This window comes from Blautia sp. MSK.20.85 (assembly GCF_013317245.1).
Classification (GTDB): Bacteria; Bacillota; Clostridia; order Lachnospirales; family Lachnospiraceae; genus Blautia_A.
In genome coordinates, this window is record NZ_JAAIUN010000010.1 from 1 (window position 1) to 57,671 (window position 57,671).

Sequence of the window (57,671 nt, forward strand, 5' to 3'; positions counted from 1 at the left end):
GAAGTGTGGTAACACATGGAGCTGACTGTTACTAATCGGGTGAGGGCTTGACCAACCAGCCGAGGAAGCGGGCAAGGCAGGTAAGGGTCATACGGGAGCAAGCTTGCTTGTGGACGTATGAGCATTAGCTGACTTGAACATTTGCGAAGCAAATGACATCGAACGACGGAGTCGTGAGATGATCCCCGCTGGAGTAGCCTAAAAAAACAGGCGATGCAGCTTTAGCTGCGAGCCCGTGAAAAAAGGCAAATCGGCACGCAGGTTAAAAATTGATTCAACAAAAATGATTAACCATCAACAAACACATGTATGTAGTTTTCAAGCTACAAGGGAAAGAGTAAAACGGGAGAGAAATCAACATACAGATTTCTCTCCCGTTTTTGTCACATGCATACCGTCACATACAAAAAAGTTTTCCCACACCCCTCATTTACATTCATCTCTCCATATGCTACAATGGGTAAGACCAAAGAAGCCTGAACATTAACCATTGAACTCGATTTAGGCATAAGGAGGAGAGACAATGGGATTTTCCGGATTATTTACAAAATCAAAAAAATATGGTCTTCTGAAAGCCTACATTGTAGCAATCCTGGCAAGGGGTGCGTTCCATGCGCTCGGCGGATATCTATACTGGATGGATTATATGCCGGATAATTTTCCGAAGTCTCTGACAGCATTATATCCGATCATTTACAATTACAGCTATATTCTTCTGGAAGGAGTACTCACAATTGCAGTGATTTCCATACCAGCAGTATCCAGTGCACTTGGAAGAATGAGGGTAATGGCTACCGGGGGTAACCGTCAGCCGGCAGTAGAGAAATAATTTACATATAATAGGACATAATAAAAAGATCGCGGACCTATCTTTATAAGAGATACATGATAAAGATAAATCAGCGGTCTTTTTTATGTTTATTTATCGGTAACAGTTTTTGCATGCAGTATAGCCACGCTGTTTTGCCTGACTAAGAGTAACCTTATGCGCTCGATTTGGATTCATATTTCCACAGTTTGGAATTCGATGATATTTTTTTCCTGTAGCTGGAATCCACACGGAAGACTGAACCTGAGGCCTGGAAGCGACTTTCTTTTTTACAGTAATCTGACAGCGTAATGTATAGTTCCCGGTTTTGGCAAAAATGATGGTCTTTCCGACACCCCTGGCAGTGACTTTACCTTTGGAATCTACGGTCACAATACGTTTATTCTGACTAATCCATTTAACTTTGCCAGAAGTTCCATTTACCTTTAAGAGTACAGACTTTCCTGTATAAATGGTAAGTTTTGAATTACTGAGAGATGATTTCCTGACAGTGGCGGCAGAAACGGTAGTTGTTCCCATAGCCGGGATGACAGCAGGTGAAGTTAAAGACAGAGACAATACTAAGATAAGTAATAATTGTTTCAGCTTTTTCATTTGTAAATCTCCTTCCACAGACAAATTTTATAACTTTATTATAATCGAAGTTTTTGAAAAAACAATAAACTTCATATAATTCGAAAAAAATCGACATTATTAGTAACATAAAAGTTAAATAAAACAAACCAAAAACACAAAGAGTACTTTTCTATAAATGAAAGTTGTGCTATGATAAATCAGGCAGAGATTGATCTGCAGGAATATAACAGGCAGATGTTATGCAGCTGAATAGAAAGCACTTCATGTCCTGTGTAAAATACAAAAGAAAAAGCAGAGAGTCAGACTGCAAAAGGAGAGAAAAGAAATGGCAAAGAAAATTGAAAGAAACGATCCGTGCTGGTGCGGAAGCGGAAAGAAATATAAAAAATGCCATGAAGCATTTGATGAAAAAATGGAACTTATGAAAAAGAAAGGATATGCAGTTCTTGACCATGATCTGATTAAAACACCTGCACAGATTGAAAAGATCAAAGAGAGCTGTAAGATCAATATCGCAGTTCTTGATTATGTTGCAGAGCATATCGGACCGGGTGTGACCACACAGCAGATTGATGACTGGGTACATGAAGAAACGGTACGTCATGGTGGAATTCCGGCACCACTTAATTATGAAGGTTTTCCAAAGAGCGTATGCACATCGATCAACGAGGTAGTATGCCATGGAATCCCGGATGAAGAGATCGTTTTAAAAGAAGGAGATATTGTCAATGTAGATGTATCTACCATCTATCAGGGATATTTTTCTGATTCCTCCCGTATGTTCTGTATCGGAGAGGTAAGCCCGGAGAAGGAAAAACTTGTCCGTGTGACAAAAGAATGTGTAGAGCTTGGCCTTGAGCAGGTAAAACCATGGACACCGATCGGAAATATGGGAAGTGCTGTGCACAAGCACGCAGTGGAGAATGGATACACAGTTGTCAGAGAAATCGGCGGACATGGGGTAGGTCTTGAGTTTCACGAAGATCCGTGGGTAAGTTACACTTCCAAAGAAGATACAGGTGTACTCATGGTACCGGGAATGATCTTTACCATTGAACCAATGGTTAATATGGGATCTGACGAAATTTATACAGATGAGATTGACGACTGGACAGTGCGGACAGAAGATGGCCTGCCGTCTGCGCAATGGGAGATCATGGTGCTTGTCACAGAGACAGGACATGAGGTACTTTGCTGGTAAACAAACTCGAAAATTCAGGAAAAAAGTTCTTGCAATAGAATATTATCTAGTGTATAATCACTTATGTTGTGAAAAAAGATGGTCCTCTGTTACCACATGCGTATTAAGAACATCCAGTATAATTAAGGAGAGAAAGACATGAACGAAATTATTAAGAACATTGAGTCCGCTCAGCTGAAAGCTGAAGTACCGCAGTTCCGCGTAGGAGACACAGTAAGAGTACACGCACTGATCAAAGAGGGAACACGTGAGCGTGTTCAGATCTTCGAGGGTACAGTACTTAAGAGACAGGGTGGAAGTACAAGAGAGACTTTCACAGTAAGAAAGAGCTCCAACGGTGTAGGTGTTGAGAAAACATGGCCGCTTCATTCCCCACACGTAGTTAAGGTTGAAGTTATCCGTCATGGTAAAGTACGCCGTGCGAAACTGAACTACCTGAGAGATCGCGTAGGTAAAGCAGCTAAGGTTAAAGAGCTTGTAAAATAATTTCATAAGTAAAGAGGCAGGGACAATAACATTTGCTATTGTCCCTCTTTTTACATCAAGAGGTATGCAAAATAATGATGCATACAGGGGATAGAATATGGGATTAAATAAGAAGAGAAAAATTGAAGATCTGAAAGAAAGCCGAGCTGTTTCCGAAGCAAGGGAAAGACTTCGGGATGACCGCACAAGAGGGATCGTCAAGTGGGTATTTGAGATTATCGTAACGCTGGTATTTGCTGTGCTGGTTGCGATTTCTGCATTTCAGACTGTGACATTGCAGGAGAGTGCTATGGAACCTACGTATTCGGTAGGCCAGAAATTCTTTGTAAACAGAGCATTGTATAAGATAAAATCTCCGAAACGTGGGGATGTAATTGTTTTTAAAACAAGTGCCAGTGATGATGCGGCTTTGCATATCCGACGTGTGATCGGCCTTCCAGGCGAAACAGTTCAGATAAAAGAAGGCCAGATCTACATTAATGGAAATGTTTACGAAGAGAATGGTGCTTATCAGGAAATCGCAGATGGCGGACTTGCAGACAGTGCTATCACACTGGAAAGTGGAGAGTATTTTGTTCTGGGAGATAATCGGAATAACAGCGAGGACAGCCGTTTCAGCGATATTGGAAATATCAGCAAGAAATATATTGTAGGGAAGATATGGTTTACAGTTTCTCCCAAAAGTAAAATAGGTTTTATCAGATAAAAAATGAGGTGAATTATGAACGTACAGTGGTATCCAGGCCATATGACAAAGGCGAAACGCCAGATGCAGGAAGATATCAAGCTGATCGATCTGATCATTGAGCTTGTAGATGCAAGGGTTCCGCTTTCCAGCCGCAATCCGGATATTGATGAACTCGGAAAAAACAAGGCACGTATGATCCTTCTCAATAAAGCAGACCTTGCCGATGAGAGACAGAACCGTGCCTGGATGGAATATTTCAAAGAAAAAGGGATCTATGCGGTAAGTATCGATTCCCGTAATAAAGGCTCCATGAAAGCTGTTTCTGCGGCAATTACAGAAGCATGTAAGGAAAAGACAGAGCGGGACAGAAGAAGAGGAATCAAAAACCGTCCGGTACGTGCCATGGTAGCAGGCATCCCGAATGTTGGAAAATCAACATTTATTAACACTTTTGCAGGAAAAGCATGTGCCAAGACTGGAAATAAACCGGGAGTTACGAAGGGAAAACAGTGGATCCGTCTGAATAAAAGTGTGGAACTTCTGGACACACCAGGAATTCTCTGGCCCAAATTTGAAGATCAGGAAGTTGGAATGCGTCTTGCCTATATCGGTTCTATAAAGGATGATATTCTGAATATTGAGGAGCTTGCCCTGGGTCTGATCGGATATCTGCAGGAATTTTACCCGGCAGCACTCAAAGAGAGATACAGCGTGGAAGAAGGACAGAAACCGCTGGATATCCTTACTGCAGTTGCAAAAGCGAGAGGATGTCTGAAAAAAGGTGAAGAACTTGATTATGAAAAAGCATCCCGTCTTTTGCTGGAAGAATTCCGTTCCGGAAAACTTGGAAAAGTAACGTTGGAATTTCCGAAAGGAACAGAGGAAGCATAATGGAAACAATGAAAGATATCAGGGCGCATTTTGCGTCAGCGAAGGAGGGCGAATACAACGCCCTTTTTCAGCATTATGAAAACGATGAAAGAAGCGGTGTACAGAAACTGATCCAGCAGTATCGTAAAAAGCTCCAGGCACTGGAAAATGAACGTGCGCGCACAGAAATCATGAAAGAATATGAACATAAATATGAGCATCTTGGGTATCTCTGCGGGATCGATGAAGTGGGAAGAGGACCGCTTGCCGGCCCGGTTGTAGCCTGTGCGGTGATCCTTCCGAAAGACTGCGATATTTTATGGCTGAATGATTCCAAGAAGCTTACAGCCAAAAAGAGAGAAGAGCTGTATGATGTGATCCTGGAAGGTGCAGTTTCTGTTGGAATCGGAATGGCAAGTCCGGAAAGAATTGATGAGATCAATATCCTGCAGGCAACCTATGAGGCAATGCGTCAGGCGATAAGCAAACTTTCTGTGCAGCCACAGCTGTTTTTGAACGATGCAGTTACCATACCGGAGGTTCAGATCCCTCAGGTACCCATTATCAAGGGCGATGCAAAAAGCGTATCCATTGCAGCGGCAAGTATTGTGGCAAAGGTGACCAGAGACCGGATGATGGAAGAATATGACAAAGTTCTTCCGGAGTATGGATTTGCCTCTAACAAGGGTTACGGATCTGCAGCACATATTGAAGCACTGAAGAAATACGGGCCAAGTCCGATACACCGGAAAACGTTTATCACACATTTTGTATAACGGATAAGATACTTAAGATACCGACATCAAAAACAGAAAGGTTATGTTTTTCTGAAAGAAAATAAAAGACAGAAGGGCAGTTATTATGAGGAAATTGCGGCAGTGTTCCTGGAAAAGAGGGGACTGCAGATCAGGGAAAAAAATTTTCGCTGTCGAAGCGGTGAGATTGATCTCATTGCACAAGATGAAAGATATCTGGTATTTGTAGAAGTGAAATACAGAAAGAACGGAAGAAGTGGAAGTTCTTTTGCGGCGGTAGGGAGAGAAAAACAGCGGATCATCAGCAGAGTGGCAATGTTTTACCTGGCTGTACATGGATACCGGGAATTTCCTCCCTGCCGTTTTGATGTAGTGGGAATTGACGGAGAAAAAATCCACTGGATAAAAAATGCTTTTGATTTTTGCAGATGAAAGGGCTGGTTACATAATATGAAAATAAAATGGTATAAAGATAAGCAATTAATGAATGTAAATCAGAAGAACGGGGTTACGTGGCTGACGTATCCTGCTTTTGAGAAAATTCCCGGGATCGTACATGGCTTCAGTACCCGTCTGGGCGGAGTGAGTCAGGGAATTTATGAATCCATGAATTTAAGCTTTACAAGAGGAGATAACGAGGATGCAGTGCGGGAAAATTACCGCAGACTCTCTGATGCTATGGGATTTTCCATGGGAGATATCGTAACTTCTGATCAGACACATACCACCAATGTGCATGTGGTCACGGAAACAGACAGGGGAAATGGAATCACAAAACCGAGGCCTTATACGGATGTGGATGGAATGATCACCAATGTGCCAGGATTGGTGCTGGCAACCTTTTATGCGGACTGTGTACCGCTTTTCTTTGTAGATCCTGTACATAAAGCGGTGGGACTATCTCACTCCGGCTGGAGAGGCACCGTAGGAAAGATCGGTAAAGTGACAGTGGAAAAAATGGCTGAGGAATTTCAGACAGACCCTTCAGAACTTTACGCAGCCATCGGTCCGTCTATCTGTCAGAACTGTTATGAAGTCAGTGAAGATGTGATCGATCAGTTTAAAGAAGCATTTGAAGAAAAATACTGGGATGTACTTTTTTATGAGAAACCAGATGGAAAATATCAGCTGAATCTGTGGGAGGCGAACCGAAGGATCTTTCTGGATGCAGGCATAAAAGAAGAGCGGATTTCCATGCCGGGCATCTGCACCTGCTGTAATCCGCTCTTTCTTTATTCGCACAGGGCTTCTCACGGGAAACGTGGAAACCTGGGAGCATTTCTTACTGTTCGTTGACTTTTTTCATGAGATCCATGATCTTTTCGTTGCTGGAACGAACCTTCTCGACAGATACATCATGGTTGATGATATCGATGATACTTGCAAGATATTTGCTCATATTTGCTTCGATATAGTATGGACGGTCGAGAAGTTCCGGAATACGGTAGTTAAGGTTGGTTGTGATGACTCTGTCCAGCCAGCCTTTTTCGTAATATTCGTCAAATTTAGCTACGCCGTCTGTAAACAGACCGTAGGTTGTGCAGACGAATACACGTCCGGCTTTACGCTCTTTCAGCTGACGGGCAACATCCAGCATGCTTTCTCCGGAAGAGATCATATCGTCGATGATGACAACATCTTTGCCCTCTACGGAATCTCCGAGGAATTCATGAGCAACGATCGGGTTCTTGCCATTGACAACAGTGGAGTAATCACGGCGTTTGTAGAACATACCCATATCAACTCCAAGGATATTGGAGAAATATACAGCACGTGACATAGCGCCTTCATCCGGGCTGATGATCATGAGGTGATCATTGTCGAGTTTGAAATCCGGGACATTTTTGACCAGTGCTTTCAGGAACTGGTATGTCGGGAAAAAGTTATCAAAGCCTTTCAGCGGAATAGAGTTCTGCACACGTGGATCATGAGCATCAAAAGTGATGATGTTGGAAACACCCATTGCGCTTAACTCGCGAAGTGCAAGTGCACAGTCGAGAGATTCTCTCTTGGTACGTCTGTGCTGACGTCCCTCGTAAAGGAATGGCATAATAACGTTGATACGGTGTGCTTTACCGGTGGCTGCGGAGATAATTCTCTTCAGATCCTGGTAATGGTCGTCCGGAGACATGTGGTTCTCGTGGCCGCATACGCTGTAAGTAAGGCTGTAATTGGTCACATCTACCATAATGTAAAGGTCTGTACCACGAACGGATTCTTTGATGTAACCTTTACCTTCACCGGTTCCGAAACGCGGGCATTCGCAGTCTACAAGGAAAGATTTCTCTGCATAGCCCTGTGGGATAATGGTGGATTTCTTGGCTGCTACAAGTTCTTTACGGAATTTAACCAGCTTTTTGTCAACCTCCTCGGCCAGTTCGCGGCATCCGGCAAGTGCGGCGATTCGGATCGGGGCAACAGGCATAGACTTTTCCAGCAATTCTATGTTTGGCATAATATTCCTCCTAAGTGTATGTCATTAAAAATTCTCAGTCTATTTATAACATCAGACCCACGTGTCAGTCAAGGTGTTTTCTCAAAGTGTTGATTTTTAAGAGCAAAGTTGTTATTATATACGGGATAGAAAAGGGAGATAATGATGAAATTAAGAAAGCATATGATTTCCAGGGTGCTGCCCGACAGTATTGCCGAGGAGCTGGGGCTGGAACCGGGCGACAGACTTGTGTCTGTAAACGGTCAGCCTGTGGAGGATGTCTTCGATTACCGGTATCTCATGAATGAAGAGCTTGTGGTGCTTCTGGTAGAGAAGCCCGATGGCGAAGAGTGGGAGCTGGAGGTAGAGAAGGAATATGAGGAAGACCTTGGAATAGAATTTGAGAATGGGGGACTGATGGATGACTATCGTTCCTGTTCAAATAAGTGCATGTTCTGTTTTATTGACCAGATGCCGCCGGATATGCGTGAGACGCTGTATTTTAAGGATGACGATTCCAGGCTTTCCTTTCTTCAGGGAAATTATGTGACGCTTACCAATATGAGCGAGAAGGATATTGAGCGAGTGATCCGCTATCATCTGGAACCGATCAATATTTCATTCCAGGCAATGAATCCGGAGCTCCGGTGCAAAATGCTGCATAACCGCTTTGCGGGAAAGGCCCTAGAGAAGGTGGATATGCTGTATAACGCAGGGATCACCATGAACGGACAGATCGTACTGTGCAAAGGTGTCAATGACGGGGATGAGCTGGAATACAGCCTTGAGAAACTTTCCGCTTATGCTCCGGTTCTTCAGAGTGTTTCTGTTGTGCCGGTAGGACTTACCAAATACAGAAAAGGTCTCTATCCTCTGGAGCCTTTTAATAAAGAAGATGCAAAAAAAGTCCTGAGTCAGATCGAACGCTGGCAGAAGATCATGGTGGAGAAGTACGGGATTCATTTTATCCATGCTTCGGATGAGTGGTATATTCTGGCTGGAAGGGAACTTCCCTGTGAGGAGGAATACGACGGATATCTGCAGCTTGAAAATGGCGTGGGAATGCTGAGGCTTCTGGAAACCGAAGTAAAGGAAACACTTAAGAAACTTACCGGTGACGACCGTAAAGTGACAGGAAGGATCGCCACAGGAAAACTGGCGGCGCCTTTTATTGCCCGCTATATAGAAGAAATCAAGAAAAAATTTCCCAATGTGCAGATTCCGGTCACGACCATCGAGAATCGCTTTTTCGGTGAAAAGATCACGGTGTCCGGTCTGATTACAGGGCAGGATCTGAAAGAACAGCTTTCCGGCCTTGACCTGGGAGAAAAGCTTTTGATCCCATGCAGCATGCTGAAAGGTGATGAAGAGATTTTTCTGGATGATATGACACTTAAAGAACTTTCTGAGGCACTGAAAACAGAAATTGTAATTGTAGACACAGGAGGACGTGATCTGGTAGAGGCTGTGATCAATCCTCCGAAACATAAACCAACAAGAAGGAGACAAATTTATGAGCAAACCAGTAGTAGCGATAGTGGGAAGGCCTAATGTAGGCAAATCCACTCTGTTTAACGCTCTGGCAGGTGATAATATTTCCATAGTAAAGGATACACCAGGAGTAACCCGTGACAGAATTTATGCAGATGTCACATGGCTTGACCGGACATTTACCCTGATCGATACAGGCGGAATTGAGCCGGACAGCAGCGACATTATTCTTTCCAGAATGAGAGAGCAGGCACAGATCGCCATTGATACGGCAGATGTGATCATTTTTATTACAGATGTCCGCCAGGGGCTTGTGGATTCTGACGCCAAGGTGGCAGATATGCTCCGTCGCAGTGGCAAGCCGGTACGCCTTGTAGTCAACAAAGTGGACAGCCATCAGAAGTACATGATGGATGTATATGAATTTTATAATCTTGGAATCGGAGAACCGATCCCAATTTCCGCAGCCAACAGACAGGGTCTTGGAGATATGCTGGATGAGGTGATCAAAGAGTTCCCAGATAAGAGCGAGGAGGAAGATCAGGACGATATCCCGAAGATCGCCATCGTAGGAAAGCCAAACGTTGGAAAATCTTCTCTGATCAACAAACTTCTTGGTGAGGAGCGTGTGATCGTATCCAACATTGCGGGAACTACACGTGATGCCATTGATACCAAGGTTACCTGGAACAATAAGGATTATGTATTTATTGATACTGCAGGACTTCGCCGTAAAGGAAAAGTAAAAGAAGAGATCGAGCGCTACAGTGTTATCCGTACAGTAACAGCTGTAGAGCGTGCAGATGTGGTCGTAGTTGTGATCGATGCTTCCGAGGGAGTTACCGAGCAGGATGCAAAGATCGCGGGAATCGCCCATGACAGAGGAAAAGGTATCATTGTAGCTGTAAACAAATGGGATGCCATTGAGAAAAATGACAAGACCATCTACAAGCATACAGAGAAGATCCGTCAGATCCTTTCCTTTATGCCGTATGCACAGATTATTTTTATTTCTGCAAAAACAGGCCAGAGACTTCCGAAGCTCTTTGAGAATATCGATACAGTTATCGAGAATCAGACACTCCGTATCCAGACTGGTGTTCTCAATGAGATCCTTTCCGAGGCAGTTGCTCTCCAGCAGCCGCCGTCCGACCGTGGTAGAAGACTGAAGATCTTCTACATGACACAGGTTGCGGTAAAACCGCCGACATTTGTGATCTTTGTCAATGACAAGGAACTGATGCATTTCTCCTATGTAAGATATCTGGAGAACAAGATCAGGGATGCCTTCGGGTTCTCCGGAACTTCTCTGAAATTTATCATCCGCGAGCGCGGGGAAAAGGAATAAAAATATGGAACGAATTATTTGTCTTGTTATCGGTTATGTATGCGGGCTTTTTCAAACTGGTTATATTATAGGAAAAGTCCACAAGACAGATATCAGAGAGCATGGCAGCGGGAATGCTGGAACTACGAATGCATTCCGTACCTTTGGAAAAAAAGCAGGAGTGCTTACTTTACTGGGAGACTGCCTGAAGTGCGTACTCGCCATTGTGATCGTGAGAATGGTTTACGGAAATTCCATGAATACGATCCTTCCGCTTCTTACTCTTTATGCGGCACTGGGATGCATCCTCGGACATAATTTTCCGATTTCCATGGAATTTCGCGGCGGAAAGGGGATTGCAGCTTCTGTGGGCATGATCATTGCTTTTGACTGGCGGATCTTTATTGCCTGTGCAGTTGTCTTTTTTGCATTGTTTTTTACGACGCATTATGTATCGCTTTGCTCTCTTAGTGCATATGCGGTGGCTTTTATTCTGGTCCTTGTTTTTGGACATATGGGAAAATACGGGATGGATCAGCCACATACAATGGAACTTTATATTGTGATGGCAGTTCTTACGGCAATGGCCTTCTACAGGCACAGGGCAAACATTGTAAGGCTGCTTCACGGAACAGAAAATAAGGTGTTTTTAAGCAGTAAGAATAAAAAATAAGAGGTAAGATTTATGGCGAAAATCAGCGTACTGGGTTCAGGAAGCTGGGGTATGGCTCTGGCGCTCCTGCTGTATAATAACGGCCATGAAGTTCTCCTCTGGTCGGCAAGACCGGAGGATGCCCGAAAACTCCGGGAAAAAAGAGAAAATCCTGACAGGCTTCCGGGGGTGCAGATTCCGGAAGACATTGAAATTCTGACAGATCTGGAACGGGCGATTAAAAGTGCTGATGTAACAGTGCTGGCAGTGGCTTCTCCGTACATTCGAAGTACGGCTCATAAAATGGCACCATTTATCAGGAAGGGTCAGAAGATTGTCAATGTTGCAAAAGGTATCGAAGAAAAAACACTGAAAACACTCAGTGACGTAATTGAGGAAGAAATTCCTGAGGGAGATGTGGCAGTTCTTTCAGGTCCAAGTCATGCGGAAGAAGTTGGAAAAGGAATTCCTACGACCTGCGTGGTCAGCGCACGTACAAGGGCGACTGCAGAATATCTTCAGAGTATTTTTATGAGTCCTGTATTCCGCGTGTATACAACGCCGGATATTCTGGGAGTAGAACTTGGGGGAGCACTTAAGAATGTGATTGCACTGGCAGCAGGTACCGCTGACGGATTGGGATATGGAGACAATACAAAAGCAGCTCTGATCACCAGGGGAATCACGGAGATTGCAAGGCTTGGAAAGAAAATGGGAGCACAGATGGAAACGTTTTACGGACTTTCCGGAATTGGTGATCTGATCGTAACCTGTGCGAGCGTACACAGCCGTAATCGAAAAGCCGGATATCTGATCGGTCAGGGATGTACAATGGAACAGGCTATGGATAAGGTACAGATGGTTGTGGAAGGTGTTTATTCCGCAAGAGCTGCAAGAGAACTTGCCGAGAAATATGAGGTGGAGATGCCTATCATAACAGAAGTAAACCGAGTACTTTTTGAGGGAAAATCTGCGGCAGAAGCAGTAATGGACCTGATGCTGCGCGACAAAAAGGTGGAAACGCCGATGCTTCCCTGGGAAAATATATGAGCCAGGTAAATATCCGTCCGTTTCAAATATAGGAAATTCAGTTAGAAAATAAAAAGATATCTGCCGGAAGATCAGTCAGAATCCGGCAGATATCTTTTTTGCGTTATTATAAAAAAAGTCAAGCGGATATTCGCAATCCGCTTCGCTACGTAGCTCTACACCAAATAACTGCTCCTCAGTTTATCAGGAGGAGCTTGCACTCTTCCTGATACAAGCAAGTCCCCACCCACTGCTTATTGCTTTTCGCAACCCCGCAGGGGACTTACTTGATTTGGTTAAAATTGAATGTCACGGAGATCTTCCGGAACATGAGAAGTATGCAGATTTTCATTAAGCGTATCAATGATTGCCATGTCCTCATCTTCGATATTAAAATCAAAAATATTTCCGTTACTTCGGATGCGTTCCGGATTGCTGGATTTCGGGATAACGGAAATTCCCTTCTGAACAGCCCAGCGAAGACCTATCTGTGCAGGAGTTCTTGCGTATTTGGTTCCCAGAACACACATGACATCGTTGTCAAAATAGGCGCCTCTTGCCAGAGGGGCATAAGCCTGTACCTGAATACCAAAAGCTTTACAGTATTCGATCAGTTCGGATGGATAACACAGGGGATGACATTCAATCTGATTTACAGCCGGGATAATTCCGGAAATTTTACGGAGCTCTTCCAGATGCCGGATGTCAAAATTGCTGACGCCGATACTCAAAGCACGCCCGGATTCCAGGATTTTTTCCAGTTCTTTCCAGGTGCTCAGGTAGCAGCCAGGAACTGGCCAGTGAATCAGGTAGAGATCAACATAGCTGAGCTTCAAACGGTCAAGACTGCGGGAAAAAGCACCCTGAACATCACCCAGCCGCTGGGCTGTGTTCCAGATCTTGCTGGTGATAAAAAGATCCTTCCGGGGAACACCACATCTGGCGATGGCACGTCCCACACTTTCTTCGTTTTTGTAAACGGATGCGGTATCGATCATGCGGTAGCCGGCAGAGATTGCAGAAGTGATGGCAGCCTCAGCTTGTACGTCGTCGGGCAACTTATATACACCAAGCCCCAGGAGGGGCATTTCTCTGTCGTTATTCAGAAAAACAGTCTCTCTCAAAATAATTCCTCCTTGTTTGTTCTGTTTCCCATGTTTTTGCCATTATAGCACAAAAATATGAAAGAATCACATCAAATATATTACAAAAGTGATAAAGCTTGGTCCGAATTTTAAAGCGGCTATAGGAAATATTATATGGTTTGAAGAAACTAACTTCGTTAAAATCGAGACAATCGAGTTAATTAACTGTCAAAGTTTTTGAAAAATCAGGAAAAATGGCGTATAATTTTGGATATTTTTTATAATAATTTTCTTGATAATAGAGACAAAAAGATGTATAATGAATTTAATTGATAAATTCTTGTCATGAGCGTGTCCGCCCTGCGGATACAGGAAAGGGGTATTTATGCATTTAATCAAAGATGAGAATGGCAACCTTGTTCAGCATGGACATGCGGACAGCCACGAACATACACATGAGCACACTCACGAGGATGGAGTGACTCACAGCCATACACACAGTCATGCAGAAGGAGACAGCCACTGCCATACACACGGCGATGGCCACTGCGGTTCCTGCGAGTCCGGTGACTGCAAGAATGAGACTGTAGCACTTCTTACCTATATGCTGCAGCATAATGAGCATCATGCGGCAGAACTTGACCAGATGGCTGACAACCTTAAGAAACTTAACATGGATGCAGCTGCCAAGACAATCAAGGAAGCAGTATCCGATTTCCAGAAGGGTAATATGAGACTAGGACTTGCCCTTACCCTTGTTAAGGAAGAACTGAAATAAACTGACAGAATGATTTTGACAGCAGAGCGGAAGAACAGAAAACCGCTTATTTGGAGGAATTGATTATGTGTCTTGCAACTGTATATAAAGAAGAAGATAATTCAGTAATTTTTAAAAATGTAAGCCGCATTGATGTGGACGGAAATAAATTGATCCTTCGTGATATCATGGGAGATGAGCGCGTGGTAGAGGGCAGTATTCTCATGGTAGATCTGGCGAACAGTATCGTGAAACTGCAGTGTGACTGATATTACAGCAGTTTTATGGAAATGTGAGCTGAGGGAATGACAGAGATCATTCCTATAAAAATATAATAACACTAAGACGTGGAGGGACGATCAATGAAATTATCTGAAGCAATGAGAGAAAAAATGCTGCTTTCCTTTGAACTTTTTCCACCGAAGACAGAAAAAGGCATGGCAAATCTGCCGGGAACCATTGAACATCTCATGAAGTATAAACCGGAGTATATTTCCTGTACATACGGTGCCGGCGGCGGAAATGTCGGCGCAAACAGAGAAGTATGCCAGATGATCAAGAATGCAGGAACCACTCCTGTAACACACTTCACAGTAATCAAGAATACAAAAGAAGGCATCAAAGAGCAACTGGAACAGTATCTGGCTGAAGGCGTTGACCATATGCTGGCACTTCGCGGAGATATTCCACTTGGTGAGACAACAACCTGCGGAGACTTCAATTATGCGACAGACCTTGTTAAATTTGTCCGTGATGAATTTGGCGATAAGTTCGAGATCGCAGTAGCCGGCTCACCGGAAGGCCATATCGCATGCAGAAGCTTGGATGCTGATATTGCTGTTTTGAGACAGAAACAGGACAATGGTGCTGACTACATTATGACCCAGCTCTGCTGGGATATGGAACAGTTTAAATACTGGCTGGACGCTATCCGCGAGGCTGGAGTGACAATGCCTGTAGATGTTGGTGTAATGCCGATCCTGGATCAGGCAGCTACCATTAATATGGCTCTTTCACGTAACGGCTGTGTAATGGACAGTGAGCTTTGCAGGCTGATCTCCAGAAACTGGCTGTTCCCGAATCCGTTTAACGCTAAAGATGCTGATGGTAAACCATTTGACATGTTCTATGAGGACAAGGTTAAACGATTCAAAGAAGAAGGAATCGAATACACCATCAGACAGATCGATGAGTATCGCGCTCTTGGTGTTGACGGTATCCATCTTTATGCATTAAACAAATGGAAAGATGTATCCGAGATCATTGACAGATCCGGACTTCGTACACTTATCTAGTTATCAATAAACTGAATATGAATTCCGGCACAGTGCGGAGGTGCCAGAATAAAAAACAATATAATTGTATTGTTTTACCTTACGGGCACCTCCTTTATACGCCGGACGTATCAGATTTTTATTTATGAAATCAGGAGGTGCCCGTTTTATGGCACATGTTATTGCAGTCGCTGGAAAAGGCGGCGTTGGAAAAACTACATTATGCGGAATGCTGATCCAGTATCTCTGCGAAAAGAAAAAAGGACCTGTACTGGCTGTAGATGCAGATGCCAATTCAAATCTGAATGAGGTTCTTGGCGTAGAAGTAGATACGACTCTTGGCGATGTCCGCGAGGAGATCGCACATGCTGAGATGACAGAGAAAAGCCCGATCCCCAAAGGAATGTCCAAGGCAGATTATGCGGAGGTACGTTTTGAGGATGCTCTTGCAGAGGAAGATGATTATGATCTTCTTGTAATGGGAAGAACCCAGGGAAAAGGCTGCTATTGCTTTGTAAATGGTCTGCTTCAGGCACAGCTTGCCAAATACCAGAAAAATTATCCGTATATTGTTGTGGATAACGAAGCTGGAATGGAACATATCAGCAGAGGAATCCTTCCGAGCATGGAGACAGCAATTCTTGTAAGTGACTGTTCCAGAAGAGGCGTTCAGGCAGTTGGCAGGATCGCAGAACTTATTAAGGAATGCGATATGAAGCCTTCCAGAGTAGGTCTTATTATCAATCGCGCGCCAAAAGCAGAACTGAATTCAGGAATCCTTGAGGAAATCCGGAATCAGGGACTCGATCTGATCGGTGTGGTGCCACAGGATGAGGCAGTTTATGAATATGACTGCGATGGTAAACCAACCGTTACTCTTCCTGAGGATAATCCGATGCGAAAAGCAGCTTTTGAAATTTTTGATAAATTAGGTTTATAACGAAATATAAACCTTTTTTTAAAAAAGAAAATAACCTATGGGTGGGGATGGGTTCCTGCCCTGGGCTTATTATAAAAAGAAAAATAAAAATAGATGTGCTATTAAAGGAGGTCTATAATGAGTGAATTCAAATTAACTACAGTGGAGGAATTTGAAGCCGCTACAGCCCGTCTTCTCGAGACAGGTGCAAAGGTAGGAGCAGATGCATGGCAGATCCGTGCAAAGAACCAGACTCCGCACTGTAAATTCGGTGAGCAGGGTATCTGCTGCCGTATCTGTGCAATGGGACCGTGTCGTATTACACCGAAGGCTCCAAGAGGAATCTGCGGATGTGATGCTCATGGTATCGTAGGAAGAAACTTCCTTAAATTTACAGCCGGTGGTGCAGCTACTCACTCCGATCATGGTCGTGAGATCTGCCATACACTGTACTGTGCAAAAGAGGGCGGAAATTATCAGGTAAAAGATCCTGAGAAACTGCTTCGCATCGCTAAAGAGTGGGGCGTGGAGACAGAAGGCAAGGATATCTATGATCTGGCTCATGAGATGGCTGAGATCGGTCTTATGGAATATGGTAAACCGTTCGGATATCAGAGATTCCTTGACAGAATGCCTGCAGGACAGAAAGAAAAACTGATCGAGAACGAAATCGCACCACGTGCTATCGACCGTGAGGTTGCAAGCTCCCTGCATATGTCTCATATGGGATGTTCATCTCTTCCGGAGGCACTTGTAAAACAGTCTATTCGCTGCGGTATGGCTGATGGATGGGGCGGTTCCATGATGGGAACAGAGTTCTCTGATGTATTATTCGGAACTCCGAAGCCACTTGATACAGAGGCTAACCTTGGAGTAATGGTTGAAGAGAACGTAAACATTGTTGTACACGGACATGATCCGAGTCTTTCTGAGATGATCTGTGAGTATGCAGACAGCAAAGAAATGATCGATTATGCAAAATCTGTAGGAGCAAAAGGAATCACCGTTTCCGGTGTGTGCTGTACTTCTAACGAGGTAGCTATGCGTCGTGGTGTTCCGATGGCTGGTAACTTCCTGCAGCAGGAGAACGTAGTACTGACAGGTGCTTGCGAGGCGATCGTAGTTGATGTTCAGTGTATCTTCCCTGCATTAGGACCTCTGAGCAAATGTTTCCATACTAAATTTGTTACAACTTCTCCGATCGCTCAGATGCCGGATTCTGAATTTATCAGATTCAACGCTGAGACAGCAGGAGAAAATGCAAAAGCAATCGTTAAGATGGCTATCGATAACTTCAAGAACAGAAAACCTGAGCTTGTACATATCCCGCAGCTGAAACAGAAAGCTACTGTTGGTTACTCAGTAGAAGCAATCGTCAAAGTTCTTGATGGTGTTACAAACTCTCAGGTTGACGTAACAGGAACAACCAAACCATTACTTGAGTGCATCACTTCCGGTGTTATCCGTGGTGCTGTTGCTATGGTTGGATGTAACAATCCTAAGATCCGTCCTGACTATGCACATATCGAACTGATGAAGAAGTGTATCGCAAATGATATCATTATCATCGCTTCCGGATGTTCCGCACAGGCAGCTGCTAAAGCTGGTCTGATGGACAAATCCGCAAGAGATCTCTGCGGTGCAGGTCTGAAACGTGTCTGTGAGCTGGCTGATATCCCACCAGTACTTCATATGGGATCCTGCGTAGATATCTCCCGTATGATGATCCTGGCTGCTGAACTTGCAAAAGATGCAGGACTTCAGATCAATCAGCTTCCTGTAGTAGGATGTGCTCCTGAGTGGATGTCTGAAAAAGCTGTATCCATCGGTAACTACGTAGTTGGTACTGGTATTGATACATTCCTTGGCGTTGATCCATATGTTTCCGGTTCTTCAGAAATGTGCGAGCTTCTTACAGAGGGAACAAGAAAATGGACAGGTGCTGCTTACACAGTAGAGACAGACATCGAGAAATTAGTTGATCTTATGATCGAGAGAATTGAAGAGAAGAGAACAGCATTAGGAATCTAATCCGTTGCGATCTTTAAAATGTTATAAAAGGTGGAAGACGTAAAATGAAAATAGCAGTAACCGGTAAAGGCGGAGTAGGAAAGACAACTTTCGCAGCAACACTTGCAAGACTATACGCAGATGAGGGAAAAAAAGTCCTTGCGGCGGATGTGGATCCGGATGCGAACCTGGGTCTTGCCCTTGGATTTGACGAGGAAACCTTGGATTCTATTGTTCCAATCTCAAAAATGCGTAAGCTCATAGAAGAACGCACCGGAGCCAACAGCCAGAATCAGTTTTATAAACTGAACCCAAAGGTAGACGATATTCCGGATACTTATGGAAAAACCTGTAATGGCGTAAAGCTGCTTGTCCTTGGAACTGTGGAAACAGGTGGAGGCGGATGCGTCTGTCCTGAACATGTGATGCTTAAAAGAGTGATCAATAACCTTGTGATCCACAGAGATGATGTGGTGATCATGGATATGGAGGCCGGCCTGGAACATCTGGGCCGGGGCACCACGGAGAGCATGGATGAATTTATTGTAGTGATCGAACCAGGGGCAAGAAGCGTTCAGACTTACAAGAATGTCAAACGTCTTGCAAAGGATCTGGGAGTTTCCCAGGTTAAGGTCGTAGCCAACAAGGTACGAAATCCGGAAGATGAAGAATTTATCCGGAACAAGATTCCGGCAGAAGATCTGCTTGGAATGATCCATTACAATACTGAAGTTATGGACGCTGACCGTCAGGGAAAATCTCCCTACGATTTCAGTGAGACTGTAACTGCTGAGATCAGAAAAATCAAAGACAAAATTGATCAGAATTCAATTCTGTAAAAATAGGAGGTATTACAGTGACTTTATTTGATAGAGTATTCGGCGGAAACGATGCTGTATATGGTTTAACAGAGGGTGCTATTGACGGCGCGATCGCTCAGTATGGCGAAGACAAAGCTGTCAGCTTCCCTAATACCGCTTACAGCCTTCCTTGCTACTATGCTGTAACAGGAACAAAAGTTACAACATTAAAAGAATTAAAAGAAGCTCTTGGCGTTGTAAAAACACTTATGACAAGAGAGAAAAGACTGAACGATGCATTCATGTCCGGTGTTGCTACAGCACTCTGCGCAGAGTTCATCGAGGTTCTGAAATATATCGACGGAGCAACTCCTTACGAAGAGCCATGCTATGGACATCTTGGTGATGCTGTTATCCGTGAGCTCGGTGTACCGCTTGTAACAGGCGATATCCCAGGCGTTGCTGTTATCCTTGGTGCTGCTCCTACTACAGAAGAGGGTGTTGCTCTTGTAAAGAGCTATCAGGCACAGGGTATCCTGGTAACACTTGTTGGCGGAATCATTGATCAGGTTGCAGAAGCCGGAATGAAGACAGGTGCCAACGTTCGTGTTATTCCTCTTGGAAAAGATGTTACATCTGTTGTTCATGTAGTTTCCGTTGCAATCCGTGCAGCGCTGATCTTCGGTAATGTAACACCTGGAGATGCAGGAACACTTATGAAATACACAATGGATCGTGTACCGGCATTTGTTAACGCATTCAAACCTCTGGATGATGTGATCGTAGCATGCGGTGCGGGCGCTATCGCACTTGGATTCCCGGTTGTTACAAATGAGACAGAGAATATCTTCCGTGTACCGAAGAGCCTTATCGTTCAGGAGGACGTAAGCAAATTTAACGCTACTTCTCTTGAGGCGCGTGATATTAAGATCAAGATCACAAATATTGATATTCCGGTTGCTTTCGCATCTGCATTCGAGGGTGAGATCATCCGTCGTAAAGACATGCAGGTTGAGTTCGATGGTTCCCGTGTAGACTGTGCAGAGCTTGTACAGACCTGCGATGCTTCTGAGATCGAGGATCACAAGATCACAGTGATCGGACCTGAAGTAGATGAGATGGAATTCGGCAGCAAGAACAGCATTGCATATATTGTTAAAGTTGCAGGTAAGAACATGCAGCCTGACTTTGAACCGGTTATCGAGCGTAAATTCCACAACTACATCAACTGTATCGAGGGTGTATACCATACAGGACAGCGTGATATGCAGCGTATCCGTATCAGCATTGACGCATTTAATGCAGGATTCAGAATCAAACATATCGGTGAAGTTCTTTATGCATCTGTTAAGAATGAGTTCGATGCAGTTGTTGATAAATGTGAGGTTGTTATCTATACAGATCCTGCTGAGTGTACAAGAATCCGTCATGAGGTTGCAATTCCGATCTTTGACAAACGTGATGAGCGTCTTGATACTCTGACAGATGAGTCTGTTGACGTATATTACAGCTGTATCCTTTGCCAGGCATTCGCACCAAGCCACGTATGTGTAGTAACACCTGAGAGACTTGGTCTTTGCGGTGCGGTTTCATGGCTGGATGCAAAAGCTACACATCAGCTTGACCCGGCTGGTCCTTGCCAGATCATCACAAAAGAGCGTCCGATCGATGAGAATCTTGGTTCTTATGAGGACGTTGATGAGGCAGTTCAGAAATTCTCCCAGGGTGCTCTGGAGCACGTTACACTGTACTCCATCATGCAGGATCCGATGACTTCCTGCGGATGCTTCGAGTGTATCTGCGGTATCGAGCCATTCTCCAACGGTGTTGTTATTGCAAACCGTGAGTATGCTGGTATGACACCACTTGGAATGACATTCCCTGAGATGGCATCTATGACAGGTGGCGGTGTTCAGACACCTGGATTCATGGGACATGGTAAACATTTCATTTCCTCCAAGAAGTTCATGAAGGCTGAGGGCGGTATCGAGCGTATCGTATGGATGCCAAAAGAACTGAAAGAATTCGTAGCTGACAGACTTAACAAGACAGCAAAAGAGCTTTATGGAATTGATAACTTTACAGATATGATCGGTGATGAGACAATCGCAGAAGATCCAGAGACACTGGTAACATTCCTTACAGAAAAAGGACATCCGGCTCTTGGACTTGATCCGATGATGTAATATTCAGGTAATTTACTTTATAGGGAAAGAATGCTTGCATTCTTTCCCTTGCAGATTGAAGATACAGCGAAGCGGAATGCAAATATCCGTTTTGCCCCATTGAGTAGTGCGCGAAATATCAATATGGTTGCGGAACATATTGAGAGGATTTTATATATGACTGCCTATGGCAGATCATATAAATAAAAAAACAGGAAATGGAGATGTGCAATATGTTGATTGACAGAATTTTCAACGGAAATGATGCTGTCTATGGCCTGACAGTACAGGCTGTAGACGGGGCAATTGCACAGCACGGAGCAGACAAAGCGGTGGGATTTCCGCATACAGCTTACTGCCTGCCCTGCTACTATGCAGTTACCGGCGTAAAAGTGAAAACACTGGGAGAGATGAAAGAAGCTCTTGGTGTTGTAAAGACCTTGATGACGAGAGAACAGCAGCTGGATGATGCTTTAATGTCGGGTGTTGCAACTGCATTATGTGCTGAGTTTATCGAAGCATTGAAATATCTGGATGGTGCGGAACCATATAGTGAACCGTGCTACGGACATTTGACAGACTCCATTATCCGAGAGATGGGTGTACCGCTTGTAACAGGTGATATTCCTGGTGTGGCAGTTATTCTTGGCTCTGCACCGACTGCACAGGAAGGAGTAGATCTGATCAAGAGCTACCAGGCGCAGGGCATTCTGGTAACACTTGTTGGCGGTATCATCGATCAGGCACAGGAACTTGGCCTTAAGATGGGCTACAATGTAAGAATCGTACCTCTTGGAAAAGAGGTTACTTCTGTGATCCATGTGGTATCAGTTGCACTTCGTGCGGCACTGATCTTCGGTAATGTGACACCTGGCGATGCGGCCAGCCTTCTTACATATACCAAGGATCGTGTACCTGCATTTGTAAATGCATTCAAACCGGTGGATGATGTGATCCTTGCAGCAGGGGCAGGCGCTATCAAGCTTGGATTCCCGGTCATTACAAATGAGGATGAGAATGTGGAAGAAGTTCCAGGCGCTCTGATCGGCTGCGCAAATGTTGCTGATTTCAATAAAGTGTCCCTGGAAGCCAGAAATATCAAGATCAAGATCACAAAGATCGATATTCCGGTTGCATTTGCCTCTGCATTTGAAGGTGAGATCATCAGACGTAAAGATATGCAGGTTGAGTTTGATGGTTCCCGTGTAGACTGCGCAGAGCTTGTCCAGACAAGAGAGATGAGCGAAGTGGAAGATCATAAGATCACAGTCGTTGGTCCTGAAGTGGATGAGATGGAATTTGGCAGCAAAAACAGCATCGCATATGTTGTTGAGGTTGCCGGCAAGAAGATGCAGCCTGATTTTGAGCCTGTTATTGAGCGTAAGTTCCATAACTATATTAACTGCATTGAAGGCGTATATCATACAGGACAGAGAGATATGCAGCGTATCCGTATCAGTATTGAGGCATTTAATGCAGGATTTCGTATCAAACATATCGGAGAAGTACTTTACAGTCAGGTTAAAAATGAATTTGCAGCTGTTGTAGATAAATGTCAGGTTACGATCTACACAGATCCTGCTGAATGTACAAGAATCCGTCATGAAGTTGCCATTCCGGTATTTGACAAACGTGATGAGAGACTGGATAATCTGACAGATGAATCTGTTGATGTATATTACAGCTGTATTCTCTGCCAGGCATTTTCACCATCCCATGTATGTGTGGTAACACCGGAAAGACTGGGACTTTGCGGAGCGGTTTCATGGCTTGACGCAAAAGCTACGAATCAGCTTGATCCGGCAGGACCTTGTCAGGTGATTACCAAGGAGCGTCCGATTGACGAGAATCTTGGTTCATACGAGGATGTAGATGAGGCAGTTCAGAAATTCTCACAGGGTGCACTGGAGCATGTTACACTGTATTCCATTATGCAGGATCCTATGACTTCCTGCGGATGCTTTGAGTGTATCTGTGGTATTGAGCCATTTTCCAATGGTGTTGTCATTGCAAACCGTGAGTATGCAGGTATGACCCCACTGGGCATGACATTCCCTGAGATGGCATCCATGACAGGCGGTGGAGTTCAGACACCTGGATTTATGGGACATGGCAAGCATTTCATTTCTTCCAAGAAGTTCATGAAGGCAGAAGGCGGTATTGAACGTATCGTATGGATGCCGAAAGAGCTGAAAGAGACAGTTGCGGAACGTCTCAATAAAACAGCGAAAGAGCTTTACGGTATTGATAACTTCACAGATATGGTTGGTGATGAAACAATTGCAACGGATCCGGAGGCGCTTGTGGAATTTTTAACAGAAAAAGGACATCCAGCCTTGTCAATGGACCCTATGATGTAGTATAATATAAGAAGCTCTGTAGTTTTTAATTATTATTTTTAAGGAGGCTAACAAAAAATGCCGTTTAATCAGAAACCACAAAAGTTCAATGCAAAGATTAATGAAGTCACAATCGGAAGCGGAGATAAGACTGTGACTATTGGAGGGGATTGTACATTCCCGTTTTACTCTTTTGACGCAGAGTCAGAGAACTGTCCGAAGATCGGTGTAGAGATCTCTGATATGGGTCTTGAGGGTGTATCTGAAGGTATCAAAGCATACTATGAAGGCGCTACAACAATGGGCGAGATCGCTAAGAAAGCTGCTGCTATGGAAGGTGCTGACTTTGTCGCACTGATCCTTGAGGGCGGAGATCCTAACGGTGTCAATAAATCCATTGATGAGCTGATCGAAGTTGTAAAAGAGGTTGCTGATGCAGTTGACTGTCCACTGGTAGTAGAGGGATGCAAGAACGTTGAGAAGGATGCAGAGCTCCTTCCGAAGGTTGCAGAGGCTCTTCAGGGCAGAAATGCTCTGATCCTTTCTGAGAAAGAGGAAAACTACAAGGCAATCGGTGCAGCAGCAGGTCTTGCTTACAATCAGATCGTAGGTGCTGAGTCTGCCGTTGATATCAACCTTGCTAAACAGCTTAACGTTGTTACTACACAGCTTGGTGTAGATGCGAAGAAGATCGTTATGAATATCGGTAGTGCAGCAGCTGGATATGGATATGAGTACGTAGTTTCTACTATGGACCGTATCAAAGGTGCCGCTTTAGGCCAGAATGATAACATGCTGCAGATGCCTATTATTACACCTGTTTCTGCTGAGACATGGAATGTTAAGGAAGCAACAGCTTCTGAGGCAGATATGCCTGAGTGGGGTCCACAGGACGAGCGTGGAATCGACATGGAAGTTGAGACAGCAGCTGCTGACCTTGCAGCTGGTTCTGATGCAGTTATCTTAAGACATCCGGAATCTGTTAAGACAATTTCCAAACTGATCAAAGCACTCGCGTAATAAATAGGAGGATAAAGAGTTATGGCACTGAATGGTATTCAGATCTTTAAATTAACACCAAAGAAAAACTGTAAGGAATGTGGATGCCCTACATGTATGGCTTTCTCCATGAAAGTTGCACAGGGCGCTATGAAAATTGAGCAGTGTCCTCATATGTCTGAGGATGCATTAGCATCTCTTTCAGAGGCAACTGCACCGCCAATGAAAACAATCAAGATCGGAACAGGCGACGGAGAATTCTCACTTGGCGGAGAGACTGTTCTTTTCAGACATGAGAAGACATTTGTAAGCAAAACAAGATATGCCGTATCACTTTGCACATGCATGAGTGATGAGGAAGTAGAAGCAAAACTTGCACAGATCCCGCAGGTTGATTATGACCGTATCGGTGAGAGAATGCATGTTGAGCTTGTATATGTAAACTGCGATGAGAATGCAGATGCAGCGAAATTCACAGCACTTGTAGAGAAGGCAAAGGGCCTTGGAAGAACTCTGATCCTTGGATGTACAGATCCAGAGATCGCAAAAGCTGCTCTTGAAGTATGTAAAGACGGCAAACCGGTTCTTAACGGAGCTAATGCTTCCAACTATGAGGCAATGAACAAAGTTGCTACAGATGCAGGCGTAGTTCTTGGTGTATCCGGTAAGGACATCAACGAATTATATGATACTACAGCAGCAATCGAGAAACTTGGAAACAAGAATCTCGTACTTGATACAACAGGAGCTGACGTAAAAGAGACTTTTGCAAACACTGTACAGGTTCGTCGCGCAGCTCTTAAGAATCAGGACAGAACATTTGGATATCCTTCCATCGTTAACGTTGTTAAACTTGCGAAGGGTGACTATCATTTACAGGCAGCACTTGCTTCCCTGTTTACTATGAAATATGGTTCCATCATTGTTATGGAGCAGATGACATATGCAGAGGCACTTCCGCTGTTCGGTCTTCGTCAGAACGTATTTACAGACCCGCAGAAACCAATGAAGGTAGAGCCTGGCATCTATCCTCTGAACGGAGCAGACGAGAATTCTCTCGTTGTAACAACAGTAGACTTTGCTCTTACATATTTCGTAGTATCCGGCGAGCTGGAGCGTTCCGGTGTTCCGCTTAACCTAGTAATCAACGATGCCGGCGGACTTTCCGTTCTGACATCCTGGGCAGCAGGTAAATTCTCCGGAAACAGCATCTCCGAGTACATCAAAGAGAATGTTGAGCCGAAGGTAAAATGCAGAAGACTGGTTATTCCTGGTAAAGTAGCTGTTCTTAAGGGCGACCTTGAGGCTAAGCTTCCTGGATGGGAGATCATCGTAGGACCAAGAGAAGCAGTACAGCTTGTGAAATTCTTAAAAGACCTGGATGCATAATCCTTAAGGTTTAAGAAATCAGCTGCTCAGCAATGCCGCTGACAGTTATGAGAGGCTGTGCAGGCTTTCTGCACAGCCATATCCTACTAATATGTAAAGGAGAACACGAGTATGGCAAAATTCGTAACAATTGGAGAGAGACTTTCAACAACAGCACCGGCAGTAAACAAAGCGTTTACAGAGAGAGATCCTGAGCCGATCATCAAAAGAGCAAAACAGCAGCTTGATGCAGGCGCTACATATCTTGATGTAAACATCGGACCGGCTGAGAACGATGGCGAGGATCTTATGAAATGGGCAGTACAGCTCCTTCAGTCTGAGTTTGACAATGTTCCGCTTGCTCTGGATACCACAAACCAGAAAGCAATCGAGGCTGGTATTTCTGTATACAACAGAAGCAAGGGAAAACCGATCGTAAACTCTGCAGATGCTGGCGACAGAATCTCCAACATCGACCTTGCAGCAGCTAACGATGCGATCTGTATCGCACTTTGCTCTTCCGGTATGGTTGCAGCAGATAATGACGAGCGTATGATGCACTGCCAGAACATGCTTGAGAGAGGTCTTGGCCTTGGTATGGAAGCAGAGGATCTCTGGTTCGATCCGCTTTTCCTTGTTGTAAAGGGAATGCAGGACAAACAGATGGAAGTTCTTGAGGCAATCAAGATGTTCTCCGAGATGGGACTGAACTCCACAGGTGGTCTTTCCAACAACAGTAATGGTATGCCAAAACATATCCGTCCGATCATGGACTCTGCTCTTGTAGCTATGGCTATGATGAATGGTCTTACATCTGCAATCGTTAACCCGAATGACCTTCGTCTTATGGAAACAATCAAATCCTGTGACGTATTCAAGGGTAACACACTTTACGCAGATTCTTACCTTGAGATCTAATTTGGCGTGTGAACAAAACAGGAGCGCTATTTCAGAGGCTGGGGGCTTCGGCCTTCAGCCTCTTTTTTACTAATATAGTTTAGTCTAACTCCCAGCGCCACAGGTGGAAGACAAAAACATTCACGAGGCGAGAAAGGTGGTTACTGAATGTTTAAAGTAACGTTTGCTTTTGAAAATGGCAGTACGGTAGAAGCATTTGCCAATGCGGGGGATAATTTACTGGAGGTTGCTCGTGGTGCCAATGTGGCTATCGATGCACCATGTTCCGGAAACGGAGCCTGTGGAAAATGTCGGGTACAGTTAAAAGGCGGAGAACTGGACTCAAAGAAAACTCTTCATATTTCTGATGAAGAATACAATGCTGGCTGGCGTCTGGCCTGCATGAGCAAGATCACGGCTGATGTAGAAGTTCTTGTTCCGGACATTGCGTCCGCATATAAGAGCCGGATGAAGGTCGCCGACTTAAGTTCAAAAGAAGAAATTGCTATTTTTGAAAAAGCCAAGCATGAAGTAGAATCAGCTGGCATAGAACTTACAAACAGTCTTGATGTTATAGAAGTACACATGGAGGAACCATCTCTGGATGATACCATGCCGGATAATGAGAGACTGACACGGGCACTGCGGAAATATATGAATCTCAAACATATCAGAATTCCCTATTCCGTGCTGAAAAAACTTCCGGATGTACTTCGAAACAGTAAATTTTCAGTGAAATGTGTGGTTCGTACAACACCGAACGACATGTTTGTATACGATATTTTTGACAGTAAAGAAGATGTTGTGATCGGTGGTCTTGCCGTAGATATCGGTACCACAACAGTTTCTGCAGCTCTGATCAATATGGAAAGCGGAGAGATCCTGGCCAAAAGCTCTTCCGGAAACGGACAGATCCGTTTTGGTGCGGATGTTATCAACCGTATTATTGAATCTCAGAAACCTGGGGGAAAAAAGAAGCTTCAGGATGCAGTGATCAAAGAGACCATCAATCCGATGATCCACGAGATGTGCAGAAGCATTCACTTCCCGGAACAGCAGATCTACCGGATGTGTGTTGCTTCCAATACAACCATGAATCATCTGTTTGCAGGAATTAATGCGGATCCCCTTCGTATGGAACCGTATATTCCGGCATTTTTCAAAACAAATTCTCTGTTTGCGTCAGATGTGGGAATTGAGATCAACCCTGACGCACATATTATCATGGCGCCGAATATCGGAAGCTATGTAGGTGGAGATATCACTGCAGGTACACTGGTAAGTATGATCTGGAACAGACCGGAGTTCTCTCTGTTTATTGACCTTGGTACTAACGGAGAGCTGGTATTCGGTAATTCCGATTTCATGATGAGCTGTGCATGTTCCGCTGGTCCTGCCTTTGAGGGTGGAGACATCAGCTGCGGTATGCGTGCCACTGATGGTGCCATTGAGGCATGTACCATTGATAAAGAGACCATGGAGCCGACATACAAGGTTGTAGGGGATCCTGGAACCAAGCCGGTAGGACTTTGTGGTTCCGGTATCATTGATGTGATCAGTGAACTCTTTATGACAGGAATCATCAATCCGAAGGGTAAATTCGTCCGCGAGGGCAAGAGAGTCCGTCACGATCACTATGGCATGGGAAGCTATGTGATCGCATTTGAAGAGGAAGCCGGTTCTGTTAAGGATGTGGAGATCACAGAAGTTGATATTGACAACTTTATCCGTGCCAAAGGTGCTATTTTCTCGGCCATCCGTACCATGCTGAATTCTCTTGATTTTGACGTTTCCATGATTGACGATGTATATGTTGCCGGTGGAATCGGAAGTGGAATCAATATGGCAAATGCGGTGCATATCGGAATGTTCCCGGATATTCCTCTTGAGAAATTCCACTATATTGGTAACTCTTCTCTTACAGGTGCTTATCTGATGCTTCATTCCACACCGGCAGAGAAAAAGACATACGAACTTGCATCCAATATGACTTATCTGGAGCTTTCTACAGTTCCGACTTATATGGACGAGTTTGTAGGTGCATGCTTTATTCCGCATACGGATACACATCTGTTTCCGTCTGTTATGGAAGAACAGCAGAAGAGATAATACAGACTAAAATGGCAGAGGTAAAACATGGCTTTTAGTATAAATGACCTGAATTATGAAAAAGACAGCAAGGAAAGGATGCCCTGGGAACATTATACAGAAGAGTTCCAGAAAGCAGACCCGGCAGAGATTGCCGGGAGGCTTTCTATTCCCTATGATGAAGAGACAAAACAGCTGACTCTGAAATTTCTGGGAACGGTGTATCATATTTCCTGGCCGGATTTTCAGGTAACTCATGAGAAAGATGATATGGGATTTTATCCGTTGGAAGAAATGATCTATGCGAAGATCCTTACCATACGTTTCCTGCTGAATGGAAATAATTCCCAGGGAAGCGGAAGATTTAAGACCTACAGGGAAATGCCCTGGGGGGAGGTATATCTCCGTCAGTTTGATGGCAGATGTATCAAGCGTCTGGCCTTTACCTATGGAAACAGACTGAAGGATTTTAAGGGGATCATGGAGCACATCCATGCAGCTCCTGTAGATCATGGCGATATTGCCTATCAGGTGGAGATATTCCCCGGATATCTGATCCAGATGATCCTGTGGGAGGGTGATGAGGAATTTCCACCTTCTTCACAGATATTGTTTTCCGATAATTTTCCGGTTTCCTTTGCAGCTGAGGACATGGCTGTGATGGGAGACGTTATCATCGGATCTCTGAAGGCGTTTTTGAAATGTCTTTAAAAAAGTTAAGAACAGGATGGGACCTGTTTTTATAGAAATGCAGTTTTAAGGGATTAAAAACTGTAAAAATACCTAAAGGGAGGTAACATTATGGGATTTAAAAGTGACATCGAAATTGCACAGGAGTGCGAAATGCTTCCAATCACACAGATTGCAGAGAAGGCAGGTATTGATGACAAATATCTGGAGCAGTACGGAAAGTACAAAGCAAAAATTGATTACAATCTGTTAAAAGAGAGTGACAAGAAAGATGGTAAGCTGATCCTCGTAACAGCTATCAACCCGACACCAGCAGGAGAGGGAAAAACAACAACAACCGTTGGTCTTGCAGATGCAATGCAGAAAATGGGCAAAAAAGTAATGGTAGCTCTTCGTGAGCCATCCCTCGGACCAGTATTCGGTGTGAAAGGTGGTGCAGCAGGCGGCGGTTATGCACAGGTAGTTCCGATGGAGGATATCAACCTTCACTTTACCGGTGACTTCCATGCGATCGGTGCGGCAAACAACCTTCTTGCAGCAATGATCGACAACCATATCTTCCAGGGCAATGAGCTGAACATCGACCCGAGAAAGATCACATGGAGACGTTGCGTGGACATGAATGACCGTCAGCTTCGTAATGTAGTAGATGGTCTTGGCGGAAGAACAAACGGTATGCCTCGTGAAGACGGATACGACATCACAGTTGCATCAGAGATCATGGCAGTTCTTTGCCTCGCAAGTGACATCAAAGACCTGAAAGAGAGACTTTCCAGAATTATCATCGGATATACCTATGGTAAAGTTTCCGAGCAGAAACCGGTAACAGCTGGTGATCTTCATGCAGAGGGTGCTATGACAGCACTTCTGAAAGATGCCCTGAAACCAAACCTTGTACAGACACTGGAGCATGTTCCGGCAATCGTTCACGGCGGACCATTCGCAAACATCGCTCATGGATGTAACTCCGTAACAGCTACCAAGATGGCTATGAAACTTGCAGATTATGCTATCACAGAGGCTGGATTCGGTGCAGACCTTGGTGCTGAGAAATTCCTTGACATCAAGTGCCGTATGGCAGGCCTTCATCCAAGCGCAGTTGTTATCGTAGCTACTGTTCGTGCACTGAAATACAACGGTGGTGTTCCGAAGGCAGATCTGAACAACGAGAACCTTGAGGCTCTTGAGAAAGGTCTTCCAAATCTTCTGAAACATGTAAGCAATATCAAGAATGTATACAAACTTCCATGTGTAGTTGCTATCAATGCATTCCCGACCGATACCAAGGCAGAGCTTGACCTGGTTGAGGCAAAATGTAAAGAGCTTGGCGTTAACGTTGCACTTTCCGAGGTATGGGCAAAAGGCGGCGAAGGCGGCATGAAGCTTGCTGAGGAAGTGATCCGTCTTGTTGAGGAGCCGAATGACTTCACATATGCTTATGAGCTTGAGGGATCTATCGAGGATAAACTGAATAACATCGTACAGAAAGTTTACGGTGGTAAGAAAGTTGTTCTTACAGCAAATGCTCAGAAACAGGCAAAACAGCTGGAAGCTCTTGGATTTGGCAACTGCCCGATCTGTGTAGCTAAGACACAGTACAGTCTGACAGATGATCAGACAAAACTTGGCGCACCGACAGACTTTGAGGTAACAGTACGTAACCTGAAGATTTCCGCAGGTGCAGGATTTATCGTTGCCCTGACAGGTGAGATCATGACTATGCCAGGTCTCCCGAAAGTTCCGGCAGCAACCAAGATCGATGTAGATGAGACAGGTAAGATCACAGGCCTCTTCTAATCGGAACATAAGATCAAAAACTACCGGAGGGGGCTTTTTATAAAAGCCCCCAATGGGCTCTAAAGAGTGCTAAAATAAGAATATAAGGAGGAGAGTCCTATGGGATTTTCTACCAGTACATGTACTGAATTTGTTGAGGTATTAAGCTCCAAGGCACCGGTTCCTGGCGGCGGCGGCGCTTCTGCTCTTGTAGGTGCGGTTGGTACAGCTCTTGGAAACATGGTTGGAAGCCTTACTGTTGGCAAGAAAAAATATGCAGATGTTGAGGACGAGATGTGGGAGCTGAAAAAGAAATGTGATCAGCTTCAGAAAGATTTCCTTCATCTGATCGAGAGAGACGCAGAAGTATTTGAGCCTCTTTCCAAAGCTTACGGAATGCCAAGAGAGACAGAGGAAGAAAAAGCAGAGAAAGCCCGCGTTATGGAGGCTGCTCTGAAAGAAGCCTGCTCTGTTCCGATGGAGATCATGGAGAAATGCTGTGAGGCCATTGAACTTATCGTTGAGTTCGGTGCAAAAGGTTCCAAGCTTGCGATCAGTGATGCTGGCGTAGGTGCTGCATTCTGCAAAGCTGCTCTTAAGGGAGCAAGCCTGAATGTATACATCAATACAAAGTCTATGGCAGATCGTGCGTATGCAGAGGAATTAAACAAAAAAGCAGACGCTATGCTTGAGAAATATACAAAGATCGCAGACGAGACATTTGACAGTGTTCTCGGAAGACTGAAATAGGAGGAACCAGACAAATGGCAAAGCAGTTATTAGGTAAAGAAGTAACAGCAGCTCTTAACGAGAAGATCAAAGCTAACGTTGCAGAGCTTCAGGCAAAAGGTGTAAATCCTACACTTTGCATTATCCGTGTTGGTGAGAATCCAAGCGATATTTCCTATGAGAGAGGAGCAACCAAACGTTGCGAGACTCTTGGGGTTGCATGTGAGAAGATTCTTCTTCCGGAGGACGTTTCCCAGGATGAGCTTCTTGCAACTATCGATAAAGTAAACAAAGATGACAAGATCCACGGCGTTCTTCTGTTCCGTCCGCTTCCGAAACATCTGGATCAGGCAGTGATCGAGAATGCTCTTGCAGCAGAAAAAGACGTTGACTGTATGACAGATCTTTCCATGTCCGGTGTATTCACAGGCAAAAAGATCGGATTCCCGCCATGTACACCACAGGCATGCATGGAGATCCTGGATCATTACGGAATCGACTGCACAGGCAAAAAAGCTGTTGTGATCGGAAGAAGCCTTGTAGTTGGTAAACCAGCTGCAATGATGCTTGTTAAGAAAAATGCGACAGTTACCATCTGCCACACAAGAACCGTTGATATGCCATCCGTTGCAAAAGAGGCTGATATTGTTATCGTTGCAGCTGGCCGTGCTGGTGTTGTTGGGGCTGACTATGTCAGAGAGGGACAGACAATCATCGATGTTGGTATCAATGTAAACGCTGAGGGTAAACTTTGCGGTGATGTTGATTATGCGGCAGTTGAGCCGATCGTTGATGCGATTACACCGGTTCCTGGCGGAGTTGGAAGTGTTACAACTTCTGTTCTTGTAGGTCATGTAGTTGAAGCTGCAATGAGAAAAGCGCAGTAATAGCAGTAATAAAGGATTGATTATTTATATATGTACAGATTCCGAAATTGTTTTTGTTTACGGATGATGGTGCTTGCAGGCGTTCTGGTGTTCGGAACGCCTGCAGGTGTTTTGGCAGAGGATGTGGATCATTCCATGGAAGGGCAGATTTCGAAGCCGCAGTCATCCGGAGAGAGTGATACAGATAGTTTTGTGGATGATTCCACAGATAATACTTATGGATATTATACGATCATGGGGTGTACCACAGTGGATGTGGAGGATATGGTGGCGCAGTATGAGGCGCAGAATGTGGAGTATCCTTCGGATGTCCTGACAGAGGGTGGTGCACCGGATATTGATACGTTTTGCACGATTGTGATAGAGGAAGCGGATGCAGAGGGTGTCCGTGGGGAAGTTGTTTATGAGCAGGCCATGCTTGAGACCGGATGGCTCCAGTTTGGCGGGGATGCCAGCGCGGGGCAGTTTAATTTTTCCGGGCTTGGAACTACAGGTGGAGGCGTTGCCGGAAATTCTTTTCCGGATGTAAGGACCGGGATCCGGGCGCAGGTGCAGCATCTGAAGGCTTATGCCTCATCAGAGGATCTGAACCAGGCCTGTGTGGATAACCGCTTTCAATATGTTGCCCGGGAGAGTGCTCCTTATGTGGAATGGCTGGGGATTCAGGAGAATCCTTATGGAGGTGGCTGGGCTGCCGGGAGGAGTTATGGATATAAGCTTCGGAGCCTTCTGGCGGGTCTGAAAGGTGAGGAGTATGCCTGGCCGGAGAGCACGGAGACGGTGGAGAGGTAGTGGTGGCGGTGAACGGGACGGCCCGGAAGGGAGTGAGGTTCTGTCCGCGGCCGGGCTTCGTCGGTGGCTGGTTCTAAGGCGCCGGGATTCTGCTAAAACCATTTTCCAAAAGCCAGAACTCGCGGCTTTTGCCGCTCAGACAGCTGACTTTTGAAAAATAACGCAGAAGTCCCGCCGCCTAAGATCCAGCACACCTCCTGCAGAGTCGTCCGCAGACAGAACCTCACTCCCTTCCGGGCCTGTGTGTTGGCCGTGGTAGGCTGTCTGGCTATACGGTAGGATGTGGATGAGGGACGGAGGCGGGCTTTGCCCTGTCCTGGTTGATAAAAATGGAGATGTAACCTTGAGGTTTAATTAAGGTTGCATCTCCGTTTTTGGTTTCGTATAAAATATTTCTGGGAATTATCTGGAAAAATATTTCGATATATTAGTTCAGTTCCAGGTTTTCAAGTTCCTGTGAGGGAAGCTTGGGTTCTGAGGTGTCTACGTATTTTTTGAGGGCTTTGGAGGTTTTGGCGAAGCCGGCGTTGGTTCCGGCGCCGCCGATGCAGCCTCCTGGGCAGGCCATGCCTTCGATCATGCAGTTTTTGATTTTGCCGGCTTTGGCGAGGGTGAGGACTTTTTTGCATTCGGCAAGGCTTTCTGCGTGTTCGATGTGTACGGGTACATCGGGGTAGTATTCTTTCAGGCAGTTTTCGATGGCTCCGGCTACGCCGCCTGCGATGGCGTATCCTCTTCCTGCTGCGGTTGCGGCCTGGGTTTCTTCCGGGAGTTCTTCGCAGGTGGATGGGGTGATATTTTTGGCATCAAAGAGACCCCAGAGTTCTTCGAAGGTGATTACGAAGTCTACGTCACTTCTCACGGAATGGCGCATAGCTTCCAGTTTTTTGGAGGCGCATGGTCCGATGAAGACTACTTTGGCGTTAGGGTGTTCTTTTTTTACAATGCGGGCGGTTGCTACCATCGGGGTCAGCTCCTGGGAGATGTTGTCGATCATGGCCGGGAAGTATTTCTTTGCCATGACGGACCAGGACGGGCAGCAGGAGGTGAGGAGGAACGGAAGATTGCCAGTGGCTACTTCTTTTGCGTAGTGGTGTGCCTCAGAGATGCAGCCGATGTCTGCGCCCAGTGCTACCTCATAAATGTTTGAGAAGCCCAGCTGTTTAAGGGCGGAGCGGAATTTGCCCGGGGTGACGTCTTCGCCGAACTGGTTGATGTAGGCGGGAGCGATTTCTGCAATGATCTCGGTTCCTTCGCGAAGGGCGTGGGACAGCTGGAAAATCTGGGATTTGTCGGAGATGGCTCCGAATGGGCAGCTGACCATGCACATGCCACAGGATACGCATTTGTCCTGATTGATGGATGCGCGTCCCTGTTCGTCGCTTTCGATGGCTTTTACGCCGCAGGCGCGTTCGCAGGGGCGTTCTTTGTGGGCGATGGCGTCGTAGGGACAGACGGATTTGCATCTTCCGCAGTGGATGCATTTATCCTGGTCGATAAAGGATTTGCCGTCTACCATGGAGATGGCGCCTTTGGGGCAGGTGAGCATACAGGGATGTGCGACGCAGCCGCGGCACATGTTGCTGACTTCGTATTTGTTGGATTCGCATGCGGAACATGCAGATGGGATTACCTGCATAAGAGGTGGTTCGTAATATTTCTCGTCAATGTTGCTGGCTTTTACTCCGTCGGTCAGATGGACGGAACGGTTCTCCGGACGGAGAGAAAGGCCCATGGCCAGGCGGACACGTTCGCTTGCAACAGCTCTTTCGCGGTAGATACTTTCACGGTATTTCGCACGTTCTTCTACGATGTTGTAGGGAATGGATTCAATATCGTGGATCAGGGATTCGTCCGTGGATTCAAATCCGATCTTCGCAATTTCTGTAAAAATCTTTCTTCGGATCTGTTTAACTGGTGTGTCGAGATTTCGCATAGAGTTTCTCCTTTTCAAAATAAGATTAATAAAATGTTTTCCACGCACTTTTCTTTCATATTAAAGTAAATGAGAAATAAAATCAATAACAGGAAATGTTTTTTACCGGGAACATAAAGTAAATTTGTTCCTTTATTATCATAACTGTTAAAAATTGAACATTTTTTGGAGAAAATAGACACAAAACCAGTAAGCCATTGTAAACTTTTCAATATATTCTGAAAAAACCGAAAAAAGCACTTGTGGAAAATGACGATATAAGTTATAATTAAAAGCACAAAAATAGTGCAAAATAATGGTTTGCATAAACGCGCGGCACTGACAAAGTGTTAGAGTATCAACCTGTAATGGGAGCAGGCTGATCAAGTGGAAAATCTATGAGAAACAAGGAGGGAACCGAATGTTAGACCAGACGTATTACAAGAAAACGGATGAGATCATCGAGCACTACGGTCGGAAAGCTGCATCACTGATTCCGATCATGCAGGATATCCAGGCTGAGTATCGTTATCTCCCGGGAGAGCTTCTTACTTATGTTGCGGAACAGATTGGTGTAAAAGAAGCGAAGGCGTACAGCGTAGCCACTTTCTATGAGAACTTTTCCTTTGAACCGAAAGGCAAGTACATTATTAAGGTATGTGATGGTACTGCCTGTCATGTACGTAAGTCCATGCCTGTTAAGGAAGCCATGCTGAAAGAGCTTGGACTGACCCATAAGAAACATACAACGGATGATATGCTTTTTACAGTTGAGACTGTTTCCTGTCTGGGTGCATGTGGACTGGCACCGACACTGACTGTAAATGATGAAGTTCACCCGAAAATGACTCCTGAGAAGGCTGTTGAGCTTTTAAATGAATTGAGAGGTGAGAGCGTATGAGTATAACCAGTATGGAAGATCTGAAAAACAAACAGGCTGAGGTTAAGAAGAATCTTGATGGCTATACCTGCCGTGTTCTCGTCTGTTCCGGTACCGGATGTATCGCTTCCGGTGCTCAGAAGATTTACGAAGAAATGTCAAGACTCTGTGAAGGTATCGAGGGTGTTGCGGTTGAGATGCAGAAGGATGTTCCTCATGTAGGTATCGTTAAGACCGGATGCCAGGGATTATGTGAACTTGGACCTCTTATGAGAATTGAGCCATATGATTATCAGTATGTTCATGTTCAGGTAGATGACTGCCGCGAGATCGTAGAGAAAACCGTGATCTGCGGACTGCCGGTTGACCGTCTGTTCTATCGTCATAATGATGAGGCCTGTCCACATCCAAGCGATATTCCGTTCCTGAACCAGCAGACAAGGATCGTTCTTGAGAACTGTGGTAAGATCGATGCAGAGTCTATTGATGAATATATTTCCGTAGGTGGATTTTCCGCTATGGCGAAGGCTTTCTTTGAGATGACCCCGCAGGGCGTTATTGATGAGATCACAAAATCCGGTCTCCGTGGCCGTGGTGGTGCAGGTTTCCCTGCTGGCAAGAAATGGTCACAGGTAGCACGCCAGCCGGAGAAAGTACGCTATGTAGTATGTAATGGTGATGAGGGTGACCCGGGAGCTTTCATGGATGGTTCCGTAATGGAAGGTGATCCTTACAAGATGATCGAGGGTATGGTGATCGCCGCTTATGCAGTAGGCGCAGAAGACGGTTACATTTATGTACGTGCCGAGTATCCTCTTTCTGTACAGAGACTTCGAATGGCCATTGAGCAGGCAGAGTCTTATGGCCTTCTTGGTGATAATATCCTTGGTTCCGGTATTAATTTTCACTTACATATCAACCGTGGTGCCGGAGCGTTCGTATGTGGTGAAGGTTCTGCCCTGACTGCATCCATCGAGGGTAACAGAGGCATGCCTCGAGTAAAACCTCCGAGAACTGTTGAGCAGGGTCTGTGGGGCAAACCTACGGTTCTTAATAACGTAGAGACTTATGCCAACGTACCGAAGATCATCCTTCAGGGTGCTGACTGGTTCCACACCATCGGTACAGAGGGAAGCCCTGGAACCAAGACCTTCTCACTTACCGGTTCCATTGAGAACACCGGTCTTATCGAGGTTCCAATGGGAACAAGCCTCCGTCATATCATTTATGATATCGGTGGTGGCCTTAAGAGTGGTGCTGCATTTAAGGGTGTACAGATCGGCGGTCCTTCCGGCGGATGTCTGATCGATGATCAGATCGATCATCCTCTTGATTTTGATTCTGTTAAAAAACTGGATGCCATCATGGGCTCCGGCGGACTTGTTGTTATGGATGAGAATACCTGTATGGTAGAGGTTGCACGTTTCTTCATGAGCTTTACACAGCGTGAGAGCTGCGGTAAATGTGTTCCTTGCCGTGAGGGTACCAAACGTATGCTTGAGATCCTGGAGAAGATCGTTGCAGGTAAAGGTGAGCTTTCCGATCTGGATGAGCTGGAAGAACTTGCAAACATGGTTCAGAGTATGGCTCTGTGCGGTCTTGGTAAGAGTGCGCCGCTTCCGGTCATCAGTACTCTGAAGCGTTTCCGTGACGAATATGTAGAGCATATCGTAGATAAGAAATGCCGCGCGAAGGTCTGCACGGCGCTCCGTCAATTCCATATCAATCCTGAGTTCTGTATCGGCTGTGGCAAGTGTGCGAAGAACTGTCCGGCAGGTGCGATTTCAGGAAAGATCAAGCATCCACATGTAATCAACAACGACGTATGTATCAAATGCGGTTCCTGTAAGGATAACTGTAACTTTGATGCGGTTTATGTGGAAGCATAGAAGGGAGGATATCTTATGGGTACAATGACAATTGACGGAAGAAAAGTAGAATTTACCGACGAAAAAAATGTCCTGACAGTCATCAGGAATGCCGGTATCAATATCCCCACACTGTGCTACCATTCAGAGCTTTCCACATTTGGAGCCTGTCGTCTCTGCACAGTTGAGGATGACAGAGGCAGGACTTTTGCATCCTGTTCCGAGCAGCCGAGAGATGGAATGGTGATCTATACCAACTCCGGCCGTATCAAGAAATATCGTAAACTGATCGTAGAGCTTCTGCTTGCAGCACATTGCCGTGACTGTACAACCTGTGTAAAGAGCGGTGAATGTATTCTTCAGGAGCTGGCACACCGCCTTGGTGTACGTAACATCCGTTTTGAAAATACGAGAGAGCAGCATGAGATCGATGAAAGCTCACCGTCCATTATCCGTGATCCGAATAAATGTATCCTCTGCGGTAACTGTGTACGTGCCTGTGAGGAACTTCAGGGAATCGGAGCTCTTGGTTTTGCGTTCCGTGGAACTGAGGCTATGGTCATGCCTGCATTTAACAAGAAGATCACAGAAACACAGTGTGTAAACTGTGGACAGTGTCGTGTTTACTGCCCGACAGGAGCTATTTCCATCCGTACACATATGGACGAGGTATGGGATGCTCTGGCTGATAAGGATACCCGTGTGGTTGCACAGATCGCGCCGGCAGTCCGTGTTGCAGTTGGTGATCATTATGGCCTTGCCAAAGGCAGAAGTGTAATGGGCAAGATCGTAAATGCTCTTCATAAGATGGGCTTTGATGAAGTCTATGATACAACCTTCAGTGCTGACCTTACCATTATGGAAGAGACCAAGGAGTTCTTAAACAGAGTGGAAAAAGGCGAGAACCTTCCACTCCTGACTTCCTGCTGTCCGGCATGGGTGAAATTTATCACCGATCAGTATAAGGAATACGTTCCAAATATCTCCACCTGCCGTTCCCCACAGGGAATGATGTCTGCAGTTATCAAGGAATACTTCCGTGATCCGGAGCATGCAGCAGGCAAGAAAACAGTTATGGTTTCCATTATGCCATGTACAGCCAAGAAGGCAGAGGCGATCCGGCCAAATAGCTTTACAGAAGGCGAGCAGGATACCGATATCGTTATCACAACCACAGAGCTTCTCCGCATGATCGACAACTTTGGTCTTGATTTTGCAACACTGGATCCGGAAGCATGTGATATGCCATTTGGATTTGGTTCCGGCGGTGGTGTTATCTTTGGTGTTACCGGTGGTGTTACCGAGGCCGTTCTTCGAAGACTGAGTCCGGATCACAGCAAGGAAGCCATGCATGAGATCGCAGAGTGCGGTGTCCGTGGTGAAGAGGGAATCAAGGAATTTACCGTTCCGTATAAGGGCATGGATATCAATGTATGCGTAGCCAGCGGCCTTGCAAATGCAAGAACCGTTATGGAACGTGTAAAGAACGGCGAAGCAAACTATCACCTGATCGAGGTTATGGCATGCCGCCGTGGATGTATTATGGGTGGCGGTCAGCCGACCAGATCCGGTGACAGGACCAAGGCAGCAAGAGCAAGAGGCCTTTACAATGCGGACAACACCATGATCATCAAGAAATCTGATGAGAACCCGCTGGTTCTGGAGCTTTATGAGGGACTCCTCAAAGGCAAAGAGCATCATCTGCTTCACAATGAGTTCTATATCAAAGACTGATGTAAGAAATATAAAGAGCTGCTGTTCCCGGTGAACAGCAGCATATAAGAAGCCTCCCGGGCATATACTGTGGTATGCGGGAACTGGTCTTTTAACCAAATCAACTGCGGAGCAGTTATTTGGTTATGAGCAAGTAGCGAAGCGGATTGCGAATATCCGCTTGACGATAGTTCCCGGAACTTACAGGACAGTATATGCAGGGAGGCTTTTTTATATGGAAAACTTTCAGGTTTACCGTGATATCCAGGCGCGGACGGGCGGGGATATCTACATAGGGGTTGTGGGCCCGGTCCGTACAGGAAAATCCACATTTATCCGGAGATTTATGGAGCTGGTGGCACTGCCTGCGATCAGTGAAGGAAAAAAAGCAGAACTTCAGGATGAACTGCCCTTAAGCGGTGCCGGGAAAATGATCACGACTGTAGAACCCAAATTTATTCCAAAAGAAGCGGTGGAAGTATCCATAGGGGAAAACCAGAAAATCCGGGTAAAGCTTATCGACTGTGTGGGATTTCTGGTAAAAGATGCGTCCGGAAATGTGGAAGAAGGCAGGGAACGGATGGTCAAAACGCCCTGGCAGGAAAAAGCAATCCCATTTCATGATGCGGCCCGCATCGGAACGGAAAAAGTGATCAGCCAGCATTCCACCATCGGAATTGTAGTCACAACAGACGGAAGCTTCGGGGAAATTCCCAGAGAAAATTTTATTCCGGCAGAAGAGCAGACGATAAAAGAGCTGAAAGCCCAGGGAAAACCATTTCTGCTCCTGGTAAACTCCCAGACTCCGTACGGTGAGGAAACCGGAAAAATCGTAAAAAATCTGGAAGAGAAATACGGAGTATCCGTTCTGGCAGTGAACTGTGAACAGCTCAGAAAAGAAGATGTGACCAGAATCCTGGAAAAAATCCTTTATGAATTTCCAGTCAGCGAGATTGAACTGTTTGTTCCGAAATGGGTGGAGATGCTTTCTCCGGAACATGAAGTAAAAGCGGCACTGTTAAATGAAATCCGGGAAAAAATGACCAGACTTACCCATGTGCGGGATGTAAACAGAGAATCGATACGTCTGGAGAGTCCCTATGTAGAAGATACACTGCTTGAGCAGATCAGTCTTTCCGATGGAACCGTCCGTGTCCGGATTGCAGTAAAAGATATTTATTATTATCAGATGCTCAGCGAAATGAGCGGAATTTCCATGGAAAGTGAATATGAACTGATCCAGACCATGAAAGAACTGGCCGGGATGAAGGAGCAGTTTGTAAAAGTTCAGGCAGCCCTGGAGGCGGTAAAAGGTACTGGTTATGGGGTCGTGGTACCGGAGCTTTCCGAGATCACCATTGAAGAACCGGAAGTAATTCGCCAGGGAAATAAATTCGGAGTAAAGATCCGGTCAAAAAGCCCTTCCATTCATATGATACGGGCAGGAATCGAAACGGAGATCGCCCCCATTGTCGGCACAGAGCAGCAGGCAGAAGATTTGATAAAATATATCAAGGAAAGCCCGGACCGGGGAGAAAGCATCTGGGAGACCAACATTTTCGGAAAATCCATCCAGCAGCTGGTAGAAGATGGGATCAAAAACAAACTGGCCATGATCAGTGAAGAAAGCCAGGTAAAACTCCAGGATACCATGCAGAAGATCGTAAACGACAGCAAAGGCGGCCTGGTTTGTATTATCATATAAAATATCCTATTTGCATTTGCTTTACAGTAAAAAGGACGTTCTTCAGCAGACGTCCTTTTTCTGATGCTGTTTTTTCCATTCTGAGATAAACTGAAGCTGTTCCTGGTCGGAAAGTTCCTGGGAAGCGGCATCGTTACCTGCTGCGGCACAGCAGAAAAGGATAAAGATCTGGAGTCCAAAGAATACAAGAATAAACAGAAGCATAAAGAAAACCTCCTTTATTTTTTCAGATGTGTTAAGTATTGGAGGAAATAAGGGATTTTATACATTATATGACAGAAACTGAGAAAAATGCATTTTCGGGAAAATACCAAATATGTATTGAAAATGGTTTTATGTGACAGAATTTTTCATATAAGGCACAAAGGTTGAAGGAGATATTGCAACCCAATATTTGCAATGTTAATATGTGATATGCGGACGTGTCCCGGGTTCTAGAGATGGTGCAGGTGATGGTTATACCAGACACAGCTGGGTGATCATCAACGGACTTCATTATGATCCGGAAGGTCAGGCAAAGGGCTGGCATACTGGCGTTTATGGAAGCTATGGCTATGGAATGGATAATCAGATCCAGAAGAAAGTAAACTTCCGTACAGGTAGTGGGAATTAAATAATTAATAAAAAAGATCCTGGGATTTATCCCGGGATCTTTTTACGGAAAAGGTTCCGGGATAGCTGTTTTCTGAATAAATTAAAGAGAAATCATCTGTCCGGCAGGAGATTTTTTGTTTATGTATAAAAGAAAATATACCGGAAAAGGAATCGGTGTAGCCGTACTGGATACAGGAATTTTTCCGCATATAGATTTTGGCAAGCGTATTTTGGCATTCTGTGATTTTACAGAAGGAAAATCAGGTCCCTATGATGATAACGGACATGGAACCCATGTCAGCGGCATTCTGGGCGGAGACGGCACGGCATCCCAGGGCAGATATAAGGGGGCTGCTCCCGGATGTGGCATTGTTGCGCTTAAAGTGCTGGATCGTTTCGGGAATGGCAGCCGTGAAGATGTACTTCAGGCTTTTCAGTGGATTGAAGATTTTGGAAAAATTTATAATATCCGCATTGTAAATATTTCGGTAGGAACAACTTCGCGCAGTATGAATGAACAGACGGATCTTCTTGCAGGCGTGGAACAGCTGTGGGATAAAGGTTTTACGGTAGTGGCAGCTGCCGGGAACCAAGGGCCTGGGGATGGCACAGTGACAGCACCGGGAAGCAGCCGGAAGATTATTACCGTAGGATCCAGCGATATGCTGCAGGGAAATAAGGCAGTTTCCGGAAGAGGACCTACGTTTGAGTGTGTGTGCAAGCCTGATCTGGTTGCACCGGGGAATCGTGTAACTTCCTGTGCGCCGGGGATTCCCTACACGTACCGGATCAAGAGTGGAACTTCCATGTCAACGCCGCTGGTATCCGGAGGAATTGCCTGTCTTCTGGAAAAAGAGCCGCAGCTTTCCAACGTGGAAATAAAGATGTTGTTAAGAGAAAGCACGGATGATATGGGACTTCCCAGAAATCAGCAGGGGTGGGGAAAATTTAACTGTGAAAAATTAATAAAAAACTAAATTATTATACAATTCTTATAAACATAGTGTGGTAAAGCATAAAAGCGTTGACGGAAATGAAAAATATGAGTACAATGTACAGTAAAAGTGCCAAAGAAAGATTCTAAAGGAAAGAGCACCTGGAATCCGGACAGGAGAATAAACCTCAAAAGGAGAAAATAATATGGAAAAAATCAAAATGCAGACACCTTTAGTTGAGATGGATGGAGACGAGATGACACGTATTCTGTGGCAGATCATCAAAGACGAACTTCTCACACCATATCTGGAACTGAATACAGAGTATTATGATCTTGGCCTTGAACACAGAAACGAGACAGATGATCAGGTGACGATTGATGCGGCAGAAGCAACCAAGAAATACGGAGTTGCAGTAAAATGTGCTACCATCACACCGAATGCAGCCAGAATGGAAGAGTATGATCTGAAAAAAATGTACAAGAGTCCTAATGGAACGATCCGTGCTATTCTTGATGGAACCGTATTCCGCGCTCCGATTGTAGTAAAAGGAATTGAGCCATGTGTAAAGAACTGGGTGAAACCGATCACACTTGCACGTCATGCATATGGTGACATCTATAAAAATACAGAATTTTATATTGACAAACCGGGAGATGCATATCTCGTATTTGAGGGCGAGGACGGAGAAGAGCGTAAAGAACTGATCCAGCATTTTGACGGAGCAGGTGTTCTCCGCGGCATGCACAACCTGGATGATTCCGTAAAGAGCTTTGCAAGAAGCTGCTTTAATTATGCACTGGATACCAAACAGGATGTATGGTTCGGAAGCAAGGATACCATTTCCAAGACATACGATGGAAGATTTAAAGAGATTTTCCAGCAGATCTTTGAGGCAGAGTTTAAAGATAAATTTGAAGAAGCCGGCCTGACTTACTTCTACAGTCTGATCGATGATATCGTAGCCCGTGTTATGAAGGCAGAAGGTGGATTTATCTGGGCCTGCAAGAACTATGATGGAGATGTTATGAGTGATATGGTTTCTTCCGCATTCGGTTCTCTTGCAATGATGACTTCCGTGCTAGTATCTCCGAAAGGATATTTTGAGTATGAGGCTGCTCACGGAACAGTTCAGAGACATTATTACCGTCATCTTGAGGGAAAAGAAACCTCCACAAACTCTGTGGCAACAATCTTTGCATGGACAGGAGCACTCCGCAAGAGAGGAGAGCTGGACGGAAATGAAGCACTTGCTGATTTTGCGGGAAAACTGGAAAAAGCAACACTGGATACCATCGAGAGCGGAAAGATGACAAAAGACCTTGCGCTGATCACTTCCCTGAAAGATGTACAGGTACTGAACAGTAAAGAATTTATCCTTGCTGTGAAGGCAAGACTGGATGAACTGATGGCATAAAACGGTCAGGAAGATCAACATTTTATAAAATATAACATAAAAACTGCATCGGAAGATCCTAAAATGGATCACGGTGCAGTTTTTTTATCATAAATATGCAGAAGAACTGTTCTCTCCGGATCAGATGGAAGCGTCCATGGCCTGCTGTACATGATCTACGAGAATCTGGCGGATTTTCGGATATTCGCCAAGACCCTTCAGTACGGGAGTTACCTCATACCCTTCCGAGGAAAGGCGGTTCATCCAGGAATCCGGATCTTCACCGGCCAGATCGTTCTGTGCATGATCGCCTGCTACGATCATAAAAGGAGCAAGGACAATCTTTTTTGGCTGAAAGCTGTCCGCAGCCCGGAGAAGAGAATCCAGGGCAGGATAAGCCTCAACAGTTCCGAGAAAGATATTTTTATGGCCCATATCTTTAAAACGATAATCCAGGGCAGCATAAACAGAATTTGCATAATGCTCGGTTCCGTGTCCCATGAGAACAAGGGCTGTTTCCTGGTCCATATCCTGAAACTCACCAGCAACAGCCTGGACAACAGCCTGGTTATCTTCTTCTGTGGTAAGAAGGGGATTTCCGAAAACAATACTTGAAAAACGGTCACGGAAAGAAAGGGCGTCTGCTTTCATCTGGTCGTTTTCAATTCCGTTGATTACATGAGTAGGCTGTACGATCACATCAGTAATTCCATCGAGAAGCATCTGTTCCATGGCTTCTTTTACGGTGTGTATAATGATTCCGTCACGTTTTTTTAATTTGGCAATGATCATCTTGCTTGTCCAGGCACGATAGGCCGGACAGACAGGAAACGCATCGGCGATATCACGTTCGATGGCGTCAATGGTTCGTTTACGGGTATTCTCATAGCTTGTACCAAAACTGACTATGAGGATTGCTTTTTTTGAAGCTGCATTCATACAGGGATTTCCTCCATCCTGAAATATATTTTCCGCATTTTCTACCTGAAGTTATTATAAAAGGAGGGTACAGGATTGTCAATCGTAGTTGACTTTCCGGGCGGAAATGTTTATCATTATAAAAGACTGCGGACATATGAGAAATGTATGGGAATACAGTTATATAATTGCGAATATTCGCTTGACATATCGTTGGTGGATGAAACCACCTGGAAACAAAGGAGAACGAAAGACATGAGTATATTCATGCTTGGAATTGACCATAATATGGCACCTGTGGATATCAGAGCTCTTTTTGCCTTCACCAGGAAGAATACCGGTGAGGCACTGCTTAAGCTGAAAAAAGAGCCGGGGATCTGTGGGTGTATTATTCTGTCAACCTGCAACCGGCTGGAACTCTGGGTAAGCACGGAAGAAAATGAAAAACCGGAACTCTATCAGTGGCTTTGCAGGCTGAAGGGAATTGAAGGGGAAGAATACCGAAAATACTTTATCAGCCGAGAAAATGAGGAGGCTGTAGAGCATCTTTTTTATCTCACAAGTGGACTGAAATCTCAGATTCTGGGAGAGGACCAGATTCTTACCCAGGTAAAAGACGCGTTGAGTTTTGCAAGGGAAGAGTTTACTACAGACAGCGTTCTGGAGGTGCTGTTCCGGATGGCTGTAACTGCAGGAAAGAAGATCAAGACAGAGGTTCCTTTTTCCCACGGAAATCCTTCTGTGATCCATCAGGCAATCCGCTTTCTTGAGGAGGGCGGATACCATGTAAGAAATAAAGTCTGTATGGTAATCGGAAACGGTGAAATGGGAAAAATGGCAGCACAGACACTCAGGGAGGCCGGTGCGGATGTGACGGTTACAATCCGTCAGTACAGAAGCGGAGTGGTAAACATTCCGGTTGGATGCAGCAGAATCAACTATGGGGAAAGAATGGACTATCTGCCGGAATGTGATCTGGTTGTCAGTGCGACGGCAAGTCCCAACTATACACTGACGGAAGAACTGTTTGAGGATGTACGGGTGGAACGGCCAATGATTCTTATTGATCTGGCAGTCCCGAGAGATATTGATCCGGAGATCCGAAAGAAAGAAAATATCATACTTTATGATATGGACAGCTTCCGTACCAGCGAAACACCAAAGGAACTTGCAGATAACCTGGAAGCAGCAGGAAAAATTGTAAAAGAACAGATGGAAGAATTCTTCCAGTGGCTGGATGGCCGTGATATTATTCCCCGTATTCAGGAAATCAAGGCTGATGCTGTGGAAGATCTGAACTTAAGAATCGAAAAAATATTCCGGAAAACTCCTATGGAAGATTCAGACAGGGAGAAGCTGAAAAAAGCAGTGGATACGGCAGCCGGAAAGGTTGTGAACAAGCTGATCTTCGGACTTCGTGACAGCCTGAACCAGGATGTTTTTCTGGAATGTGTGGAAGGACTGGAGAAACTTTATGAAGAATAAACCGTATTTCCCCATGTTTATTGATCTGTCAGACAAGAATATTGTTGTGGCAGGCGGTGGCAATATTGCCACCAGAAGAGTAAAAACACTTCTGAAATTTACAAGGAATATCACAGTCGTGGCAACAAAAGTTACACAGGAACTTATGGATCTTGGAAAAGCCGGGACCGTAAATTTACATATCCGCCCTGTAAAGCGTTCTGATTTTGCCAGTGCCTACATGGTGATTGCGGCCACCAATGACTGGAAATTAAATGATGAGATCCACCGTGTCTGTAGGGAGGAGGGCATTTATGTAAATGTAGCCTCCGACCGTGAATCCTGTGATTTTTATTTCCCGGGTATCTATATGAGAGATGAAATGGTAGTAGGAGTTACAGCCAGCGGTCTTGACCACAAAAAGGCAAAGCGTGTCAGGGAAGAAATTCAGAAAGCGCTGGAAAAGGTACTGAAGGAGCAGGATGATGAAGACGAAGAAAAGTAAGATTATAATTGGCAGCAGGGAGAGTAAACTTGCGGTACTCCAGAGTGAAATGGTCCGTGATTATATAAAAGAAAAAAATCCGGAAATGGAAGTGGTAATCCTTACCATGAAAACCACCGGAGATATCATTCTGGACCGCACCCTGGACAAGGTTGGCGGAAAGGGACTTTTTGTAAAGGAACTGGATAAAGCACTGATGGATGGAAGAAGTATCCTTTCTGTGCACAGCCTGAAAGATATGCCTATGGAAGTTCCGGAAGAACTGCCCCTTCTGGCCTTTTCCAGAAGAGAAGATCCAAGAGATGTACTGGTACTTCCGGAGGGAGTTTCCGAGCTGGATAAAAGTAAGCCTCTCGGATGTTCCAGCCTGAGACGTACACTTCAGCTTAAGAAGCTGTATCCGGATATGGAGGTCAAAAGCATCCGTGGAAATCTTCAGACAAGACTCCGGAAACTGGATGAAGGGCAGTACAGTGCACTGATCCTGGCTGCAGCCGGGCTTAAGAGACTTGGACTGGAATCCAGGATCAACCGGTATTTTACAGCCGATGAGATCATTCCGGCAGCAGGCCAGGGAATCCTTGCGGTACAGGGACGAAAAGGTGAGGATTACAGTTTCCTGAACGGTTACTGTGATGAAGAGGCCTGGGCCGCAGGAAGAGCAGAGCGTGCCTTTGTAAAACTTCTGGATGGAGGATGTTCTTCTCCGGTAGCTGCCCATGCAGAAATTTCCGGAGATGAGCTTTATCTCAGAGGACTTTATTATAATGAAAAAGACGGTTCCTATGTTACGGGAACATTGCGTGGCGACAAGGCCGATGCGGAAAGCCTGGGCAGGGAACTTGCGGAAACTCTTCGGAAAAAAGGAGAAAACAGATGAAAACAGGAAAAGTATGGCTGGTAGGCGCAGGCCCTGGTGATATCGGCCTTTTTACATTAAAAGGTCTTAAAGTTCTGGAACAGGCAGATGTGGTTGTCTATGACAGTCTGGTAGGCCAGGGCGTTTTGTCACGGATTCCGGAAGGTGTGAAGCTTATTAATGTAGGAAAACGTGCCAGTCACCACATCATGCGTCAGGAAAATATCAATCAGGTACTTCTTGAGGAGGCGCAAAAAGGTCTTCGCGTGGTGCGTCTGAAAGGAGGAGATCCATTTCTTTTCGGAAGAGGCGGAGAGGAACTGGAACTTCTTCGGGAGAATGGGATCCCTTACGAAGTCGTTCCGGGAGTTACTTCTTCCATTGCAGTACCGGCATATAACGGGGTTCCGGTAACGCACAGAGATTTCTGCTCTTCGGTCCACATCATCACAGGGCATAAAAGAGCCGGAAAAGAATATGACATTGATTTCCGTGCGCTTGTTGATACAAAGGGAACTCTTGTATTTCTGATGGGTGTGTCGGCACTTCCGGATATCTGTGCCGGTCTTATAAATGCAGGCATGGAAAAAGATATGCCTGCGGCAATCCTTCAAAAAGGCACTACAGCAGGACAGAAACGGATCGTGGCTACCGTTTCCACCCTGGAAGAAGAGGTAAAACGCCAGGGAATTGAGACACCGGCGATCATTGTAGTAGGTAAGGTATGTACGTTGGCAGAGAAGTTTGGCTGGTATGAAGAACTGCCTCTTGCAGGCTGGAAAGTTCTTGTCACAAGGCCAAAAGAACTAGTTTCCAGAACTGCGGACAAACTCCGGGAAAAAGGCGCAGAGGTTCTGGAACTTCCGGCAATCCGTACGGTACCCATGGAAGATCAGAGCCGTTTGTATGAAGCAATGGATCACCTGGAAAATTATCAGTGGCTTGTATTTACCAGCCCTACAGGGGTGAGGGTATTCTTTGAGGAACTCGTCCGCCATGGAAAAGATATCCGTGCCATGGGAAAGATCCGTCTGGCAGTGATCGGTGAGGGAACCAAAAAGGCTCTGAAAGAAAGGGGCCTTCTGGCAGACTTTGTGCCGTCTGTATATGACGGGGATACCCTTGGAAAGGAACTTTCAGAGATCCTTTCCGGCGGAGAAAAAATTCTCATCCCGCGGGCGGAAAAAGGCAACGAAAAGCTTACTGAATTTCTGGCACAGGCAGGGGCTGAGGTTGAGGATATTCCAACCTATCAGACTCTTTACGAAAAGAGCCAGCTCATCGATGAGAAGAAGGAATTTGAAACAGGACAGATCAGCTGTGCGGTGTTTACAAGTGCCTCCACTGTGAAGGGATTTGTAGAGGGAACAAAAGGACTGGATTATTCAAAGGTTAAGGCGGCCTGCATCGGCAGACAGACGAAGGCGGCTGCTGAGAGCTTTGGAATGAAAGCATATATGTCAGAAAAAGCCACCATTGACAGTCTTGTCAAGCTGGTGGAGGATATGAAAAGGAGCGAATGATCATGGAACTGACAAAAAGACCAAGAAGATTAAGAGGTAGCGAAAACCTTCGTAAGATGGTACGTGAGACAAGAATGGATAAATCTTCTCTTATGTATCCTATGTTCGTAATGGAAGGAGAAAATAAGGAAGAAGAAATTCCGTCCATGACCGGGCAGTACCGTTACAGCCTGGACCGTCTTCCGTATAAACTGGAGCAGCTTTCCAAAGCCGGTGTAGGAAGTGTGATGTTTTTTGGTATTCCTGACCATAAGGATGAAGTGGGCAGCGGTGCCTATGATCCGGAGGGGATCGTTCAGAGAGCTCTTCGCATTGCAAAAGAGAAATTTCCGGAGCTTTATTATGTAACAGATGTATGCATGTGTGAGTACACTTCCCATGGCCATTGCGGCGTTCTCTGCGGTCATGATGTGGATAATGACAAAACACTGGATCTTCTTGCAAAAACAGCACTTTCCCACGTAGAGGCAGGAGCGGATATGGTAGCACCTTCCGATATGATGGACGGCCGTGTTGCAGCAATCAGGGAGTGCCTGGATAAAGCCGGACATTATACAACTCCGATTATGTCCTATGCGGTAAAATATGCTTCCGCATTTTATGGCCCGTTCCGTGAAGCGGCTGATTCTGCTCCGTCTTTTGGTGACAGAAAGAGTTACCAGATGGACCCGCACAACAGCAGAGAAGGCCTGAAAGAAGCCCTTACAGATGTTGAGGAAGGCGCAGACATCATCATGGTAAAACCGGCTCTTGCATATCAGGATATGATCTGGCAGGTAAAGGAAGCCACCAATGTACCAGTTGCGGCATACAGTGTCAGTGGTGAATATGCCATGGTAAAAGCTGCAGCCGCAAATGGCTGGATTGATGAGGAAAGAATCGTAGGCGAGATGGCTACCGGAGCATTCCGTTCCGGCGCACAGATCTATCTTACCTACTATGCAGAACTTCTGGCAAGACTTATGGATGAAGGGAGAATCGGCTGATGACAAAATCAGAACAGTTATTTGAGCGTGCGGTAAAAAGAATTCCGGGAGGTGTAAACAGCCCGGTAAGATCTTACGGAGCCATCGGTGAGGCACCTCGTTTTATTGAAAAAGCTGATAAATGTTACATCTATGATGTGGACGGAAACCGTTATGTGGATTACATTGATTCCTGGGGCCCGATGATCCTGGGGCATAATTTCCCGGAAATCCGTGAGAGCGTGATCAAGGCCTGCGAAAATGGCCTGAGCTTTGGATGCGCTACGGAAATTGAAGTGGAGATTGCAGAATTTATCTGTGAGCATATTCCGCATGTAGATATGATTCGTATGGTAAACTCCGGAACAGAGGCTGTTATGAGTGCCATCCGTGCGGCAAGAGGTTTCACCGGAAAAGACAAGATCATCAAATTTGCAGGTTGCTATCACGGACACAGCGACTGCCTTCTGGTAAGTGCCGGCTCCGGTGTCATGGCAAGTGGTATTCCGGACAGCGCCGGTGTTCCGAAGGGCTGTACACAGGATACCATGACGGCTACCTACAATGATGCCGCCAGTGTGGAAGCACTTCTCAAACAGGAGGAGGGAAATGTGGCAGCCGTGATCGTGGAGGCAGTAGGAGCAAACATGGGTGTGGTTCCTCCGAAACCAGGTTTCTTAAAGCGGCTTCGTGAGCTTTGCGATGAGCATAATTGTCTGCTGATCTTTGATGAAGTGATCACAGGCTTCCGACTTGCCTTTGGCGGAGCAGCAGAGTATTTTGGTATCCGTCCGGATCTTGTCACCTACGGGAAAATAATCGGCGCAGGAATGCCGGTAGGCGCTTATGGCGGACGTAAGGAGATCATGGATCTGATCTCACCGTGTGGTCCTGTATACCAGGCAGGTACCTTAAGCGGAAACCCGGTTGCCATGGCTGCAGGTTTCACACAGCTGAAATATCTCTATGAGCATCAGGAAATCTACAAAGATCTGGCTGCCAAAGGTGAGAAGCTTTACGGCGGCTTGAAGAAGATCGTGGAGGAAAAAGGTCTTCCATATCAGGTAAACTATGATTCTTCTCTGGCAAGTATTTTCTTTACAGACCAGGAGGTAAAAGACTATGTTTCCGCAAAAACTTCCAACCTGGATCTTTTTGCAAAATATTTCAAGGGAATGCTGAAACGTGGCATCCATCTTGCGCCGTCCCAGTTTGAGGCAATGTTCCTTTCCACAGCACACACAGATGAAGTGATCGACGAAACTCTGGAAGCAATGAGAGGCGCCCTGGGAGATCTGTAATTTCCGCAAAAAAATGATTTTGCACAGGAATTTACACAAAGATAGTAGGATGGTAACTTGTTCTTCAAAAAACTTTGTGATAAAATAAACACAAAAATACGTAATGAATGTGAAAGCAGGAGGCCAGAGCTTATGGGAAAAAAGAAGTACGTGGCTTACGTGGGAACATATACCCATGGAACCAGTAAGGGAATTCAGGTATACGATGTAGATGTAGAGAACGGAACACTGACAGAGCGCAGTGAGGTAGAGGTCAGCAATGCATCTCATCTGGCAGTTTCCAAAAACGGTAAATATCTGTACTCCATCGAGGATGAAGGTGTGGCTGTATTCGAGAGAGATGAAAATGGAGATCTTTCCCGTATTAACAGCGTAGATATTAACGGAATGCGAGGCTGTTATCTTGCAACAGATGTAGACGGAAGATATCTTTATGTAGCAGGTTATCATGATGGTAAGGTAACGGTTGTACATACACATAAAGACGGACGTCTGGGAAGTGTTATGGACGGTGTTTTCCATAAAGGACTTGGAAGTGTGGCAGAACGTAACTTCCGTCCACATGTAAATTGTGTCCGCCCCACACCGGATAACAAATATCTCTGTGCGGTAGATAATGGCATTGATCAGGTTAAGATCTACAGGATCAACAAGAAGAAAGATAAACTGGAGCTTGTTGACATCCTCCGCTGCCCGAGAGAGAGTGGCCCTCGTATTATCCGCTTCAGTGATGATGGAAGATTTGCATATCTTCTTTTTGAGCTCAGCAATGAGGTTAAGGTATACAGCTATGACGGAAGCGGCAAGAACCCGGAGTTCCAGCTGCTCCAGAGTATTACCACTCTTGGAAAAGAAGACGCCAATGATGCGATTCACAACGCAGCATCAGGCATGTCTCTTTCTGCGGATGGCAAATATCTTTTCTGCACAACTGCAGGTGAGAACACAGTAACCATGTATGCGGTAGACCAGGAAACCGGCCTTCTGACCAAGAAATTTACCCTTCCGATCAGTGGTGATTATCCGAAAGATCTTATGATTTTCCCGGATAACAAACATATTGCCATTGCAAATCATGGAAGTAACAGTATTACTGTTTTTACAGTAGATTACGAAAAAAATATTATTATGATGAATGAGAAGCCAAGAAAGATCGAAACACCGAACAGCATCCATATCTGGCCGGTGCCGGGAGATGTGGATGGCATCTGCAAATAATTCTTTTCGGTAAATGACTGCAACGGCCAGATATCCGGATACAAAAACAGACTCAGGGATAAGCAATAAGATTCCCTGAGTCTGTTTTTTGCTGGAAAAGCATTTGGCATTACGGATGAATCCACGGATCTGCCGGGAATGAGGGCGGTTTTATCTGCGATAGAATTCGTGGATGCGGTCCATGCGTGCGCTCATATTGGCAAAAAGTGCATCGGTGATGGTGAGAGCTGCCATGGCTTCCACAACAACTACGGCACGTGGAACAATAACAGGATCATGGCGTCCTTTGATCTCAAGCTCCAGATTTTCGCCGGAGCTGGTTACGGTGGACTGGGGCTGGCTGATCGATGGTGTTGGTTTGATATGGGCACGGAGGATAATGTCACTGCCGTCACTCATACCGCCCATGATACCGCCTGCATGGTTGGAGGTCTTGGAAATGATGCCGTCTTTCTGGACAAAACCGTCGTTGTCTTCGGAACCGGTAAGACGTGTCACATTAATACCGTCACCGATCTCAACAGCTTTTACAGCACCGATGGACATGATCGCATGAGCAAGAGTGGCATCCAGCTTGTCAAAAACCGTATCACCCAGACCAGCAGGAACATTTTTGATCCGGCATTCGATCACACCGCCTGCACTGTCCTGGTTATTGAGACACTGCTCGAGATAGGCGGATGCTTTTTCTGCCGCATCGGCGTCTGGCATACAGAGGGAATTGTTCCGGATCTCTTCTTCTGAGAAAGACTGGATTTCCACAGGACCGATGGATTTCGCATAGGTGGTAAAAGTAATACCAAGTTCATTTAACAGCTTGATGGCAATGGCACCGGCTGCCACACGGCCGGCGGTTTCCCTTCCGGAAGAACGTCCGCCTCCACGGTAATCGCGGAAACCGTATTTCTGGTCAAAGGTAAAGTCTGCATGACCGGGGCGGTAGGAGTATGCAATATTTCCGTAATCCCGGGAACGCTGGTCGGTATTGCGGATCAGAAGAGAAATCGGTGTGCCGGTAGTTTTTCCTTCAAAAACTCCGGAAAGGATTTCAACCAGATCCCCTTCTTTACGGGCAGTTGTGTAGCGGCTCTGGCCGGGTTTCCTCCGGTCAAGAAAAACCTGGATATCTTCCTCGCAGAGAGAAAGACCTGCGGGGCAGCCGTCGAGAACTGCACCGATAGCCTTGCCATGAGATTCTCCCCAGGTAGTAACTACGAATTTTTTTCCGAATGATGACTGACTCATTTGTATAACTTCCTTTCGTTGGAATTCTGGAATCATTATATAGGAAGCCGGAAAAAATGTAAAGAACGTGGAAAACAGAATGAATTTTTATGTAAAGAGCATGTGAAATCATTTAAAAGCTTTTTTAAAAAGAAAATGTATGAATTGACAAAGCTATTTTGACTATTTATAATAAAAATGAATTTTGCCCTGGCAAAAGAAAAGCAAAAGAAGGGAAGTGGGAATCGTGGTAAGGATTTACAAGACAATAGACGGAGCCATCCACCAGATACAGGAACCGGAGGAAGGCTGCTGGATTGCGCTGACGAATCCGACGGCAACAGAGATTTTTGAATTTTCCGAGAAGTTTGATATAGAGGTTGACGATTTACGATCCCCTTTGGATGAGGAAGAACGGTCACGTATCGAAGTTGAGGATAATTATACACTGATCCTGGTTGACGTTCCTATGATCGAGGAGCGTAATGACAAGGACTGGTATGGAACCATACCGCTTGGTATCATTGTGACAGGGTCTATGATCTTTACTATCTGTCTGGAGGACACACCGGTTCTGACCAGATTTATGGAAGGAAGAGTCCGGAGCTTTTTTACCTATATGAAGACCCGTTTTATTTTCCAGATCCTTTACAGAAATGCAAGTATGTACCTGCGTTATCTGCGTATCATTGACAAGAAAAGTGAGCAGGTGGAAGAAAAACTGCATCTTTCCACAAGAAACGAGGAGCTGATCGAGCTTCTGGAGCTGCAGAAATCCCTGACTTACTTTATCACATCCCTCCGGTCCAACGAGGTTGTGCTGGAGAAGCTTCTGAAGATAGACAGTATCAAGAAATATCCGGAGGATACGGATCTTCTGGAAGATGTCATCACTGAGAACAAACAGGCTATCGAAATGGCCAATGTGTACAGCGGAATCCTGAACGGAACCATGGATGCCTTTGCATCTATTATTTCCAATAATATGAATATTGTTATGAAAGTACTGGCGATCATTACCATTGTCATGAGTATTCCGACCATTGTGTTCAGCGCTTACGGAATGAACGTGGCTGGTTCCGGTATGCCGTTATCACAGAGTCCATGGGGCTTTCTGATCATTATCCTGTTTTCTGTGGCGATCAGTGTTGTGGCAGCGATCATTCTTTCCAAGAAGCGGTTTTTCTGATTTGCTGAAAGGAGAATTTAATGAAGTTTATCGACAAACTGGAACGTAAATTTGGAAGATTCGGGATTCCGAATCTGACCATTTATATTATCGGATGTTATGTACTGGGTTATATTCTGACCGCAGCTGCACCGGGAGTTTTGAGCATGCTGAGCCTGGATATGTCCATGGTCATGAAAGGTCAGATCTGGAGACTCGTAACATGGGTGATCTATCCGCCATCCAGCGTGGGAGGAATGAGTAATCTTCTCATGTTCGTGCTTGCAATTGCTTTTTTCTATTATCCGATCGGTACCTCTCTGGAACGTACCTGGGGAACTTTCCGATATACTTTGTATATTTTTTCGGGACTTTTGTTTACAGTTATTGCAGCGGCGCTTTTGTATGCAGTTACCGGCGGTTATGTGACCGTTGGGGGAATGATGCTTCCTTATGGAAGTATTTTTACCACATATTACATCAGTCTTTCTATTTTTCTTGCCTATGCAGTCACATATCCGGATCTTCAGCTGCTGCTTATGTTTGTGATCCCCATCAAGATGAAATGGATGGCATTTGTATATGGACTGTTTATTGCGTGGGATATCGTATCATATCTTAGAGTTGGACTTTGGGTAGGCGTTGTGCCGATTGTAGCATCACTTTTGAATTTTGTGATCTTTTATTTCAGTACGCGGGATATGAACCGTTACAATCCGAAGGAGATTCACAGGAGACAGCAGTTTAAGAAGGCCATGGCTCCGACCAGAACGGGCTATGGACCAGATGGAATTGCCAAGCATAAATGCGCGATCTGCGGACGTACCGAAAAGGATGATCCAAATCTGGAGTTCCGTTTCTGCTCAAAGTGCAAGGGAAATTATGAATATTGCCAGGATCATTTATTTACGCACAAACACGTACAGTAAAACGTAAAAAAAGAGGGAGTATATTCAATTATGAAAAGAACAAAGATTATCTGTACACTTGGACCTGCCAGCAACAACAGGGAAACTCTGAAAGCTCTTATGGAGAATGGAATGGATATTGCCAGATTCAACTTTTCTCACGGAGACCACGAGGAGCAGAAGGGCCGTGTGGACATGATCAAAGAGCTTCGTGAGGAGCTGGATATGCCGATCGCGATGCTTCTTGATACAAAGGGACCGGAGATCCGTACCAGACTTTTAAAGGACGGACAGAAGGTAAAACTGGAGTCAGGAAACCAGTTTGTACTTGGAATCGGTGATTTTGAAGGTGATGACAAAAAAGTTGCCATCACATATGAGACACTTTATAAAGACGTGAAACCGGGAAACAAGATTCTTATTGATGATGGTCTGATCGAGCTGGAAGTTAAGGCGATCAAAGGAACCGATATCATCTGTGATATCTTAAACGGTGGTGAGCTGGGAGAGAAAAAAGGCGTAAATGTTCCTTACGTAAAAGTAAATCTTCCGGGTATCACAGAGCAGGATAAGAACGATATCCTTTTTGGTATCGAGCAGAAATTTGATTTCATTGCGGCATCTTTCGTCCGTTCCGCAGAGGTGATCCGTGAGATCCGTAAACTTCTGAATGATAACGGTGGAAAGGACATCGGTATT

At 45.2% G+C, this 57,671-nt stretch carries 52 protein-coding genes and 1 pseudogene (1 of these 53 running past the window's edge); 46 read left to right on the forward strand and 7 right to left on the reverse strand.

The genetic code is table 11. From position 1 onward, the window contains the following. Window positions 1–523: 523 nt before the first annotated feature. Window positions 524–829: pseudogene (locus G5B12_RS07540) on the forward strand (energy-coupled thiamine transporter ThiT); the annotation flags it as partial. A 93-nt stretch (window positions 830–922) separates the two neighbouring features. Here G5B12_RS07540 and G5B12_RS07545 read toward each other — a convergent pair. Beyond that, window positions 923–1,423, reverse strand: a complete 501-nt coding sequence (locus G5B12_RS07545) for an Ig-like domain-containing protein (protein WP_174088000.1) — start codon at window positions 1,421–1,423, stop codon at window positions 923–925. 307 nt (window positions 1,424–1,730) lie between these two features. Here G5B12_RS07545 and G5B12_RS07550 point away from each other — a divergent pair, with 307 nt between their 5' ends. The 7 genes from G5B12_RS07550 to pgeF all read left to right on the forward strand — a co-directional run bounded on the left by G5B12_RS07550 (window position 1,731) and on the right by pgeF (window position 6,701). Next, entirely contained in the window at window positions 1,731–2,606 is an 876-nt protein-coding gene (locus tag G5B12_RS07550) for a methionyl aminopeptidase (RefSeq protein WP_021975831.1), read from the forward strand. 138 nt (window positions 2,607–2,744) lie between these two features. Continuing rightward, window positions 2,745–3,092, forward strand: coding sequence for a 50S ribosomal protein L19 (rplS, locus tag G5B12_RS07555; RefSeq protein WP_015525316.1), 348 nt, complete (start codon window positions 2,745–2,747; stop codon window positions 3,090–3,092). 97 nt (window positions 3,093–3,189) lie between these two features. Continuing rightward, entirely contained in the window at window positions 3,190–3,798 is a 609-nt protein-coding gene (gene lepB / locus G5B12_RS07560) for a signal peptidase I (RefSeq protein WP_021975832.1), read from the forward strand. A gap of 15 nt (window positions 3,799–3,813) precedes the next feature. Next, a complete protein-coding gene (gene ylqF / locus G5B12_RS07565) occupies window positions 3,814–4,671 on the forward strand; it encodes a ribosome biogenesis GTPase YlqF (RefSeq protein WP_118062511.1) in 858 nt (285 codons plus the stop codon). Continuing rightward, a complete protein-coding gene (locus G5B12_RS07570; RefSeq protein WP_021975834.1) occupies window positions 4,671–5,426 on the forward strand; it encodes a ribonuclease HII in 756 nt (251 codons plus the stop codon). The genes ylqF and G5B12_RS07570 overlap by 1 nt, the downstream gene beginning before the upstream one ends. A 51-nt stretch (window positions 5,427–5,477) precedes the next feature. Then, window positions 5,478–5,837, forward strand: coding sequence for a YraN family protein (locus tag G5B12_RS07575; RefSeq protein WP_118062510.1), 360 nt, complete (start codon window positions 5,478–5,480; stop codon window positions 5,835–5,837). A gap of 18 nt (window positions 5,838–5,855) precedes the next feature. Next, on the forward strand, window positions 5,856–6,701 hold the full coding sequence (gene pgeF / locus G5B12_RS07580; RefSeq protein WP_174088001.1) for a peptidoglycan editing factor PgeF: 846 nt from the start codon (window positions 5,856–5,858) through the stop codon (window positions 6,699–6,701). On the opposite strand, the gene G5B12_RS07585 is transcribed toward pgeF, so the two are convergent. Further along, window positions 6,688–7,860, reverse strand: a complete 1,173-nt coding sequence (locus G5B12_RS07585; protein WP_015525311.1) for a ribose-phosphate pyrophosphokinase — start codon at window positions 7,858–7,860, stop codon at window positions 6,688–6,690. The genes pgeF and G5B12_RS07585 overlap by 14 nt on opposite strands. A gap of 144 nt (window positions 7,861–8,004) precedes the next feature. On the opposite strand from G5B12_RS07585, the gene G5B12_RS07590 reads away from it, so the two are divergent. From G5B12_RS07590 to G5B12_RS07605, 4 genes are read left to right on the forward strand one after another with little or no spacing between them, the layout of a single operon-like run. Then, window positions 8,005–9,390: a DUF512 domain-containing protein gene (locus tag G5B12_RS07590; RefSeq protein ID WP_174088002.1), complete on the forward strand. Its 1,386-nt coding sequence runs from the start codon at window positions 8,005–8,007 to the stop codon at window positions 9,388–9,390. Further along, a complete protein-coding gene (gene der / locus G5B12_RS07595; protein WP_021975838.1) occupies window positions 9,353–10,678 on the forward strand; it encodes a ribosome biogenesis GTPase Der in 1,326 nt (441 codons plus the stop codon). The genes G5B12_RS07590 and der overlap by 38 nt, the downstream gene beginning before the upstream one ends. 4 nt (window positions 10,679–10,682) lie before the next feature. Further along, window positions 10,683–11,330 (forward strand): glycerol-3-phosphate 1-O-acyltransferase PlsY, encoded by a 648-nt coding sequence (gene plsY / locus G5B12_RS07600; protein ID WP_021975839.1) that lies wholly within the window; start codon window positions 10,683–10,685, stop codon window positions 11,328–11,330. Between the two features lie 12 nt (window positions 11,331–11,342). Further along, the gene (locus tag G5B12_RS07605) at window positions 11,343–12,359 is read left to right on the forward strand and encodes an NAD(P)H-dependent glycerol-3-phosphate dehydrogenase (RefSeq protein WP_174088003.1); all 1,017 of its coding nucleotides are present in this window, start codon (window positions 11,343–11,345) and stop codon (window positions 12,357–12,359) included. A 275-nt stretch (window positions 12,360–12,634) separates the two neighbouring features. Here the strand turns inward: G5B12_RS07605 and G5B12_RS07610 are convergent, their stop codons facing one another. Continuing rightward, on the reverse strand, window positions 12,635–13,462 hold the full coding sequence (locus G5B12_RS07610) for an aldo/keto reductase (protein ID WP_174088004.1): 828 nt from the start codon (window positions 13,460–13,462) through the stop codon (window positions 12,635–12,637). A 346-nt stretch (window positions 13,463–13,808) separates the two neighbouring features. Here G5B12_RS07610 and G5B12_RS07615 point away from each other — a divergent pair, with 346 nt between their 5' ends. The 17 genes from G5B12_RS07615 (at window position 13,809) to G5B12_RS07695 (ending at window position 33,913) form a co-directional block, all read left to right on the forward strand. Next, the gene (locus G5B12_RS07615) at window positions 13,809–14,201 is read left to right on the forward strand and encodes a hypothetical protein (RefSeq protein ID WP_021975842.1); all 393 of its coding nucleotides are present in this window, start codon (window positions 13,809–13,811) and stop codon (window positions 14,199–14,201) included. 65 nt (window positions 14,202–14,266) lie between these two features. Beyond that, a complete protein-coding gene (locus G5B12_RS07620) occupies window positions 14,267–14,449 on the forward strand; it encodes a CooT family nickel-binding protein (RefSeq protein ID WP_021975843.1) in 183 nt (60 codons plus the stop codon). Window positions 14,450–14,542: 93 nt separating this feature from the next. After that, window positions 14,543–15,475, forward strand: coding sequence for a methylenetetrahydrofolate reductase (locus G5B12_RS07625; protein ID WP_021975844.1), 933 nt, complete (start codon window positions 14,543–14,545; stop codon window positions 15,473–15,475). 148 nt (window positions 15,476–15,623) lie between these two features. Then, the gene (locus G5B12_RS07630; RefSeq protein ID WP_021975845.1) at window positions 15,624–16,394 is read left to right on the forward strand and encodes an ATP-binding protein; all 771 of its coding nucleotides are present in this window, start codon (window positions 15,624–15,626) and stop codon (window positions 16,392–16,394) included. Window positions 16,395–16,511: 117 nt separating this feature from the next. Further along, on the forward strand, window positions 16,512–18,404 hold the full coding sequence (gene cooS / locus G5B12_RS07635) for an anaerobic carbon-monoxide dehydrogenase catalytic subunit (RefSeq protein WP_021975846.1): 1,893 nt from the start codon (window positions 16,512–16,514) through the stop codon (window positions 18,402–18,404). Window positions 18,405–18,448: 44 nt separating this feature from the next. Next, complete coding sequence (locus G5B12_RS07640; protein ID WP_021975847.1) at window positions 18,449–19,222, forward strand: ATP-binding protein; 774 nt, start codon at window positions 18,449–18,451, stop codon at window positions 19,220–19,222. Window positions 19,223–19,239: 17 nt separating this feature from the next. Beyond that, window positions 19,240–21,369 carry an acetyl-CoA decarbonylase/synthase complex subunit alpha/beta gene (gene acsB / locus G5B12_RS07645; RefSeq protein ID WP_021975848.1) on the forward strand — a complete coding sequence of 710 codons (2,130 nt, stop codon included), beginning with the start codon at window positions 19,240–19,242 and terminating at the stop codon, window positions 21,367–21,369. 212 nt (window positions 21,370–21,581) lie between these two features. Then, window positions 21,582–23,708 (forward strand): acetyl-CoA decarbonylase/synthase complex subunit alpha/beta, encoded by a 2,127-nt coding sequence (gene acsB, locus G5B12_RS07650; protein WP_118062500.1) that lies wholly within the window; start codon window positions 21,582–21,584, stop codon window positions 23,706–23,708. A gap of 57 nt (window positions 23,709–23,765) precedes the next feature. Continuing rightward, entirely contained in the window at window positions 23,766–24,707 is a 942-nt protein-coding gene (gene acsD, locus G5B12_RS07655; RefSeq protein ID WP_118062499.1) for an acetyl-CoA decarbonylase/synthase complex subunit delta, read from the forward strand. Between the two features lie 21 nt (window positions 24,708–24,728). Beyond that, window positions 24,729–26,075 carry an acetyl-CoA decarbonylase/synthase complex subunit gamma gene (gene acsC, locus G5B12_RS07660; protein ID WP_118062498.1) on the forward strand — a complete coding sequence of 449 codons (1,347 nt, stop codon included), beginning with the start codon at window positions 24,729–24,731 and terminating at the stop codon, window positions 26,073–26,075. 111 nt (window positions 26,076–26,186) lie between these two features. Next, window positions 26,187–26,972: a carbon monoxide dehydrogenase/acetyl-CoA synthase methytransferase subunit gene (gene acsE, locus G5B12_RS07665; RefSeq protein WP_118062497.1), complete on the forward strand. Its 786-nt coding sequence runs from the start codon at window positions 26,187–26,189 to the stop codon at window positions 26,970–26,972. Window positions 26,973–27,119: 147 nt separating this feature from the next. Next, entirely contained in the window at window positions 27,120–29,060 is a 1,941-nt protein-coding gene (gene acsV / locus G5B12_RS07670) for a corrinoid activation/regeneration protein AcsV (RefSeq protein ID WP_174088006.1), read from the forward strand. A gap of 27 nt (window positions 29,061–29,087) precedes the next feature. Beyond that, window positions 29,088–29,750, forward strand: coding sequence for a DUF3786 domain-containing protein (locus G5B12_RS07675; RefSeq protein ID WP_118062495.1), 663 nt, complete (start codon window positions 29,088–29,090; stop codon window positions 29,748–29,750). 90 nt (window positions 29,751–29,840) lie between these two features. Further along, on the forward strand, window positions 29,841–31,526 hold the full coding sequence (locus tag G5B12_RS07680; RefSeq protein WP_174088007.1) for a formate--tetrahydrofolate ligase: 1,686 nt from the start codon (window positions 29,841–29,843) through the stop codon (window positions 31,524–31,526). A gap of 99 nt (window positions 31,527–31,625) precedes the next feature. Continuing rightward, window positions 31,626–32,255 (forward strand): cyclodeaminase/cyclohydrolase family protein, encoded by a 630-nt coding sequence (locus tag G5B12_RS07685; protein ID WP_021977714.1) that lies wholly within the window; start codon window positions 31,626–31,628, stop codon window positions 32,253–32,255. 14 nt (window positions 32,256–32,269) lie between these two features. After that, window positions 32,270–33,121 carry a bifunctional 5,10-methylenetetrahydrofolate dehydrogenase/5,10-methenyltetrahydrofolate cyclohydrolase gene (locus tag G5B12_RS07690; RefSeq protein ID WP_118062494.1) on the forward strand — a complete coding sequence of 284 codons (852 nt, stop codon included), beginning with the start codon at window positions 32,270–32,272 and terminating at the stop codon, window positions 33,119–33,121. A gap of 30 nt (window positions 33,122–33,151) precedes the next feature. Continuing rightward, complete coding sequence (locus G5B12_RS07695; RefSeq protein WP_330426543.1) at window positions 33,152–33,913, forward strand: glucosaminidase domain-containing protein; 762 nt, start codon at window positions 33,152–33,154, stop codon at window positions 33,911–33,913. A 427-nt stretch (window positions 33,914–34,340) separates the two neighbouring features. On the opposite strand, the gene G5B12_RS07700 is transcribed toward G5B12_RS07695, so the two are convergent. Then, on the reverse strand, window positions 34,341–35,849 hold the full coding sequence (locus G5B12_RS07700; RefSeq protein ID WP_021977711.1) for a 4Fe-4S dicluster domain-containing protein: 1,509 nt from the start codon (window positions 35,847–35,849) through the stop codon (window positions 34,341–34,343). Between the two features lie 400 nt (window positions 35,850–36,249). Here G5B12_RS07700 and G5B12_RS07705 point away from each other — a divergent pair, with 400 nt between their 5' ends. The 4 genes from G5B12_RS07705 to spoIVA all read left to right on the forward strand — a co-directional run bounded on the left by G5B12_RS07705 (window position 36,250) and on the right by spoIVA (window position 41,994). After that, window positions 36,250–36,729, forward strand: coding sequence for a complex I 24 kDa subunit family protein (locus G5B12_RS07705; protein ID WP_021977710.1), 480 nt, complete (start codon window positions 36,250–36,252; stop codon window positions 36,727–36,729). Next, complete coding sequence (locus G5B12_RS07710) at window positions 36,726–38,597, forward strand: NADH-quinone oxidoreductase subunit NuoF (RefSeq protein WP_021977709.1); 1,872 nt, start codon at window positions 36,726–36,728, stop codon at window positions 38,595–38,597. Before G5B12_RS07705 ends, G5B12_RS07710 begins: the two co-directional genes overlap by 4 nt. Window positions 38,598–38,612: 15 nt before the next feature. Then, entirely contained in the window at window positions 38,613–40,310 is a 1,698-nt protein-coding gene (locus G5B12_RS07715) for a [FeFe] hydrogenase, group A (RefSeq protein WP_118062491.1), read from the forward strand. Window positions 40,311–40,524: 214 nt separating this feature from the next. Continuing rightward, on the forward strand, window positions 40,525–41,994 hold the full coding sequence (gene spoIVA / locus G5B12_RS07720) for a stage IV sporulation protein A (RefSeq protein ID WP_021977707.1): 1,470 nt from the start codon (window positions 40,525–40,527) through the stop codon (window positions 41,992–41,994). Window positions 41,995–42,036: 42 nt separating this feature from the next. Here spoIVA and G5B12_RS07725 read toward each other — a convergent pair whose 3' ends face one another. Next, window positions 42,037–42,198, reverse strand: a complete 162-nt coding sequence (locus G5B12_RS07725; protein WP_174088008.1) for a hypothetical protein — start codon at window positions 42,196–42,198, stop codon at window positions 42,037–42,039. A gap of 205 nt (window positions 42,199–42,403) precedes the next feature. On the opposite strand from G5B12_RS07725, the gene G5B12_RS07730 reads away from it, so the two are divergent. The 3 genes from G5B12_RS07730 (at window position 42,404) to G5B12_RS07740 (ending at window position 44,940) form a co-directional block, all read left to right on the forward strand. Beyond that, on the forward strand, window positions 42,404–42,607 hold the full coding sequence (locus G5B12_RS07730; RefSeq protein ID WP_174088009.1) for a hypothetical protein: 204 nt from the start codon (window positions 42,404–42,406) through the stop codon (window positions 42,605–42,607). A 121-nt stretch (window positions 42,608–42,728) separates the two neighbouring features. Beyond that, window positions 42,729–43,565 carry a S8 family peptidase gene (locus G5B12_RS07735; protein WP_174088010.1) on the forward strand — a complete coding sequence of 279 codons (837 nt, stop codon included), beginning with the start codon at window positions 42,729–42,731 and terminating at the stop codon, window positions 43,563–43,565. A 163-nt stretch (window positions 43,566–43,728) separates the two neighbouring features. After that, window positions 43,729–44,940: an NADP-dependent isocitrate dehydrogenase gene (locus G5B12_RS07740; RefSeq protein WP_174088011.1), complete on the forward strand. Its 1,212-nt coding sequence runs from the start codon at window positions 43,729–43,731 to the stop codon at window positions 44,938–44,940. A gap of 120 nt (window positions 44,941–45,060) precedes the next feature. On the opposite strand, the gene G5B12_RS07745 is transcribed toward G5B12_RS07740, so the two are convergent. Further along, window positions 45,061–45,858 (reverse strand): sirohydrochlorin cobaltochelatase, encoded by a 798-nt coding sequence (locus G5B12_RS07745; RefSeq protein ID WP_021977703.1) that lies wholly within the window; start codon window positions 45,856–45,858, stop codon window positions 45,061–45,063. Window positions 45,859–46,092: 234 nt separating this feature from the next. On the opposite strand from G5B12_RS07745, the gene hemA reads away from it, so the two are divergent. The 7 genes from hemA to G5B12_RS07780 all read left to right on the forward strand — a co-directional run bounded on the left by hemA (window position 46,093) and on the right by G5B12_RS07780 (window position 53,672). After that, entirely contained in the window at window positions 46,093–47,322 is a 1,230-nt protein-coding gene (gene hemA, locus G5B12_RS07750; protein WP_174088012.1) for a glutamyl-tRNA reductase, read from the forward strand. Next, window positions 47,312–47,806 (forward strand): precorrin-2 dehydrogenase/sirohydrochlorin ferrochelatase family protein, encoded by a 495-nt coding sequence (locus tag G5B12_RS07755; protein ID WP_118071637.1) that lies wholly within the window; start codon window positions 47,312–47,314, stop codon window positions 47,804–47,806. The genes hemA and G5B12_RS07755 overlap by 11 nt, the downstream gene beginning before the upstream one ends. Then, entirely contained in the window at window positions 47,784–48,686 is a 903-nt protein-coding gene (gene hemC / locus G5B12_RS07760; protein ID WP_174088013.1) for a hydroxymethylbilane synthase, read from the forward strand. The genes G5B12_RS07755 and hemC overlap by 23 nt, the downstream gene beginning before the upstream one ends. Further along, window positions 48,683–50,188 carry a uroporphyrinogen-III C-methyltransferase gene (gene cobA, locus G5B12_RS07765; RefSeq protein WP_174088014.1) on the forward strand — a complete coding sequence of 502 codons (1,506 nt, stop codon included), beginning with the start codon at window positions 48,683–48,685 and terminating at the stop codon, window positions 50,186–50,188. The genes hemC and cobA overlap by 4 nt, the downstream gene beginning before the upstream one ends. 2 nt (window positions 50,189–50,190) lie before the next feature. Next, on the forward strand, window positions 50,191–51,174 hold the full coding sequence (gene hemB / locus G5B12_RS07770; RefSeq protein WP_021977698.1) for a porphobilinogen synthase: 984 nt from the start codon (window positions 50,191–50,193) through the stop codon (window positions 51,172–51,174). Further along, entirely contained in the window at window positions 51,174–52,454 is a 1,281-nt protein-coding gene (hemL, locus tag G5B12_RS07775) for a glutamate-1-semialdehyde 2,1-aminomutase (RefSeq protein WP_174088015.1), read from the forward strand. The genes hemB and hemL overlap by 1 nt, the downstream gene beginning before the upstream one ends. 132 nt (window positions 52,455–52,586) lie before the next feature. Next, window positions 52,587–53,672, forward strand: a complete 1,086-nt coding sequence (locus tag G5B12_RS07780) for a lactonase family protein (RefSeq protein WP_021977696.1) — start codon at window positions 52,587–52,589, stop codon at window positions 53,670–53,672. Between the two features lie 150 nt (window positions 53,673–53,822). Here the strand turns inward: G5B12_RS07780 and aroC are convergent, their stop codons facing one another. Next, on the reverse strand, window positions 53,823–54,917 hold the full coding sequence (aroC, locus tag G5B12_RS07785) for a chorismate synthase (protein WP_021977695.1): 1,095 nt from the start codon (window positions 54,915–54,917) through the stop codon (window positions 53,823–53,825). Window positions 54,918–55,143: 226 nt separating this feature from the next. Here aroC and G5B12_RS07790 point away from each other — a divergent pair, with 226 nt between their 5' ends. The 3 genes in view from G5B12_RS07790 to pyk are tightly spaced (at most 30 nt apart) and all read left to right on the forward strand, a layout consistent with a single transcriptional unit that may run on beyond the window. Then, on the forward strand, window positions 55,144–56,085 hold the full coding sequence (locus G5B12_RS07790) for a magnesium transporter CorA family protein (protein ID WP_021977694.1): 942 nt from the start codon (window positions 55,144–55,146) through the stop codon (window positions 56,083–56,085). A 20-nt stretch (window positions 56,086–56,105) separates the two neighbouring features. Further along, complete coding sequence (locus tag G5B12_RS07795; RefSeq protein ID WP_021977693.1) at window positions 56,106–56,993, forward strand: hypothetical protein; 888 nt, start codon at window positions 56,106–56,108, stop codon at window positions 56,991–56,993. Window positions 56,994–57,023: 30 nt separating this feature from the next. Further along, on the forward strand, window positions 57,024–57,671 hold the 5' portion of the coding sequence (pyk, locus tag G5B12_RS07800) for a pyruvate kinase (protein WP_021977692.1). It continues 789 nt past the right edge of the window; the window shows 648 of its 1,437 coding nt (coding positions 1–648); its start codon is at window positions 57,024–57,026; its stop codon lies off the right edge, out of view.

Excerpts from the sequence above, each read along its gene's own strand:
- G5B12_RS07755 (WP_118071637.1), top strand. The coding sequence starts at position 47,312 with ATGAAGAATAAACCGTATTTCCCCATGTTTATTGATCTGTCAGACAAG.
- hemL (WP_174088015.1), top strand. The coding sequence starts at position 51,174 with ATGACAAAATCAGAACAGTTATTTGAGCGTGCGGTAAAAAGAATTCCG.
- G5B12_RS07625 (WP_021975844.1), top strand. The coding sequence starts at position 14,543 with ATGAAATTATCTGAAGCAATGAGAGAAAAAATGCTGCTTTCCTTTGAA.
- G5B12_RS07630 (WP_021975845.1), top strand. The coding sequence starts at position 15,624 with ATGGCACATGTTATTGCAGTCGCTGGAAAAGGCGGCGTTGGAAAAACT.
- G5B12_RS07695 (WP_330426543.1), top strand. The coding sequence starts at position 33,152 with ATGTACAGATTCCGAAATTGTTTTTGTTTACGGATGATGGTGCTTGCA.
- hemC (WP_174088013.1), top strand. The coding sequence starts at position 47,784 with ATGATGAAGACGAAGAAAAGTAAGATTATAATTGGCAGCAGGGAGAGT.
- aroC (WP_021977695.1), bottom strand. The coding sequence starts at position 54,917 with ATGAGTCAGTCATCATTCGGAAAAAAATTCGTAGTTACTACCTGGGGA.
- G5B12_RS07585 (WP_015525311.1), bottom strand. The coding sequence starts at position 7,860 with ATGCCAAACATAGAATTGCTGGAAAAGTCTATGCCTGTTGCCCCGATC.
- G5B12_RS07745 (WP_021977703.1), bottom strand. The coding sequence starts at position 45,858 with ATGAATGCAGCTTCAAAAAAAGCAATCCTCATAGTCAGTTTTGGTACA.
- G5B12_RS07615 (WP_021975842.1), top strand. The coding sequence starts at position 13,809 with ATGCATTTAATCAAAGATGAGAATGGCAACCTTGTTCAGCATGGACAT.
- G5B12_RS07715 (WP_118062491.1), top strand. The coding sequence starts at position 38,613 with ATGGGTACAATGACAATTGACGGAAGAAAAGTAGAATTTACCGACGAA.
- G5B12_RS07620 (WP_021975843.1), top strand. The coding sequence starts at position 14,267 with ATGTGTCTTGCAACTGTATATAAAGAAGAAGATAATTCAGTAATTTTT.
- pgeF (WP_174088001.1), top strand. The coding sequence starts at position 5,856 with ATGAAAATAAAATGGTATAAAGATAAGCAATTAATGAATGTAAATCAG.
- rplS (WP_015525316.1), top strand. The coding sequence starts at position 2,745 with ATGAACGAAATTATTAAGAACATTGAGTCCGCTCAGCTGAAAGCTGAA.
- G5B12_RS07685 (WP_021977714.1), top strand. The coding sequence starts at position 31,626 with ATGGGATTTTCTACCAGTACATGTACTGAATTTGTTGAGGTATTAAGC.
- ylqF (WP_118062511.1), top strand. The coding sequence starts at position 3,814 with ATGAACGTACAGTGGTATCCAGGCCATATGACAAAGGCGAAACGCCAG.
- G5B12_RS07700 (WP_021977711.1), bottom strand. The coding sequence starts at position 35,849 with ATGCGAAATCTCGACACACCAGTTAAACAGATCCGAAGAAAGATTTTT.
- G5B12_RS07590 (WP_174088002.1), top strand. The coding sequence starts at position 8,005 with ATGAAATTAAGAAAGCATATGATTTCCAGGGTGCTGCCCGACAGTATT.
- G5B12_RS07780 (WP_021977696.1), top strand. The coding sequence starts at position 52,587 with ATGGGAAAAAAGAAGTACGTGGCTTACGTGGGAACATATACCCATGGA.
- G5B12_RS07690 (WP_118062494.1), top strand. The coding sequence starts at position 32,270 with ATGGCAAAGCAGTTATTAGGTAAAGAAGTAACAGCAGCTCTTAACGAG.
- cooS (WP_021975846.1), top strand. The coding sequence starts at position 16,512 with ATGAGTGAATTCAAATTAACTACAGTGGAGGAATTTGAAGCCGCTACA.
- plsY (WP_021975839.1), top strand. The coding sequence starts at position 10,683 with ATGGAACGAATTATTTGTCTTGTTATCGGTTATGTATGCGGGCTTTTT.
- G5B12_RS07725 (WP_174088008.1), bottom strand. The coding sequence starts at position 42,198 with ATGCTTCTGTTTATTCTTGTATTCTTTGGACTCCAGATCTTTATCCTT.
- G5B12_RS07680 (WP_174088007.1), top strand. The coding sequence starts at position 29,841 with ATGGGATTTAAAAGTGACATCGAAATTGCACAGGAGTGCGAAATGCTT.
- G5B12_RS07640 (WP_021975847.1), top strand. The coding sequence starts at position 18,449 with ATGAAAATAGCAGTAACCGGTAAAGGCGGAGTAGGAAAGACAACTTTC.
- acsB (WP_118062500.1), top strand. The coding sequence starts at position 21,582 with ATGTTGATTGACAGAATTTTCAACGGAAATGATGCTGTCTATGGCCTG.
- G5B12_RS07710 (WP_021977709.1), top strand. The coding sequence starts at position 36,726 with ATGAGTATAACCAGTATGGAAGATCTGAAAAACAAACAGGCTGAGGTT.
- G5B12_RS07735 (WP_174088010.1), top strand. The coding sequence starts at position 42,729 with ATGTATAAAAGAAAATATACCGGAAAAGGAATCGGTGTAGCCGTACTG.
- der (WP_021975838.1), top strand. The coding sequence starts at position 9,353 with ATGAGCAAACCAGTAGTAGCGATAGTGGGAAGGCCTAATGTAGGCAAA.
- G5B12_RS07740 (WP_174088011.1), top strand. The coding sequence starts at position 43,729 with ATGGAAAAAATCAAAATGCAGACACCTTTAGTTGAGATGGATGGAGAC.
- G5B12_RS07675 (WP_118062495.1), top strand. The coding sequence starts at position 29,088 with ATGGCTTTTAGTATAAATGACCTGAATTATGAAAAAGACAGCAAGGAA.
- acsV (WP_174088006.1), top strand. The coding sequence starts at position 27,120 with ATGTTTAAAGTAACGTTTGCTTTTGAAAATGGCAGTACGGTAGAAGCA.
- hemA (WP_174088012.1), top strand. The coding sequence starts at position 46,093 with ATGAGTATATTCATGCTTGGAATTGACCATAATATGGCACCTGTGGAT.
- acsE (WP_118062497.1), top strand. The coding sequence starts at position 26,187 with ATGGCAAAATTCGTAACAATTGGAGAGAGACTTTCAACAACAGCACCG.
- lepB (WP_021975832.1), top strand. The coding sequence starts at position 3,190 with ATGGGATTAAATAAGAAGAGAAAAATTGAAGATCTGAAAGAAAGCCGA.
- G5B12_RS07545 (WP_174088000.1), bottom strand. The coding sequence starts at position 1,423 with ATGAAAAAGCTGAAACAATTATTACTTATCTTAGTATTGTCTCTGTCT.
- G5B12_RS07570 (WP_021975834.1), top strand. The coding sequence starts at position 4,671 with ATGGAAACAATGAAAGATATCAGGGCGCATTTTGCGTCAGCGAAGGAG.
- G5B12_RS07550 (WP_021975831.1), top strand. The coding sequence starts at position 1,731 with ATGGCAAAGAAAATTGAAAGAAACGATCCGTGCTGGTGCGGAAGCGGA.
- G5B12_RS07795 (WP_021977693.1), top strand. The coding sequence starts at position 56,106 with ATGAAGTTTATCGACAAACTGGAACGTAAATTTGGAAGATTCGGGATT.
- acsC (WP_118062498.1), top strand. The coding sequence starts at position 24,729 with ATGGCACTGAATGGTATTCAGATCTTTAAATTAACACCAAAGAAAAAC.
- spoIVA (WP_021977707.1), top strand. The coding sequence starts at position 40,525 with ATGGAAAACTTTCAGGTTTACCGTGATATCCAGGCGCGGACGGGCGGG.
- cobA (WP_174088014.1), top strand. The coding sequence starts at position 48,683 with ATGAAAACAGGAAAAGTATGGCTGGTAGGCGCAGGCCCTGGTGATATC.
- acsD (WP_118062499.1), top strand. The coding sequence starts at position 23,766 with ATGCCGTTTAATCAGAAACCACAAAAGTTCAATGCAAAGATTAATGAA.
- G5B12_RS07705 (WP_021977710.1), top strand. The coding sequence starts at position 36,250 with ATGTTAGACCAGACGTATTACAAGAAAACGGATGAGATCATCGAGCAC.
- hemB (WP_021977698.1), top strand. The coding sequence starts at position 50,191 with ATGGAACTGACAAAAAGACCAAGAAGATTAAGAGGTAGCGAAAACCTT.
- G5B12_RS07605 (WP_174088003.1), top strand. The coding sequence starts at position 11,343 with ATGGCGAAAATCAGCGTACTGGGTTCAGGAAGCTGGGGTATGGCTCTG.